Source organism: Ralstonia sp. VS2407 (assembly GCF_052950655.1).
Genome location: NZ_JBRFVG010000002.1, coordinates 230,687 through 288,357, shown reverse-complemented (window position 1 = coordinate 288,357; position 57,671 = coordinate 230,687). Strand labels below are relative to the sequence as shown.

Sequence of the window (57,671 nt, the reverse complement as noted above, 5' to 3'; positions counted from 1 at the left end):
TGCTGTCGGCCAACCAGCCCGACGGCTTCGACTGCCCCGGTTGCGCCTGGCCTGATCGCGACCACGCATCTACCTTCGAGTTCTGCGAAAACGGCGTCAAAGCCGTGGCTGCAGAAGCCACTTCCCGTCGCACTACGCCAGAGTTCTTCGCTCAGCACACCGTGCGCGAACTGGCCGAGTGGTCCGACTACGCGCTGGAAGATCAGGGGCGCCTCACGCACCCGATGGTCTACGACGCGGCCAGCGACAAGTACATCCCGATCGAATGGGACGCGGCCTTTGCGCTGATCGCGCAGCACCTGCGCGCGCTGCCCGATCCGAACCAGGCGATCTTCTACACCTCCGGCCGCACCAGCAATGAGGCGGCCTTCCTCTACCAGTTGTTCGTGCGCGCATACGGCACGAACAATTTCCCCGACTGCTCCAACATGTGCCACGAGCCCTCCGGCACGGGCATGCGGGGCAGCATCGGCGTCGGCAAGGGCACCGTCACGCTCGACGATTTCACCAAGGCCGATGCCATCTTCATCTTTGGCCAGAACCCGGGGACAAACCACCCGCGCATGCTCGGTGAGCTGCGCGAGGCGTCCAAACGCGGCGCCAAGATTGTTTCGTTCAACCCGCTGCGCGAGCGCGGGCTAGAGCGCTTTGCCGATCCGCAAAGCAAGATCGAGATGCTGACGCTGGGCTCCACGCGCATCAGCACCGAATACCACCAGGTGCGCATCGGCGGCGACCTGGCCACCGTCAAGGGCATCATCAAGCACGTGATTGAGCGTGACGACGTGGCACGCAGCCGCGGCGAACCTGTCGTCATCGACCACGCCTTCATCGCCCAGCACACCGGCGGCTACGACGCCTTCGCCGCCGACGTGCGCGCCGAATCGTGGGCCACCATCGAAGCCGAATCGGGCCTGCCGGAACACGAAATCCGCCAGGCCGGCGATACCTACATCCAGGCCGGCAGCGTCATTGCCTGCTGGGGCATGGGCATCACGCAACACAAACATTCGGTCGCGACGATCCAGATGATCGTCAACCTGCTGCTCCTGCGCGGCAACATCGGGCGCCCAGGAGCCGGTGCGTGCCCGGTGCGCGGCCACAGCAATGTGCAGGGCGATCGCACGATGGGCATCTACGAGAAGCCCGCCCCGGCGTTCCTGGATCGGCTGGAACAGGTCTTCGGCATTCAAGTGCCGCGTGAACATGGCTACGACACCGTCGGCGCCATTGAGGCGATGCAGCAAGGCGCCGCACGCGTGTTCTTCGCCATGGGCGGCAACTTTGCGGCAGCCACGCCGGACACGGCTGCCACGTGGGCGGGCCTGCGCCAGTGCGACCTGACCGTGCACGTGACCACCAAGCTCAACCGCAGCCACATCGTGCACGGCAAGGCGGCACTGATCCTGCCGTGCCTGGGCCGCACTGAGGTCGACCAACAGGCCGGCGGCACGCAAGGCGTGACCGTGGAAGATTCGATGAGCATGGTGCACATGTCGGCGGGCATCAATCCGCCGGCCTCGCCGCATCTGCTGTCGGAGCCGGCCATCGTGGCGCGGCTGGCCGAGGCGACGCTGCCCGAAAGCACGATCCCGTGGCGCTGGCTGGTGGAAGACTACGACCGCATCCGCGAACGCATCGAAGCCGTGTTCGACGACTTTGCCGGCTTCAACGAGAAGATTCGCGTGCCGGGCGGCTTCCGCCTGCGCAACACCGCATCGGAACGCGTCTGGAGCACGCCGTCGGGCAAGGCGGAATTCCACGCGCATGCCGTGCCGACCGACACGCCGGTCCACCGCGCCCGCGAGCGCCACACCGACGCCACCGTCTTTACGCTCGCCACGGTGCGCTCGCACGATCAATACAACACCACGATCTACGGCATGGACGACCGCTATCGCGGCGTGTTCGGCCAGCGCCGCGTGGTGTTCATCAACAAGGAAGACCTGCACACGATCGGCATGAAAGACGGCGAGTGGGTCGACATGGTGACGCTGTCAGACGACGGCACCACGCGCCGCGCCGATGGCTTCCGCCTCGTGGCGTACGACATTCCACGCGGCTGCCTGGCGGCGTATTACCCCGAGACCAATCCGTTGGTGCCGCTGTCTTCCGTGGCCGACCAGGCCCGCACGCCGACGTCCAAGTCGATTCCGGTGATGCTGGTCCCGAGCCAAGTCCAACGCACCGCCGAGTCCCAAGCGGCCACCACGGCAGAAGCCTGATGTCGACCGAGCCGGCGTGGTCTGCGCTGCAACTGGCGCTGCTGGCCGCATTGCGCGACACCGACGCCGGCAAACCGGTGTCGCTGCCCTGGCTGACCAAGCGCGTGGGCGAGCGTGCCAGCACAGTCCTGCGCGCGCTGCATCCGCTGGCTGATGCCGGGCTGCTGCGCGTTGCCATGGACGACACCCGCTGGCTTATCGTGCTGCTCGACGCCGGCCGCGTTCTGCCCCATTTCACTGCATGACTTTTCTGCCCCGCCACCCCGCCGGCTTGCCCGTCGTTTCGACCATCGCGACGAAACGCACGCGCACCGGCAACCAAGAAGACGCCTCCACCGCTGTCGCCGATGAAGCCCCGGTGGCGCTGGTCTTCAACGGCATCACGCATGCGGTGATGATGGCGTCGCCAGCCGACCTGGAAGACTTTGCACTGGGTTTCGCGCTGTCCGAAGGCATCATCGACAGTCGCGCCGATTGGCGTGGCGCAGATGTGGAAACGCACCCGCATGGGCTTGAAGTGCATGCGGAAATCGCTTCGCATTGCTTCGTGCGGCTGAAGGAACGCCGCCGCGCTCTGGCCGGCCCGACCGGCTGCGGCCTGTGTGGCATTGAAAGCCTGCAGACCTTTGAAGACGCGCCGACCCCGCTAGTGCCGCCCACGTGGATGGCGGCATTGACCGACGCACAAGTGCTGGATGCCATGCACGCGATGACGGCGCAACAGCCGGCCAACGCGCTCACCGGTGGCTTGCATGCCGCGGGCTGGATACCTGCAGACGGCAGCACACCGCTGCACGTGCTGGAAGACGTGGGCCGTCACAACGCGCTGGACAAGCTGATCGGGCGGCTGGCCCGGCTCGGCATCCGCCCTGCAGACGGGTTCATCGTCATGACAAGCCGCGCGAGCTTCGAACTGGCGCGCAAGTGCGTGCAGGTCCGGGTGCCGCTGCTGGCGACAATCTCCGCGCCGTCCTCGCTGGCGATTCGCCACGCCAAGGCCGGACAGCTGACGCTGCTGGCGTTCTGCCGGGGTGATGGCGTGACGCGGTTTGCGTAGCGCACAGCGCGCGCGGGGCTAAATCTCCACCTTGCTCCCCAACTCAACCAAGCGGTTGGCGGGAATCCGGAAGAAGTCCGACGGCTTGGCGCTGTTGTGCTGCATCCAGGCAAACAAAGACTCTCGCCACATTGCCATGCCAGGCAGCGGTGATGGCACCACCGTGGCACGTGTAATGAAGAACGAGGTTTCCATGTCTTCAAAAACGATGCCCAGCCGTTCACCCACGTTGCGGACGATCTCGTCCACGGCCGGTGTTTCCTTGAAGCCGAAATCGACCACGGCCGTGTGGATGTCGTCGCCAATGGTCTTGATGACCAGACGCTTGGCTGGGTCCACATACGGCACGGCCAGTGTGCGGAAGTGGATGAACAGCACGCGCTTGTGCAGCACGTGGTTGTGCTTGAGGTTGTGCAGCAACGCCAGAGGCACGAAGTCGATGCTCGGCGTCAGATACACGGCGGTTCCATCCACACGATACGGTGGATGGCGCAGCAGCCCTTCCATGAACGGCTCGAGCGGAATGCCGCCTTCCACGTTGCGCGCCTTCAGCAGTTGCGTGCCCGAGTGCCACGTCACCATCAGGAAGAAGATCAGGCCGCCCAGCAGCAAGGGGAACCAGCCACCCGCGGCAATCTTGAGCAGGTTGGCCGAAAAGAACGACAAATCGACCGCCAGGAACACCGCGCCAATGCAGGCCACCAGCGACAGGCGCCACTTCCAGGCGTTGCGCATGACCACCGTGACGAGCCCTGTCGTCAGCACCATGGTGGTCGTCACCGCAATACCGTAGGCCGCCGCCAGGTTGTCGGACTTGCCGAACGCCAGCACCACCGCCACCACCAGCACCAGGAGCATGTAGTTGACCACCGGCACGTAGATCTGGCCGATTTCCACATCCGACGTGTAGAGAATTTTCATGCGCGGCGCATAGCCCAGATGCACCGCCTGCGCCGTCATCGAAAACGCGCCCGAGATGACTGCCTGCGACGCAATGACGGTGGCCGCCGTCGCCAGTAACACCATCGGGCCCACCGCCCAGTTCGGCATCAACAGGAAGAACGGGTTCTGCACGGCGCTCGGCTCGCGCAGCAGCAAGGCGCCCTGGCCAAAGTAGTTCAGCAACAGACACGGCATGGCAATGTAGAACCACGCGTAGCGGATCGGGCGCGCGCCAAAGTGGCCCATGTCGGCATACAGGGCCTCGGCGCCGGTCAGCGCCAGAAACACCGAGCCGAACACGATGAACGCCAGCACCGTATGCCGGAATCCAAATTCGATGGCATATACGGGGTTCAGCGCCACCAATATCTGCGGCGACTTCGCCACCGAAACCAGCCCCATCAGCCCCAGCAGCAGGAACCAGAGCACCATGATCGGCCCGAACAGCCGCCCCACCACGTGCGTGCCCTGCTTCTGGATCAAAAACAGGGCGATCAGCACGATCAGCGCAAGGGGCAGCACCCACTTCTGCAGCGCGGGCGCCATGATCTCCATGCCCTCGATGGCGGAGAGCACCGAAATGGCGGGTGTGATGACGGCATCGCCGTAGAACATGGCGGCCCCCAGCAGGCCGAGCAGCATCAACGTGCGTGTGAACCGGGCGCTGCCGCTGCTTGCGCGCATGGCCAGCGCCGTCAGCGCGAGGATGCCGCCTTCGCCGTTGTTGTCGGCACGCATGACGAACAGCACGTATTTGATGGACACCACCAGCGTCATGGCCCAAAAGAGCATCGACAGGATGCCGAAGACAGTCTGATCGGAAAACGGAACCCCATGCTCGGGGTTGAAGCATTCCTTTAGTGCGTACAGGGGGCTGGTGCCGATGTCCCCGAAAACCACGCCGATTGCGCCAATCACGGTGGCCATCAACGCGGGATTTTTCTTGGTTTTACTGGCTGCGGCGGTCGTCATGGGTAGGCTGCGACTGGAACGACGGGGGCGCACGCAATTTTCGTGCACCGTCTGCTGCACTGGCTTTACGGGGCGAGCCGAGTGCGGCAGAAGCCACTAAAGCTTAGGTGAAAACGCCCGGTTTTGCGCCGGTGTTTGCACCGATGGCAAGCCTGCGCCAACCCTGCTGAGCGGCAGAAAACAACGTACTCACCGGGTCTAAGCAAAAAGCTTAAAAAAACAGACTTTGACGGGGAGACGCGCCAAGCATATATTCACAAAACGATCGTTTGGCCGGTTCGGCCGGGTCTGCCTGCTGTGTTTGTATTGGCCGGCGGCCGATCGATTTCTCAACTTCACGACTCAAAATCATGGCTACTGGTACCGTCAAGTGGTTCAACGACGCAAAGGGTTTCGGCTTCATTACCCCGGATGATGGCGGCGAAGACCTTTTCGCACATTTCTCCGCTATCAATGCCGCAGGCTTCAAAAGCCTGAAGGAAGGCCAGAAGGTGTCGTTCGAAGTCACGCAAGGCCCCAAGGGCAAGCAAGCTTCGAACATCGTGCCCCAGTAACAAGGAGCACGCGGGCGCGGTAGCCCGGTTTTGGCTTGCCGCGCGGGGTTTCCTCGCGCGTGTATTGGCCGGGATATTCCGCCAGGCAGGTTGTTCAGTACGTGTTTGCCATCAAGCAGTCGGAAGGTCACCGGAAGCGGTGACCTGGTTTGACGAACCCCTATTGGGAGCATGCAATGGCCAGCCGAATTGAAGAGAACGCCGTTCAGTATGATCCGCCCGCCGGGGCAGCTGCAGAAATGCATGCTGCCCCGAGTTTCATTCGGGATTCGGAAATCCAGTTTTCGCGCTCGCAGACATTCCATGAAGGGCAGCGCGTCAGTTTTGACGTAGAGATCGGGCCCGACGGCGAACTGATCGCCGTCAACATCAAACCAATATGACACGCCGGTTTCAACTCGGCATGTTCAAAAGAAAAAGGGAGGCATTGCCTCCCTTTCTCATAGGTGATGCGCCAGATTACTTGGCTGTCGGCATCACAAATTCGGCGCCCTTGGCAATCGAATCCGGCCAGCGTTGCATCACGCTCTTGTAACGCGTGTAGAAACGAACACCTTCTTCCCCATAGGCGTGGTGGTCGCCAAACAGCGAGCGCTTCCAGCCGCCAAAGCTATGCCACGCCATCGGCACCGGAATCGGCACATTGATACCGACCATGCCCACCTGGATTTGCCGCGCAAATGCACGCGCCACGCCGCCATCGCTCGTGTAGCACGACACGCCGTTGCCGAACTCGTGCGCGTTGATCAGTTTCACCGCCTCGGCAAGATCGTGCACGCGCACCACCGAAAGCACGGGGCCGAAGATCTCTTCCTTGTAGATCGTCATCTCGGGCTTGACGTGGTCGAACAGCGTGCCGCCCGTGAAGAAGCCCTCGGCGTGGCCCTCGACCGAGTGGCCGCGGCCGTCCACCACCAGCTTGGCGCCCTCTTCCACGCCCTTGGCGATATAGCCTTCCACCTTCGCCTTGTGCGCGGCGGTGACGAGCGGACCCATTTCGCTGTCGGCCTGCATGCCGTTGCCGATCTTCAGCGCGCGGGCGCGTTCGGCAAGGCGCGGGACGAGCTTGTCAGCCACGTCGCCCACTGCCACGGCCACGGAAATCGCCATGCAGCGCTCGCCGGCCGAGCCGTAGCCGGCACCGATTAGCGCATCCACCGCTTGGTCGAGGTCCGCATCGGGCATGACGACGAGGTGGTTCTTGGCGCCGCCCAAGGCTTGCACGCGCTTGCCGCGCTTGGTGCCTTCGGCGTAGATGTATTCGGCGATAGGCGTGCTGCCGACGAACGAGACGGCCTGCACATCCGGATGCTCGAGCAGCGCGTCGACGGCATCCTTGCCGCCCTGTACGACGTTGAACACGCCATCGGGTAGGCCCGCCTGCTTGAGCAGATCGGCAATCATCAGGCTGGGGGTCGGGTCACGTTCACTGGGCTTGAGGATGAACGTGTTGCCGCATGCCAGCGCCACGGGCGCCATCCACATCGGCACCATGAACGGGAAGTTGAACGGCGTGATGCCGGCCACCACGCCCAGCGGCTGGCGCAGGTTCCAGTTGTCGATGCCGCCGCCAATGTTGTCGGTGAAGTCGGTCTTGAGCAGGTTCGGAATGCCGCAGGCAAACTCGACCACTTCAATGCCGCGCGTGACTTCGCCCTTGGCATCGGAGAACACCTTGCCGTGCTCCCGCGTGATGGCGGCAGCCAGGGCGTCCTGGTTCTGGTCGAGCAGCTCCTTGAACTTGAACAGAACGCGCGAGCGCTTGAGCGGTGAGGTCTCAGCCCAGTCCGCAGCGGCGGCGTGGGCAGCGGCCACGGCGGCGCCCACTTCGGATTTGCCGCCCAGCAGCACCTGCGCGCTCACGGCGCCCGTGGCGGGGTTGAATACATCGGCGGCGCGCGTGCCGCTGCCGGCATGGCGTTGCCCGCCGATGTAATGGCTGATGACGGACTCCGTCACGGCGGGATCAATCGGTCGGTTCATTTCAGGCTACCTCTTGCAGAACGGTACGAACGGTGTCGAAGATGCGCGCAATCTGCGCCTCTTCGATGATGAGCGGCGGGGAGAACGCCAGGATGTCGCCGGTGTAGCGCACGAGCACGCCGCGCTCCAGGCACTTCAGGAAGACTTCGTAAGCGCGCGCGCCTACGGCGCCCGGCCGCGATTCCAGCTCGATGCCGGCGACCAAGCCCAGGTTACGGATGTCCTTCACATGCGGCGCGCCCTTGACCGAATGCGCCGCGGCTTCAAACGCCGGCGACATCGCACGAGCGCGCTCGAACAGCCCTTCGCTGCGATACAAATCGAGCGCGGCCACCGCCGCTGCCGCCGCCAAGGGGTGCGCCGAATACGTATAGCCGTGGAATAGCTCAATCGCGCCCGGCGCGCCCGCGTCGACCACGGTGTCGTGTACCGACTGGCGAACGGCTACGGCGCCCATCGGCACGGCAGCGTTGTTGATGCCCTTGGCCATCGTCAGCAAATCGGGCGTCACGCCAAAGAACTCCGCCGCCGTTGCCGCGCCCAGGCGGCCAAAACCCGTGATGACCTCATCGAAGATCAGCAGGATGCCGTGCTTGTCGCACAGCGCGCGCAGGCGTTCCAGATAGCCTTTGGGCGGCACCAGCACGCCCGTGGAACCTGCCAGCGGCTCGACGATGACGGCGGCAATGGTCGACGCGTCATGCAACGTGACAAGGCGCTCCAGCTCGTCGGCAAGGTGCTCGCCCCAGGCCGGCTGGCCCTTGGAGAAGGCGTTGTGCTCGGGCGCATGCGTGTGCGGCAGGTGGTCTACACCCGGCAGCAGGTTCGCCGAAAACGCCTTGCGGTTTGGCGAGATGCCGCCGACCGAGATGCCGCCGAAGCCCACCCCGTGATAACCGCGCTCGCGGCCGATCAGGCGTGTGCGCTGCCCTTCGCCCCGCGCGCGATGGTACGCCAGCGCAATCTTGAGCGCCGTATCCACCGCTTCCGACCCCGAGTTGACGAAGAAGATGCGGTTCAACCCTTCCGGCATGATCTCGGCGACTTTCTCTGCCGCGCGGAATGCCAGCGGGTGCCCCATCTGGAAGGTGGGTGCGAAATCCAGCGTGGCGGCCTGCGCGGTGATGGCGTCGACGATTTCCTTGCGGCAGTGGCCGGCGTTGACGCACCAGAGGCCGGCGGTGCCGTCCAGCACCTCGCGGCCATCGCCGTCACGGTAATACATGCCCTGGGCCGAGGTCAGCAGGCGCGGTGCGGCCTTGTACTGGCGGTTGGCCGTGAACGGCATCCAGAAGTAAGACAGATCAGTGGTCTCCAGCGGGTGCGGTGCGGGTTTCATCGGTCACTCCGGAAAAACAGCGGAAAGGGAATGGACTGGCAAGCCAGCCGTTGGAGCAAACTGTACAGAGTCACATGCGACACGGACATGCACAGATGGCGGTTCTATAAGAAACTGTATAGGCGCCCACCACCGCTCTCGTGCCGCACCGCAACATGCAACTCGAACTCGATCCTTCTCATCCCCAGCGTACGTTGGTCGACCAGATCGTCCAAGGCATTCGTGCGGCGGTCGACAACCATACCCTGCTGCCAGGCACGCGGCTGCCTTCCGTGCGCAAGTTGGCACAGGCCCACGATGTAAGCACCTTTACGGTGGCGGAGGCCTACACGCGGCTGGCGGCGCTGGGCGCCATCGTCGCGCGGCCGCGCTCGGGCTACTTGGTGGCAGCGCGCACCCCCACCCAACCGGCGCCCGTGGCCCCGCGCTGGGAGCCGCCCACACTCAACGCAGCGTGGTTGCTGTCGGATGTGTTTGCCGATCGCTCCATCGCCATCAAACCGGGCTGCGGCTGGCTGCCGAATGACTGGCTGGACGAGCGCGGCGTGCAGGAAGCCATGCGCGCGGTGAGCCGTGTTTCCGCGCTTCGGGTGGCGGGCTACGGACATCCATGGGGCTATGCGCCCTTGGGTGAATACGTTGCGCAGTCGCTTGCGCTGCGGGGTCTGCCGGTGGAGCGCTCGCAAGTGCTGCTGACCAGCGGCGCCACGCAGGCGCTCGACCTGATCGTCCGCACCCTGTTCAAAGCCGGCGACGTCGTAGCCGTGGATGATCCGGGCTACTGCAACGTGCTCCAGGTGCTCAAGCTGGCCGGCCTGCGCGTGATCGGGGTGCCACGCACGCCAGAGGGGCTCGACACAGCCGCATTGGAAACCATCCTGCGCGCCGACGATGCCGACCGGCCGCGCGCCCTCTTCACCAGCTCCGTGCTGCAGAACCCCACCGGCTCCTCGATGACGGCGCAGAACGCCTATCGCGTGCTGCAGCTCGCCGAGCAACACGGCCTTTGGATTGTCGAAGACGACTTGCACCGCGAACTGGCCGACCCCGCCGCACCGATGCTGGCCTCGCTCGACGGCCTGCGCCGCACGCTGTACGTGAGCGGCTTCTCCAAGACGATCTCGCCCTCATTGCGCGCGGGCTATGTGGTGGCCGACGCCGCCATCACGCGCGAGCTTGCGCGTACCAAGATGGCCGTGGCGCTCACCTCGTCGGAAATCACGGAGCGCATCGTGCACGCTTTCGTCACGCGCCCCGTCTATGCCGAGCATGTGGCGCGGCTGATTGCACGACTGGGAGAAGCGCACACGCAAGTCGAAGCCCTCATGCGCCAACATGGTGCTGAATTGTTCGATACACCAGGGCGCGGCCTCTTCCTGTGGGCCCGGCTGCCGGGCCACGCAGATGCCTCTGCGCTGGCCAATCGGGCCATCGATCACAACATCTGGCTTGCACCGGGACAGTATTTCCGGCCGCATGACGAGCCCAGCCCGTGGCTGCGCTTCAACGTGGCTTACTCCGCTGAGCCGGCGCTCTGGGAATTTCTCTCCCACGCGTAATGGCGCATGCCCTGCATGGGTCGCAATGACGTATTGCATGCAATCAATCACGTGACTGGCACTCAAACGTGAAATCGGCGTGACCGGATGGTGGCAGCGTCACACAAGCGCGACACGATGCGCTGTCGCCTACCGTTCTCTTGCGTCGTACCGATTCCCAACGCCACCTGCAGCCCAACCTGCACAAGGAGTGCCATGGACATCAAAACCGTCCGCGAAACCGCGTTCGCAATGCCGCTCACGAGCCCCGCATACCCGCCAGGCCCGTACCGCTTCATCCACCGCGAATTCTTCATCATCACGTATCGCACCGACCCGGCCAAGCTGCGTGCCATGGTGCCGGAGCCGCTGGAAGTGCCCGAACCGCTGGTCGCCTACGAGTTCATCCGCATGGCCGACTCCACCGGCTTTGGTGATTACACCGAGAGCGGCCAGGTGATTCCCGTCACCTACGAAGGCAAGCCCGGCACGTACACGCTGGCGATGTATCTGGACGACCATCCGCCCCTGGCCGGCGGCCGCGAGATGTGGGGCTTCCCGAAGAAACTCGCCTCGCCCAAGCTGGTGACCGACAAGGACACGCTGATCGGCACGCTCGACTACGGCCCCGTGCGCGTGGCAACCGGCACCATGGGCTACAAGCACCGTGAGCTGGATCTGGCAGAGCAGAAACGCCGCCTGGAGCGCCCAAACTTCCTGCTCAAGATCATTCCGCACGTGGACGGCAAGACCGCGCGCATCTGCGAGCTGTCGCGCAATTACATGATCGACATCGACATGAAAGGTGCATGGACCGGCCCCGCGTCGCTGGAACTGGCGCACCATGCGCTGGCACCCGTGGCCGAACTGCCCGTCCTGGAGATTGTCGAAGCCCGGCACATCATTGCAGACCTGACCCTTGGCATGGGCGAGGTCGTGTTCGATTACCTCGCGCAGTAACGCCTGCCCGACGCCATTTTTTCCGTCAACCCTCGGAGTACACACATGTCTGATTTGAAAGGCAAAGTCGCCGTCGTCACGGGTGCCGCCAGCGGCATCGGCAAGCAAATCGCCCTCACGCTCGCCAATTCGGGCGCGGCCATCGCCATCGTTGACCTGAACGAAGACGGCGCCAAGGCCGTCGCCAAGGAAATCACCGATGCAGGCGGCAAGGCCATCGGCCTGCGCATGGACGTGACCGACGAACAAGCCGTGGACAGCGGCATCGATCGCGTGGCTGAAGAACTCGGCTCGGTCGACATCCTCGTCTCCAATGCCGGCATCCAGATCGTCAACCCGTTCGTGAGCTACTCGTTTGCCGACTGGAAGAAGATGCAGGCGATCCACGTCGATGGCGCGTTCCTGACCACGCGTGCAGCGCTGCGCCATATGTACAAGGACGACCGCGGCGGCGTGGTGATCTACATGGGCTCGGTGCACTCGCACGAGGGCTCGCCGCTCAAGTCGGCCTACGTGGCGGCCAAGCATGCGTTGCTCGGCTTGAACAAGGTGCTGGCCAAGGAAGGCGCAGCCCATAACGTGCGTTCGCATGTGGTGTGCCCCGGTTTTGTGCGCACGCCGCTGGTCGAAAAGCAGATTCCCGAGCAAGCGAAGGAACTCGGCATCAGCGAAGACGACGTCGTGAAAAAAGTCATGCTGGGTGATACCGTGGACGGCGTATTCACCACGGTGGAAGACGTGGCCGAGACGGTGCGCTTCCTGGCCACGTTCCCGAGCGCCGCGCTGACCGGCCAATCGTTCGTGGTGAGCCACGGCTGGTTCATGCAGTAAGTCTGAGCACACGCAAGGAGGTTGGAGGAGATATGCCCGCACCCAAACTACGCGTGGCCGCAAGCAAGCGGCCCACGCCGGCAGAATCGTCGCGCCCGGCAGATGCGCCGCTCACCACGGCTCAGCGGATCGTGCTGCCCGCGTACGAGAACATTGCGCTGGTGCTGCAAGGCGGCGGCGCGCTTGGCTCGTACCAGGCCGGCGTGTTCGAAGGGCTGGACGAAGCCGGCATCGTGCCGAACTGGATTGCGGGCATCTCCATCGGGGCATTGAATACGGCCATCATTGCCGGCAATGCGCCCGAGCATCGGCAAGCGAAGCTGCGTGAGTTCTGGCAGATCATCACGCAGCCGACGTTCTCGCCGCCGCTGCCTGACATCCTGGAAAACGCCTGGTTTGACGGCAACGCGCATCTGCGTAAATGGCTGACCGCCATGCAGGCGGCAGACACGCTGCTTGAAGGCCAGCGTGGCTTTTTTACGCCGCGCTTTCCTGCCCCGCTTCCCGCCAACGAAATCGACCCGCTCGAAGCCAGCTATTACGACACCACGCCGCTCAAGGCGACGCTGGAACGCCTGTGCGATTTCGACCGCATCAACGACGGCGGCATTCGCGTGTCAGTGGGCGCCGTGAACGTCCGCACGGGCAACCTGGAAGCCTTCGACAACACCGAGCGCCGCCTGCGCGCGGAGCACTTCATGGCATCAGGCGCGCTGCCGCCGGGCTTTCCGCCCGTGCTGATCGACGGTGAGTATTACTGGGACGGCGGTGTGGTCTCCAACACGCCGCTGTCGTATGTGCTGGGCTCCAAGCCGCGCCGCGACACGCTGGTGTTTCAGGTGGACCTCTGGAGCGCGCTGGGCCCTGTGCCCAATACGATGATCGGCGTGGCCAGCCGCCAGAAGGACTTGCAGTACTCCAGCCGCACGCGGCTTACCACCGACTGGATGGAGCGTTCGCAATCCACCCGCCGGTTGATACGGAAGCTGCTCGATCATCTTCCTCCCAAGGAGTTCGAGCGCACGCAGTGGTACAAGCACGCGCAGGAAATGGCCTGCACCAAGCGCTACAACGTCTTCCACCTCATCTACGCGGCCAAGGAACACGAAGGCCCCGGCAAGGACATCCAGTTCGGGCCGTCCACCATGCGAGACCACTGGGCCTCGGGCCTTGCCGATATTCGCGAATCGCTCTCGCATCCGGAGTGGCTGGAGATGCCCGATAACGACACGGGCTTCGTCACGCACGACATCCACCGCCATCCGGGCGTGGAGCGGGAAGACAAGCGGCTCTGAGCTGTTCGCCGCTGAATCACCCGAGTTGCGCTATTTCTGTGCGGGCGGCATGTGCAATGCAGTCGACAGCGGCGGCCGCGGCAGCGCGGCCGTCCATGCACGGCGGATCACCGCGCTGATCTGCTTGTAGACCTCTTTCGAGATCACGGTTTCGGCCAGCATCGTGTCGATCTTGCTCTGGCCGATGTAGAGCGCGAACAGCACGAGCAGGCGCTTTTCCAGAGCGGCGCTGTAGTCGCCAAACTTTCCGCGCAGCTCCGCCAAGCCCTCTTCCGCCGCCTCGATCCGGGCAATCAAGACGCCGTCGAGCAGGTCTGCCATGCGCTCACCCAGCACGGGCTGCAGCGATGCACGGTTGTACGCGCGCAAGCGCTCCAGCACCGTCTGGCGGCAAATAAGCAATTCAAAGCGATCAGCCAGGGCGTTGGCCAGCGGGCGGTCGATATGCACCACGCGGTGCAGCCAGACCGCGAACCGGTAGCCGGCGTGCTTGGCCAGGATGCGCCGCGATGCGCGCTTGTAGCCCAGGCGCCCCTCTGTGCGGGCCGCGTCGATCATGTCCGCGGTGTTGCGCATCATCGCGTCAAGGTTCCGGATGGAGACAAGGCCGTTGCCGTACTCGGGAATCAACTCGCGCTCACGCGTGGCGAGTGAAACGAGGCCGATGGTCAGGCGCTCGCGTTCGGACAGCGCCTCCTCAAGGTTCAGCTCGACCGCGCCGGCCGCGACCTCTCGCCGATACACCTCCGCAGCCTGGTCCGTCGCGCCCGAGGTGAAATGAAAGTGCCCGCCGATGCGGCGCATGGTCGATTCCACTTCCTCTGTCGACATGTTCAGCGCCTGGCCCTGCAGGGCCTGCTCTTGCGGCGACAACTGATCCAACCCCAGTTGGCGCATCACCCAGCGCAGCGTGGCGCCGTTGAAGAGCACGCTCACTAGAACAAAGCCGGTGGCCAGGATGGTGACGAAATGGCGATCCGCCTCGCGCACAGCCTGGTTCTCCGCCACACCCAGCGCCAGCACCAACGTGACGGCGCCACGCAGGCCGCCCCATGCAATCGCAAGCTTGTAGGCATGGCTGACCGGCGCAGAGAGCTTGAGCCACGCGAGCGCGGGCAACAGGCCAAACAGCACCGCAAGACGCGCCGCAAGCGCGGCCAACACAATCACCGCCAGCCACAGCGCGTCTTTCCCCACCACGCCGTGCAACAGCTCCGGCACGCGCACCGCAGCCAGCAGAAAGACCACCGCGCCGGCCAGCGCTGCAATCTGCTCCCAGATGAGCTGCAGGTGTGACCAGTTGCGCGGCGTGAGGCGCGTGCGCCCCAGCGCGCCGATCACCAGCCCCGCGCACACCACCGACACTACGCCCGACACGCCCAGCACGTTTTCGGCCACGAGATACAGCGGATACGGCAATGCCAGTGTCCACGCGGCTTCGGCTTGAGCAATGCCGCGCAGCGCGGGCAGCAGAAATGCGGCGATGCGCCCGGCAACCAACCCGAACACCACGCCGCCACCGAACGCCTTGGCCAGTTCGCGCAGACCGGTGCCAACGGAGGCATCACCGCCGTTTCCCGTCAGCATGGCAAGCAGCACGCCCATGATGGCAATGGCTGCGGCGTCGTTGAGCAGCGCCTCACCCTCCACCAGGCGGATCAGCCGCGCCGGCGCGCCCACGTCGCGGAACACCGCAATCACGGCGGAGGGATCCGTCGTGGCAATCATCGCGCCAAGCAGCAGGCACGTGACGATGCCGAACGGCGTGACGGCGGCCGCAGCGAGTCCGATCACGCCTGTGGCAACCACCACGGCCACGATGGCCAGCATCAGGATCGGCGCGGCATCCGGCGCCATGCTCCGCACATCGACCGACAGCGCCGCCTGAAACAGCAGCGGCGGCAGGAACAGCCACAGGTACGCCTCTGCCGGCCAACTCGGATCGACGAGCGGCGCGAAGAACGTGGCCGCAAAAGCAGGCGCGCTGCTGCGCAAGATGACATAGGCGCCGCCGATACCGATGCCCGCGAGCGCCAGCAATGTCGACTCCGGCAGCGTCAGTCGCGAGGCCAGCATCTGCACCAGCGCCACCACGGCGAGCAAACCGCCCGCCACCAGCAACAGGATGACGACGCCGTTCACGAGGCGGTCTCCCGCACAGCCAGCCAATCCGCGCGTTCGGCATCGGTCAGATCCGGCACGACCGCAGTGCCGGTTTCGGCGGCGGCCACGGCAGCTTCAAGCACGGCCATGACAGCCACGGCCTGCACGGGCGGGACAGGGTTTGCTCGCCGGCCGAGGATGGCGTCGCGCACTGCGGCGTAGTAGGCGCGCTGGTCGCCCGCCGGCGTTGCGATGCTGGTTTCGGTCGATGTTGCGCCGTCGATCAGCAGGCCTGCGTCATCGTCCACGCCCCAGCCTTGCGCGCCAGGTTTCATGCCGGCAAGCAGCTGCGCTTCCTGCTGATCCATCCGGCGCTTGATGAACGAACCGCGCGTGCCATGAACGACCCAGCGCGGCGAGCCGCCCGCCACCAACATGCTCGCGTGAAGCACGGCGCGCCGCTCGCCCATTTCCAGGACGACATGCGCCCAGTCCGGCGTTTCAGCGCTCGGCCGCTGGCGTGCAAACGAAGCGCTCACCGCATCCGGCAGGCCAAGCAGTAGCAGCGCCTGGTCGATCAGGTGCGGGCCAAGATCGAACCAGATGCCCGTGCCCTGCCCCGCCTGCTCGCGCCAGCGGGCGCGCACCTGGGGGCGATAGCGGTCGAAATGCGCCTCGACGTGCATGGCTTCGCCAATGGCGCCACCCGCAATCGCGGCTTGCACAGCGAGGAAATCGCTGTCCCAGCGGCGGTTCTGGAAGACCGACAGCACGCGCCCCGCCTCACGCGCCACCCGAGCCAGATGCCGCGCCTCTGCCAGCGTGACGGTAAACGGCTTGTCCACGACGACATGCTTGCCGGCGCGCAACGCGGCTTCGGCCAACAGTGCATGACGGTCGTTGGGCGCGGCAATGACGACGAGGTCGGCTTGCGCATGCGTGGCCGCCGCGTCGGGCGTGCAGACCACGACATTGGGCCGATCCGCACGCACGGCTTCTGGCCGGTTGGAACCGATGACCTGCAAATGCAGCCCGGGCGTGGCGTCGATCAACGCGGCGTGAAAGAGCTTGCCGGCGTAGCCGTAGCCCACCAAAGCGGCTCTCAATGGCATCTGATGTGATGAAGGCGACATGTATAAAAAATGGCAGAAAGCAGGCGAATGAGACGTTCGAGGCGCAACTTGGTGCCCAGAATCTTGCGGTGAGCCATGAAAAATTGCCGGTCACAAGATCGGCAAACGTTGCCCATCGTCAAAAAGCGGTTTTAACTCTCTTGTAAATAGGAATTGTTCTCATTATTATCTGCGCCTTCACATTCTGAAGGCGCCAACCTCGGGGGAGGAGTCGCGCTGTCCTTTTTCACTTTACGGGAACTGCAATGCCGCCGAAACGTTTGTGCCTGTCTCTGGCCGTCCTTGGAACGCTGCCGTTTGCCCAGGTGGCAACTGCCGGCGACACCGTTGCCGCAGCCGACGCCGGCACGTTGCCGACTTCCACGGTCAAGGGTACGCGCAGCAGCACCAGCTACGACACGCCCATCGCCAACACGGCCACGAAGATTCCCGTGCCGCTGCGCGAGATTCCGCAGTCGGTGAACGTCGTGCCGCGTGCAGTGATCCAGGACCAGGGTGCGCTGTCGATCAACGACACGCTGCGCAACGTGCCGGGCGTGTCGGCATCGCTGGGCGATGCGCAGCGTGATCAGGTGACCATTCGCGGATTCTCGTCGATCAATGATCAGTACGTCGACGGTCTGCGCGACGACTCGCTCTACTTCCGAGATCTGTCCAACATCGACCGCATTGAAGTGCTGAAAGGCCCGGCGGCCGTGCTGTATGGCCGTGGCTCATCCGGCGGCATCATCAATCGCGTCACCAAGAAACCGCTGGCGACGCCGCTGGCAGAGGTGGGCGTGGTGGTAGGCACCGAGCGCCAGAAGCGCGCGGAGTTCGACCTGAACACGTCCATCAACGACGACGCCATCCGCGCGCGCATTACCGGCGCGGTCGAGGATTCGGGCGGTTTCCGCAACGACTACTTCCTGCGCCGCCAGGCCATCTCGCCGTCGTTTTTGTTCAACCTCGCGCCGGATACCAAGCTCACGGTGCAGTTCGACTACCTGCACGACAAGCGTATTGCAGACCAGGGCGTGCCGTCGTACCACGGTCGCCCTGTCGACGTACCGATCGAGACACGCTATGGCTCCGCCAATGCCGCAGCCGGCAATGTGGAGTCCACCGTCAAGAGCGTGACCGGCACGCTGGACCACCGCTTCAACGACAAATGGTCGTTCCACAGCGTGGTGCGCAACTACGAATACTCGCTCGGCCGCAACAACTACACGACGATCAGCCGCGTTACCGATGGGCCGATCCCGACCGTCACGCTCGCCGTCAACCAGCGCAACCGCAGCGACCGCGGCACGCTGTGGCAGAACGAGCTGACGCAGAAGGCCGAGACCTGGGGCATCCAGCACACGCTGCTGTACGGCATCGAGCTGGGTTACCAGGACAAAAGCGACCGCGTGGCCGCTGCGCCGGGCAGCACGACGTACAACCTGTTCAACCCGACGCTGCAGGTGTTGCCGACCGTACCGGGCAACGCAGTTCCAACCAACTACGGCCTCTCGCACAACGAGACGTATGCGGCGTACGTGCAGGACTTGATCAAGTTCTCGCCGCAATGGACGGTGCTCGCCGGCCTGCGCTATGAAATCCTCAAGCAGAGCCGCGACGACCTGACCGCGCGCAATGTCGATCTGTCACGCACCGACAAGCCGGTCAGCCCGCGCCTGGGCGTGGTGTATCACCCGATCGAGCCGCTTTCGCTGTACGCGTCGTACAGCCGCTCGTTCCAGCCGCTGGCCGATAGCTTCACCTTCTTCCCGAACAGCGGCGCGCTGGCCCCGCAATCGACAACGAACTATGAGATCGGCGCCAAGTACGATCTTTCGGCAGGCGCGAGCGTGACGGCCGCGCTCTTCGACATGAAGCAGACCAACCTGACTGCGGCAGATCCGGTCACGCTGCTGGGCGTGCCCATCGGCACGCAGCGCACGCGCGGGCTGGAGCTGTCGTTCACGGGCGAGATCGTGAAAAACTGGTCGCTGATGGCGAGCTATGCCTACCTGAACGGCCGCCTGGAAAACCCGAACGACCGCAGTGGTGGCGTGGCGGTCAACGGCAACCAGCCGTCGCTCACGCCGCGGCATAGCGGCTCGGTGTGGCTCAAGCACGATCTGCCGAACGGCTTCTACGTGGCCGGTGGCGTGCGTGCGGAAGCAGCACGTTACGCATCGCAGTACAACGTAACGACGCTGCCCGGTTACATGACCGTCGACCTGGGCGCCGGCTATCGCAGCAAGCATCTTGATGTCACGCTGAACCTGCAGAACCTGTTCAACCGTGCGTACTACGTGTCGGCGCACGGCGGCGCCGAGAACTACAACATGCCGGGCGCCCCGCGCATGGCGCTGCTCGGCGTGCGCTACAAGATGTAAGCGTCGAACAGGCGAACGGGCGATGCTGCGACGGGTGCTCTTCCGCTTGCACTGGCTGATCGGGTTGTCAGCCAGTGTGGTGCTGGCCATCGTTGGCGCCACCGGCGCGCTGATGGCCTACGAAGACGAACTGTTGCGCGCGCTCAATCCCGGCGTGCTCAGCCTGCCCCCGCGCAGCGGCCCTGCACCGACGCTGCCGCATGTTGCTGCGCAGGCGCGCGCTGCCATGCCGGATCGCCCCGTCACCTTCATCACCGCCGCATCCGACCCAACCCAGCCGTGGCGTGTCTGGTATGCCTGGCCGCCGGGCAAACACGGCGGCAGCAGCCGCGGAGAGCTGCGCTACATCGATGCCGCCACCGGCACGTTGCTGCCCGAAGCTCGCGGCCAGCGCTTCTTCGCCACCGTCAAGCTGCTGCACCGGACATTGCTTGCGGATGAGATCGGCAAGCAGATCGTAGGGGCGAGCACGATTGGGCTCGTCGTGATGACGCTGTCGGGCCTGTACCTGCGTTGGCCGCGTCGCGTCACGAACTGGCGAAGCTGGTTCGTTATCCGATGGAGCCGCGCGGGCCGCATCCGCTGGTGGGACGTGCACACCGTCATCGGCACGCTCGTGCTGCCGCTGTATTTGCTGGCTGCCTTCAGCGGGCTGTATTGGGCGTATGACTGGTACCGCGATGGCCTGCAGCGCTTGGCCGGCATGCCGGTCATGGCCAAGGCAAAACCCGTGGAAGGCCAGCGACAACCGCTCGGAAGTGCGGCATTGGAGCGCACCTGGAACGTTTTCCTGGCCAACGCGTCGAACTATGGAACGGCCACCCTCCGCATCGACGATGCCCTCACGGGCAAGGTCGATATCAATTGGCTCCCGGCCAATGCCCCGCACGACCGCGCCTTCAACCGCTTGACGCTGGACACCAGCACCGGCGCAGTCCTCCGCAACGAATCCTTTGCCGACAAGCCGCCGATGCAACGCCTGCTGGCCGGTATGTTGCCACTCCACAATGGACGCTACTTCGGACCGATCGGCGTCGTGCTAGTGTTGATCGGAGCGTTGATGCTGCCGGTATTTGCGGCAACCGGGTGGTGGCTCTACCTGGATCGGCGCCGACGCGCGCAACCGCAGCGCAAACACGCATCCGCAGCGACACGTCCTTGCTGACAACGTAAGGGGGTCGACGCGATGTCGGGCGCCTCAACACAACAAGGACAACACCATGGTGATCGAAAAATCCCGAGACCTCTGCCTGCGCCCGCTCGAGCGCAATGACCTGCGTTTCGTACACGAACTGAACAACGACGCCAAGATCATGCGTTACTGGTTCGAAGAACCGTACGAAACCTTCACCGAACTCTCGCAACTCTACGACCGCCACGTGCACGACCAGCGCGAGCGCCGCTTCATCTGCGAGAACGATGCCGGCGAAGCCGTGGGTCTGGTCGAGTTGATGGAGCTGAACTACATCCACCGCCGCGGCGAATTCCAGATCATCATCGCGCCCGGCTGGCAAGGTCACGGCTATGCATCAACCGCAACGCGACTGGCGATCGACTATGCATTCATGGTGCTGAATCTGCACAAGCTGTATCTCGTAGTCGATGTGGTGAACGAACGCGCGATCCACGTGTACGAGAAATGCGGCTTCCAGCGCGAAGGCGAACTGATCGAGGAGTTCTTCAGCAACGGCGCGTATCACAACGCGCTTCGCATGTGCGTGTTCCAGCGCGACTACGTCAAGTCGATCCGCAGCGCCAGTTGACGCACAACAGCGAGGCCTACGCCGTGCGCAGCCACGCATGCAATTCGCGCTGCCCGACCTCGGTCATGTTCAAGGCCCGCGAATGCTTTTGCCGCGCCAGCCACCCCAGCGCGATGCAGCGCTCCGCCACGGCGGCCCCGAGCGCGCCCGCAAGATGCGGGCGGCGTTCACTCCAATCCATGCAGCCGTAAGCGAAGCGGCGTCGGCCGTTGCGCAGTGCATTCACGTCAACGCCGATGGCTGCCAGAGCCTGTTCACCTTCGGGCGTGACGTCGTAGGCGCCGTGCGTTGCATCGAGCTGCGTCAGCCAGCCGCGCGACAGCAGCTTCTCCGACACCTCGGTGCCGAGCTGCCCGGCCAGGTGGTCATAGCACAGGCGCGCCGCACGCAGGTTCTCAGGCACCGTCGAGCGTCGTGGGTCGGCCGGTTTTTCAGGCGCGACCACCAGCAGCGATTCGATCATCTCCGCCACCGCCGGAGAGCGCAGCCCGAAGTATTTGTAGCGCCCGCTCGACAACGAGGTGATGAGCGCATCGGCCTCAAGCCGGCGCAAGTGCGCGCTGGCCGTGGCCGGCTCCACGCCCGCGCCGTAAGCCAGCTCCTTGGCGGTAAGCGAGCGGCCTTCCATCAACAGCAGCAGCATGCGGATGCGGGTCGGGTCGCCAATGGTGGCGGCCACGCGGCCGATGTCCGGCTGGGTTGTCGATTCAGTGGCTGGGGAAGATGCGGTCATGGTTCGATGGAGACCAAACTGTTGGCGCGTGACACGCGGGCGGGCAGTCCAGAGAATGAGAGCCATCTTACTCCCGCGCCCCACGCTGATGACCGCCCTCGACACCGCCCCGCCCGCCGACGCGCTGCAAGCCATCGTGCATGCCGACCCTGCCCCCTACTACGCCGAACTGGCCGCCAGGCGTCCGTTCTTCTTCGATGCCGCACTCGGCTGGTGGGTTGCCGCCAGTGCTGAGGCCGTCGATGCCGTACTGGGGAGCACCGCGTGTCGTGTACGGCCTCCAGGAGAGCCCGTGCCTAAGGCCGTGGCCGCAACGCCCACCGGCGCATTCTTTGGCCGCCTCGTGCGCCAGATCGACGGACCTGACCACAGCACGCGCAAGGCCAAGGTAATGGCCGCGCTGGGCCGACTGGATGTGTCTGCGCTGGCCGGCCACGCGCAGCGGCATGCGCGCACTGCGCTGCCCGACGCAGCGAGCCTGGATGCTGCGCTGGATACCGATGCTCACTTCCGCGTACCGCTCGCCACGATCGCGCAAACACTGCTGGGCGACCACGCCGATACACCTGCCTGCCAGGCTGACATTGCCGCGTATCTGGCGGCGTTGGGCCCGGGCGCCAGCGCAGCCGCCGTTGCGCAGGCCGATGCAGCCGTCGACCGCCTTCAGCACCGCTTTGCCACCTCCCCGCTCACCGGCGGTAGCGATGACAGCGACGCCGAGATCGCCAATCTCGCCGCCCTGCTCGCGCAAACCTACGACGCCTGCGCCGGGCTGCTCGGCAACTGCATCGTCGCGCTGTCGCGGCACGCTGGCTTGGCGACCCGGCTGCGCGCACAGCCGCACGCCATTGAGCCCTTCGTGCGTGAAGTTCTGCGCCGCGACGCCCCTGTGCAGAACACACGCCGCTTCGTCGCACACGATGTCGTGCTGCTCGGCCAGCCGCTGCGCGCGGGCGACAAGATCCTGGTGCTGCTAGCCGCTGCCAACCTGGATGGCACAGCCAACCCGGACCCACTACGCTTGGACATCGACCGCGCAGAGCCGCGCCTGTGGACGTTCGGCGGCGGCGTGCACCGCTGCCCCGCCGATGCATTGGCGACCACCATCGCGCGCGAAACGGTGCTGCATCTGCTGAGCCTGCCGGATGTCGACCGATGGCTTGCGGGCCTTGGCGAGGTGGCGTATCGCCCGTCGCCCAATGCGCGCATTCCCAGCTTTCAAGCTTGAAGTTGCACCCACGAAGACATCACGAAAACACCCCACAGGAGACTTGCCATGATCGCCGTCATCTTCGAAGTCGAACCCGCACCAGGCCAGCGCGATACCTACCTCAACCTGGCCGCACGTTTGAAGCCGTTGCTCGAGCAGGTCGACGGCTTCATCTCGGTGGAGCGTTTCCAGAGCATCACGAACCCGAACAAGATGCTCTCGTTGTCGTTCTTTCGCGATGAAGAGGCCGTGAAGGCGTGGCGCAACATGGAGCAGCACCGCGGCGCCCAGCACGCCGGCCGCGACCATGCGTTTGCGGACTACCGGCTGCGCATCGCCCACGTGGTGCGCGACTACGGCATGACCGAGCGCGACCAAGCCCCCACCGACAGCCGCGCCGAACACGTTTGAGCGCACCGCACTGCGCTCGAACATGGCCCGGTGTGACGCCTTTTACGCTCACCGGGCACCACCTTTGCTTAGTCAGTTAGAACCCGCACGGCCAAGCGCGCCGCACCACGGCATCGGCAGGCCCTCCGTGCGCAACGATTGCAAAGGAATTGTCATGTCTACCGCTTTTCATGAAGCTGAACGTGAGCCGCAAGTCGCTCCAGCCCGCACCGTTCAGAGCCCCGTGCGTTATGCCGTGGTCGGCGCCGGGTGGATTTCGCAGGCGGCGTTTCTGCCGGGCGTAGCGCAGAGCGGCAACTCCGTCGTCACCGCGCTGGTCACCGGCGATGAAGCCAAGGCCACGGCGCTGGCCGACCGCTACGGCATCGAGCACGTCCACGGTTATGCCGACTACGACCAGTTGCTCTCCTCCGGAGATATCGACGCGATCTACCTGGCGCTGCCCAACGACATGCACCGCCAATACGCCCTGCCCGCCCTGCAGCGCGGCATCCATGTCTTGCTTGAAAAGCCCATGGCAACCAGCGAGGCGGATTGCGAAGCGATGATCGAAGCGGCCCGCAACGGCAACGCAAAGCTGATGATCGCCTACCGGCTGCACTTTGAGCCCGCCACGCTGGCCGCCATTGAACTCGTACGCGCAGGCAAGCTGGGGCGCATCCGCGCGTTCTCGGCCATGTTCAGCCAATCGGTCGCGCCGTCCAACCACCGCGCCAGCCACGGCTATTGGGCCGGGCCTGTGTCGGACATGGGCGTGTACCCCATCAACGCGGTGCGCAATCTGTTTGGCGAAGAGCCGGTGGAGGTTTCCGCCTGTGGGGTGCGCGACCCCGAGCTGCCCTTCAATTTTGATGACACCGTCAGCGTCACGCTGCGCTTTGCCGACCACCGCATCGCCCAGTTCGTGGTCAGCTATAGCGGCGCCAGCATGGACCAGTACCGCATCCTCGGCACAAAGGGGGACCTGGAAGTCTCGCCCGGCTTCATGTTTGGCGTGGGGTTGAAGTACCGCGCCACCATCGACGGCAAGACGCACGAACAAGCCTTCGACGCCACCGACCAGTTTGGCGGCGAGCTGCAGTATTTCTCCGATTGCATCCTCAACAACCGTGAGCCTGAGCCCAATGGCGAGGAAGGCTTGGCCGACGTGCGCGTGCTGGCCGCCATCGAGCGCGCGCTGGAATCCGGCCAACCGCAAAACCTTGGGCCGTTCCAGCGTCAGGGCCGCATGGAAACCGCGCAGGTGCGCAAGCTCCCGCCCGTGCCCCCGCCGGAACTGGTGGACGCGGCTGAACCCAGCAAGGGATAACAGTCAGGGAAAGAAAAACGCCCGCAACGAACGGCGGGCGTGGGATTCAGGATTTACAGCTTGATGCGCTGGACGGCGTCTCGCATGCGCTTGCGGATCGAGACATCCGAATTGGTGTTGCTGCTGGAGCCGTCGGTTTCCATGGCGTTATCGCAACGCCATTCCGTGGCTTCGCCGTTGTCGGTCAGCGCACAGACGCGGTGGGTCCAGCGGTCCCACACGAACACATCGCTGCCGGCTTCGCCAGAGAGCAGCGGCTCAAAACGGTACATCCACAAGTACCCGACACCCAGCAGGGTGACCAGAAAGATCGCCATCCAGGACGCTTTGATTCGGCGCCACATTCTCATTTCTCCTCGTGGAGCCACTGCGCCGGACGCGCCTGACAGGGCGTCGCTGGGCCAAAAGTGCATTGCTCCGAGGGGCAAATCGTAACATGGGGCACCCCCGCCCCTGCTCAAGCGGGGCCATCAATGCGGCAGTGCCGCAACACCCACACCCGCTATCGGCGCCCTATCAGCGCCCTATCAGCGCCCTCAATTGAAGACGTCCTGGCGGTAGCGGCCGGATTGCATCTGCGTCGTCAACCAGCCTGACGCGGTCTCAAGGTCGCTACCGTAGCGCGCCTGGTGCATGCGGATCAGCGTGTCGCGCACCGCCGGTGCCATCGCACGGCCGTCGCCACACACGTACAACGTGGCGCCGGCATTGAACGCCGCCCAAACGGCTTCGCGCGCGTCCCACAGCGCATGCTGCACGAAGCGATGCGGATGATCGGCCACGCACGAATACGCCGGGAAGACACGCACCACGCCTGCGTTTTCCCACGCGCGCAAGGTGTCGCGGTAGAGGAAGTCGTGCTCGGGGTGGCGGCAGCCGAAGCACAGGAGCGACGTTGCCACCGCCTCCCCTGCCGCCTGCTGCGCGGCGCGCTCCTCCAAGAAGCCACGGAACGGCGCGATGCCCGTTCCGGCGCCGATCAGCACCATCGGCTTACCGGCATCGGCATCGGGGGCAAACGGCGGGTTGGGCGTGCGCACGGCGGCGGCGATCTCCGCGCCTGCACGCAGCGTCATCAGGTAGTTCGATGCCGTCCCGCGATACGTGCCGACTCCAGACCATGCCGGCCCCGACACCGTGCCCACCGTGAGCGCTGCCACACCCGGCGACACATGCGCCGACGACGCAATGGAATAGAAGCGCGGCCGCATTGCGCCGAGCCGCGCGAGAAGCGCCTCCAGCGTCAGCTCGATCGCGGGGAAGCGGATCAGCAGGTCGAGCACGCTGACATGCGCGATTTGAATGTCACGGTCGAAGCGCTCGGCCGCGTCATCGCCTTCCAGCCAGACGGCAAGCTGACCACGCGTGAACGGACAGCGCGTGGCTGCATGCAGCGCGGTGATATCGCGCACGGTAGCGGTGTCCTGCAGCTCGACGAAATCACGCAGCAGCTGGCGCACGGACACCGCCTGGTTGAGCGGCAAGTGCCGCACGTGAGCATGGCGCGCGGTCAGCGTGACGAGCGCGTCGCCCTCCAACCCGAGTCGCACGATGGCCGCGTCGACACGGTCGTCGGCATTGCGCGGGTAGACGGCGAGGTGGTCTCCGGTGGCGTAGGTCACGCCGTCGGGCAACCGCACGGTGAGGTGACGCGTGGGGCCGCGCGGGGCTTCCTGCGTGAAGTCCCAGAGGCCCGTGGGGTCGCTGACGAGTTCTTCGTTGGCGAGCACCGTCATCGCACGTGCGGCGGGCGGCAGCGTAGCGGCGCGTACGGCATCGGGAGCGAGATACTCGACGTGGACCGAGGAGCCATCGGCTTGTGCCTGGCGGGCACCCAGGGCGCTCCACAGGCCGCGAGTCCAGCCATCGACAGCGGCGTCGAAGCCGGCGTTTCCATCAGCCTCGCCGCGCGGCACGATGGCGTGTGCGCCGGCTGCAGAAAGCATCGCTTCCACCCGCTTCGGAAACGCCTGGAACGCGGGCCATTGCGAGTTGCCGCAACCAAGGACGGCATAACGCAATCCTGTTGCCTGCCGCGTGAGCGCATCAGCGGCATCCAGGCGCGCCTCCAGCGTGCGGGCGCTATCCGGCGCGCGGCCGTTGTAGGTGGCGGCCACCACGATCAGCACGCCCTGCTGCGGCAGCGCGTCGGCAATCGTGTCCAGCGGCGCGACCTTGGCGTCGAAGCCGGCGCGCGATGCGGTGGCAGCAAGCTGCTCAGCGATGTCCTGGCAAGTGCCCAGGCTGCCGCCGTACAGCACATGCATCGGTTCGCCACCGCCGGCAAGTGCGGCCTCGGCGTCGTCTTGCGTGACAACCTCTGTGCCCGAAGGCATGGCGATCGACAGCCGCTCCCGCGCATTGCGCAGCCGAGCGCGCAGGCGGAAACCGTCCGGTTTGAGCGTCAGCGTTTCCTTGATGTGGAAGCCGTAATCGTAAGGGTCGGACAGCGCAAAGCGCTGCAGGATCACCGCCAGCGCGAGCTTGGCTTCGGTCAACGCAAACTGGCGGCCGATGCAGGCACGCTCGCCATTGCCGAAGGGCTTGTAGGCGTGCGGGTGGAGCTTGGCTTCGTTCTCCGGCAGGAAACGGTCGATATCGAAGACTTCTGGGCGGTCCCACACCGCCGGGTCGCGGTGCAGGGCCAGCAGCACGGTCACCACGCGCTGGTCCTTGCGGATGGCGTAGCGACCGCCGATGCGCGTGTCTTCGTAAGGCGCCACGCCAAAGCTCGGCGCAGTCGGCCACAGGCGCAGCGTTTCCTTCAACACGCGCTCGATCACGTCGAGCTGCGCGAGGTGCACATACTGCGGCACGGTATCGCCCGGCAGCACGCGGTCAACCTCGGCATACGCCTGCGCCAGCACGGCTGGATGACGCAGCAGCATGTACAGCGCAAAGGTCAGCAGGCCGCTCGTAGTTTCATGCCCAGCAATCAGGAAGGTGATGACCTGGAAGCGGATGTTCGTGTCATCCAGCGGCTCGTCCGACACGGGATCGCGGGCGTTGAGCATCAGCCCGAGCAGGTCGCTCGCGCCGATGCCGCCATCTTTTGCCTGACGGCGTGCTCGAATCACCTCGTCCACCAGTTGGTGCATGGCGGCCACGTCGTGCGCAAACCGGCGATGGTGCTCGCGCATGAAGCGGTCTTTGAGCGGCAGGCGCGTGAGCTTGCCCATGGCTTCGGACAGCACACCCACCATGGCCGCCAAGAACGGATGCAGCTCCGGCGTGTTGAACGAATCGAAGCGGTATCCGAAGCCCGCCAGCGAGATGGTGTCGAGCGTGAGCCGCGTCATGTCGTCGGCCGCGGGGATATCGGCGTCGGGCCCCTGACGCGCCCATTTGTCGGCCAGCCTATTGGCCACTTCGAGCATGACGTCGAAGTAGCCCTTCATCGCGCGCTGGCTGAAGGCCGGCAGCAGAATGCGATGCGCCTTGCCCCAGTTGGGCTCGTCCTGATGCGCGGTGAAGAGGCCATCGCCCGCCCCCGCCCGCAGGAACGACAGCGGTGGCCCGATCAGCTTGCGAAAGCGCGTTTCGTCGCACAGTTCGGCCACCAGATCGGCGGAATAGACGAACGGCACGCGCCGCCCGGCAAAGTCGAGTTGGTACAGGCCTTGGGGAAACTGCCGGCTGGTTTCCAGAAGTGTCTGGGCCAGGCGGTCTTTGGGAAGTTGAAGCAGGTTGCCCAGCCACGGCAAGCCCTTGGGCTGCGGGATGGGCGCCGCCGTTGCGGGCGAAACATTGGCGGGTAACTCGGAGGCGGAACGCATGCGCGGTCGACTGCGAAAATGGATTGTCCGCCAATGTACGCGCCGCCCCGCTCGGTATCAAACAAAGTCGCCATGTTTGAATGCAGGCCCCTAAAAGTGAATCGGGCGACCCGTAGGCCGCCCGATCTGGGGATGAAGTGAAGCGTTGAATCAGCGACGGCGCGGCTGTGGACTGAACGGCGCGTTGACTTGCGCTTCGAGTTCGCGGATCTGACGCTGCAATTCGTCGACGCGGGCGCGAGCGGCGCGGCGTTCGATATCCAGCGCTTCGGCTTCCGTACGGGCAGTCTTCTGCCGTTCCTGCGCCTGAGCCTGCTGCTGACGCTGGATGTCCAGGTCGGTCTTCAGACCACGGAGCTTTTCCTGCTGGGCGGCAATCTGGCGCTCGGAACGCTCTTTCTGGGCTTCCAGGCGAATGCGCTGCAGTTCCAGATCGGCCATCGTGCGGGTCTGCTTGGCGAAGTCGTTGTACAGGCGCTCAGCAGAGGCTTCGTTGGTGGTCTTGATGACACGCCAGAGATCCTTCTGTTGGAACAGCGTGACGTAGTAGGTCAGGTCACTCTGGGCAAACAGCAGGCTGGCACCGTAGGCCCCGTTATAAGTCGTACGCAACTCTGACAGTTCGTGCGCCTGCATGCGCTGTTGCAGCTCGAATACGGCGCTGCTCGGGGCCGGAGCGCCGGTGCGGGCCGCGCTGCCGGGCGTGGCTGGGGCACTGGCGGCGGGTGCCGTTGCCGCCGGCTGGCCAACCGTGGCCGTCAACGCCGGCACGGGCGCGGCGGCGGCAATCGGTGCAATGGCGGTGGGCGGTGCAGCCGGGCTCTGCGCCACAGCCGAAGTACAGGCGGCCATACCGGCCATGACTGAAACCGCGGCCGCGATGGCCAATCCCCTCTGAAACGCCTGGTGCGACGCTTTCCCTGATTGTTTTTGTGTTCTCATCTCGACCCTGTGGATTCTGCGCAGGTGTTGCAGCCGAAAACTATACGCGATCCGCCTCCCCAAGTGGCGCGCCGGACGCCCGCCGCGCAGGAGGGTATTGTATGGCGTCACTCCAGCTCGCGCAGCTCGGCTTCGCCGTCGGCAATCTGGTATTTGCGCATCTTTTCCCACAGCACCTTGCGGCTGATGCCCAGCGTGGCGGCGGTGTCCTGGCGGCGCCAATTGTTGGCATCCAGCGCGGCCAGGATACGGCGGCGCTCTTCTTCGCCGCCATTGCCGCCATTCCCACCGCCACTGCGCTCGCCATAGCCGCCATTGCCGCCTTCGCGCTCGAAGGCATCGCGCTGCAGGCCGGCAAACAGCGGCAGGATGCGGGCTTCGTCCCAGCGGCCGAACTGGCGCAGCGTGATGCCGATGCGCTCTGCCAGGTTGCGCAGCTCGCGCACGTTGCCGGCAAAGTAGGCGCGAGTGACCGACGCCCGCACCCATTCCGGCACCGGCGGCATGGCGTCGAAGGTTTTGTCGCCCAGCAGATGCCGCAGGAACGAAAGCAGCAGTGCGATCTTGTCGTCCGCGCCGCGCTGCTCCAGGCTCGGGATGCGCAGCTCGATCACGGCCAAGCGGAAGTACAGATCTGCCCGGAACTTGCCCGTGGCGACCATTTCGCGCAGGTTCTTGTTGGTAGCTGCCACCAGCCGGAAATCCAGCTTGACCGGCACCGTCGAGCCCAGCCGCGTGCATTCGCTGTCTTCCAGCACGCGCAACAGCTTCACCTGCTGATACAGCGGCAGATCGCCCAGCTCATCGAGAAACAGCGTGCCGCCGTTGGCTTGTTCGAAGTAGCCACGGTGCGCGTACATGGCGCCCGTAAACGCGCCCTTGGCATGGCCGAAGAACTGCGATTCGAACAGCCCGTCGGGAATCGCGCCGCAGTTGACCGCCACGAATGGCCCCTTGCCGTAGACGCTGTTCTTGTCGTGCAGCAGGCGTGCAATACGTTCCTTGCCGGCGCCGGTTTCGCCATAAAGCATGACGTTGCTGTCGCAATCGGCAAAGGTATCGACCTGCTCCAGCAACCCGTGCATGGCCGGTGATGCAGCCACGAGATCGCTCTGATCCTGCGCCTGAGCCTGCGCAGACGACATCGATGGCAGCACCTTGCTGATCTGCGCACGGAGTTCGGTCGCACCAAAATCCGGCCCAAGCACGTGCGTGTATTCGGGCGGAAAGCGGCTCGAATCATGCTGCGTATCCGCCGCCACCCAGATCACCGGCATGCCTTGCGCGGCCTGCCAGTCGAGCACCGTAAAGCCACCGCTTTCCACCACCGATGCGCTGATCACCGCCACTGCAGGCTTGAGCCGAGGCTCGGCCGGCTGAAAATCGATACCGCCTGCGCGGATGACCTCCGCCCCGAACGGCGCCATGAACCGCGCTACACGATCGGCAATGTCGTGGCGGCCTTCCCAGACAAAAATCTCAAGCGTTTCGTACGCCCAGCGATCGGTTTTCATGTCGTCGCTTCCATGTCAGTAAACCAACTCGACGGCGTCGCAGTCGAGCGAGAGGAGTTTGATGTCGGCGTAGCCGAGTTGGATGCCGAGGACTTCGAGTAGGGGGGTGAGGATGGCGTCGAGAATCTGCCCCACTGGGACGAGCGTTAGCGCCAGGATGGGAGCCAGGATAGGACTCAGATCAAGCCCTAGGACCGTAATCTGAAGCTGGCTGAGATTGCTGTTCAGGATCGAGCCAAATACGCTACCCGTCGTCACACGCGGCGGTGAATTGCCGCTTGTATCCTGCTGCGGATTTAAGCCGATTTGGTTGGCAGCAATGGTTACATCGGTCCAACCTGTATTGGCCGTCGGCGAAATATTTGCTTTGACGTTAACGACCTGGTTTCCAAGGAAGCCCAGCACTGGCATGGAGATCACTGGAGCGGGGGCCATTGGGCCACAGTTCAAGGCCGAATTCACGGCCGTCGCTGCTCCGCTGGCAATGCACGCGGACACTGGTTGCGGTTGTACCGAGATGGTGGCAGTGCAGTTCGACCGTGGAACAGTGCAACTTGTGGACTTTGCACGGCCTGTTGCGCCGGCGACTTGAAGCGCGATAGGCAAGTCCACAGCGAGCAGGCCAGCTGCGTTGACATTGATATCGAGCCCCAACCGCACTTGAGCCGTCCGCGCCTGTGTGCGCCACTGCCCCGCGTTCGGCCCTGACAAGAATTGTCCCGGAGGCCCAACCGCAATCGCCGGTGGCTCAATGATCTTCAAGGAGAGGGTGACCGTCCCCAACCCCACCAGGTTCAACGCAACAGGCGCCACATTCACAGCCGACTGGCTATTCGCAATCTGCGCAGCCGTTGTCAGGAGGTCGAGCACATTGACGGTGGCATTGAGGGCAGCCTGTTCATTGCCCGCCAGCGCCAGCACCTGCAGCAAGCCCGGCGACGAGGCTCCGCCATCGCCAATATTGATCGGCACATTCAGATCGCTGCCAAACGACAGCGCATTGCTGGCGCCTGCCCCGCCCACCGACACCCCAGCCAGGCCGGACTGCGACGCCACCGAGATCACAGCATTGAAAAAAGTCCCCAGGCTAGGCGAGAGCGACAGCAGTTCCTGCATCGACCCCGCACCCAGCGCGACCGCGAGATCGGCCAGGCGGATGTTGGTCGTGGCCAGCCCCTGATACGAAACGGCATCGATATTCAAGTTCGTGTGGAGCAGGTATCCGAGCAGCTGGTTCAGAAGTCCGTTATCGACTGAGGCAAGCCCAGACCCGAGGGAGAACGCCACGATGGATGTGTTCTTCGCAATCGCCGTCGCCGTCAGTTGCCGCCGGCCCACCATGAAGAAATACGGCACGTTCTGGGTGATCGTCACCTGCGCTGCGTTGGTGTTGCCGTCAACAGCCGCCTGCGCGGTGAAGTACGTGGGCGCCGTGCCCGCGCTGGCATCCCAGACGCCTGGCACGACTGCCAGCGTGACATTGGTGCCATCCACTGTCAGTCCGTTCTGCACCACCGCCTGTTGTGCGGCGGTCGGCAGGTCAAGCCGCTGCACGGCGGCCATCGCTGCCAGATCGGCCGAGCGTTGCAGCGCGCGCTGCTGATAGAACAGGTTGCCGATGTCGATCGACACCAACACCGCCAGTCCGACCGTGGCAATGAAGGTGGCCGTCATCACGCTGACCGCGCCACGCAGGCGGCGGAGCAAGACGGCTCGGCGAAGACGGGGGGCGGCGGCTCGTGTCACAGCGTGAGGTACGTTTCGCAGGGATCAGCGCCCAGACTGCTGAACAAGGTTGACAGTGGAGGCCCGCGTTCCGGAGCTCTGCTGTGCCAAGCCGGGCATGGCCTGGTTGAACGAATTGAGGTAGCGCTGATAGGCCAGCGCTGCCTGCTCGCCTCGCAACGGTACGAACTCGCCCGCGTAGGTGCCCTCGGCCTGCGCCTTGAGCAGTGCTCGCGTCGCATCGCCCACTTGGGTGCCGACCTTCGGCGCCGTCGCAGCGCTCTGCGGGTCGCCGCCCGAGAATCCCTGGGCGCCGGCAACGCCGCACGTCAGCCATGCCGCCACGCCAGCGGCCATCAAGATGCGGAAAGTCATTGCGAAGCCTCCAAGGTGTCAAGCAGGCGACCGCGCTGCAATGCCAGCGGGCGGGCCGATGTGTGGGTGGCGGTCGCCGCAGCGGCGATCGAAACGCCCGCAGACGCTGCGGCAGAAGGCCCGGTTGCCACAACGCGCGGCGCCATCGTCGTGGTTTCCCGAGCGATACGGCGATCTCGCCAGGCAGCGCGCACGCGGGCAACGTCGTCATCGACTGCCTTGCGCGCAGATGCCGTCAGTTGTGCATGCGACGCGAGGGATGCAGCATCGTCCTTGCGATCGTTCACGGTCAGCCAGATCACCAGATTGCCGGCGATCTTTGGGCTGGCGGCGGCCATCTGCTGCGCTTGCATCAATGGCACGCGGGCTTGCTCGACCTCGCCGGCACGCATGAGCGCGTAGCCAAGATCGCTGGCCGTGCTGGCATCGGTCGGATTCGCCTGAGCCGCGACCTGCAGCCGGCGGGCCGCCTCGGCAAAGTTGCCCTGGCGCCCCGCAACGATGCCCAGCCCGCGCCAGGCGGCGGCATTGAGCAATCCGCCTTGCGTGCCTGCACCCATGGCAGACGTGGCGCCCACTACCGCGCGGTACTCGGCATCGGCAGCGGCAAGTTGATCGGTTTCGCGCAGCGCATCCGCGCGCAGCAGCATGATTTCGGGCGCGCGGCCATAGCGTTGCTGGTAGGCATCGATATGCGCGAGCGATGCGTAATACAGGCCCTGCTCCTGCATCTTGCGAATCAGCGAAAGATACGTCGCCGGACTGGTGATCTCGGACTTCTCCTGGCTCTGACGCTGACGAGCCATTTCAATGTCGGCATCGGCGCGCAGGCTCATGTCGGACGTGGCCATCGAGCCGCAGCCAGCCAGGAGGATGGTCAACATGGCCACGCCGGCCCAGCTGGCGCGCACGGTGTTTGGGAAGCGTGTCATCTCAATGTCCCCCGGTGTGTTGCAGGCTGCGCATGACGCCCATGAAGCCGGGCCCCGCCGTGACGATCAGCAACGCGGGCAATAGCGTCAGGACCATGATCATCGTCATCTGCACGGTCAGCTTGCCCACGCGCTCCTTCAGCCGCGCGCGGCGGTTCTCCTGCAGACGGCCGCCGAACTGCCGCAGCGGCTCCTGCACCGCGCCGCCGAAGCGATCCACCTGCGTAAGCAGCGTGATGAGGCCCTTCAAGTCTTCGTTGTCGAACAGTCGCGCAATGCGCAGCAGCGTTTGCTCGCGGGGGCGGCCCGAGGCGAACTGCTGGTTGGCGCGGCCAAATTCACCCGCCAGCACGGGCAGCATGCTGTGGAACTCGTTGGCGATCACCTGCAGGCTCTGGTCAATTGACAAGCCGACGCCCTGCAGCAGCCGCAGCATGTCGACCATGACGGGCAGCTCATCGTCCATACGGCGCCGGCGGCTTTCCTTGCGGCGCCCAAGCAGCCACTTCGGCGCAAGGTAGCCCAACGCGATGCCGACAAAACTGAACACGAACACGAACAGGAGCGATGACGCATGCAACGCACCGAACACAGCAAGCAGCGGCGGCAGCAGGATACGGGTCCCACCAAAGACGGTGCGGGCGTGTTCGCCGTAGTAGCCGCACTCCTCAAGCAACTTGCGGTCTTCCTCCGTCACGATGCGGCGGCCCAGGCCGGTGTCGATCCAGCGCTGTCCCACCTTGGCAATCTGTTGCTGGATCTGCTGCGCTTCACGCGGGCCGTGCGGGCGTGGCTTGGCGGCGGGCTGCACAACCGGCGACGCAGCGGGTGCCACCGGGTTGGCCGCCGACGCGCGCATGTCGGACAGCGCCGTATCGAGCTTGCGTGCGCTGCGGTGTCGCGTGAGCGTTGCACGCAGCGCGAGCCCACCGAATACCAGCACGCCTGCGGCCGCCGCGGTCAGGCTGAGGGTGATCAGGGCATCGTCCATGCGTTCTCCTCAGACCGATTTCGCCAGCCTGGCCAGCATGACCGCACCCAGCACTTCCATGCCGAATGCCGTAAGAATCAACGTCTTGCCGAACGGGTCACGCCACATCGACATGATGTATGCCGCGTTGAACATGACGATGACACCGCCCACCACGATCGGCAGCAGGCCGATGATCCATGCGGACAAACGCGTTTCCGCCGACAGTGCAAACAGTTCGCGCTGGGCTTGCTGCCGGTCACGCATGAATGCAGCCGTGCGCTCCATCACAATGTCAGCCCGCCCGCCGTAGCGCAACGCGAGGCGCAGCACCGACGACAGCAGGACCAGTTCGTTCACGCGGTACTGCTGGCCGACGGTCAGCACCGCTGCATCGAGGTCCTTGCCCGCGCGCTGCATCTGCGTGATGGCGATCAGGCAGTTGCGCAACGGCTGCTCGGTATTGGCACTCGCCGCCTGAAACGCCGCGGGCACCGCGCTGCCGATGCTCATCAGCCGCACCACGCCATCGAGAAAGCCCGGCAACTGCGCCAGCAGGCGCTCGTTCATCTTCCGGGTGCGGTTCCAAAGCAGGAACGCAACGATCAAGACATACAGTGCTAACGCCGTCAGGGCAGAAAGCGTGCTCGACATCGCCCAGACCGCGAGCGAAATCATCAGCGCCGGGCCAATCAGCAGCGCATAAAAACGCCGGCTCGGCTCGATGTCGGCGCGGCGCAGTGCATCGTGCCAGGCGCGATTGAGCGAGTCGGGCACGCTTGCCGGCACAGGCTCCACATTCGGTTGATAACGCGCATTGATCTGCTCGGTCTGTGCGCGCACGAAGCTGCGCGACGCCTCACGCTCGCGACGGCGCACGGCCTCCGCCCACAGCATGAGCGATGCGCCCATCAGCAGCAGCGCCAGGCAACCAAACCAGAGCGTCATGCTAGACATGAAAACGGCCTCCGCCGCCGAATCCGGTCATCCCACCATCCATCCCGCCGCCCTCGCTGTTGCGCATGCGGGCCAGCTTGGGCGAATGCGGCTGCAGGCCAAGCGCCGTCCAGCGGTCGACCTCTTCGCCATCCGGGCCCACGTAGGGCTCGTAGCGGTACAGCTCCTGCGTGGAGATGATGTTGTCCCCGAGCCCCGTCACTTCCGTGATCGACAGGATGCGGCGTTTGCCGTTGGACAACCGCCCGATCTGCACGATGAAATCAATGGCGTTGGTGATCTGCCGGCGCAAGCTCACCTCACTGCCTTGGAATCCGGCAAAGCCCGCCAGCATTTCCAGCCGGTAGAGGCATTCGCGCGGGCTGCTGGCGTGAATGGTGCCCATCGACCCATCGTGACCGGTGCTCATGGCTTGGAGCATTTCCAGCACTTCGCCGCCACGCACTTCGCCCACGATGATGCGGTCGGGCCGCATGCGCAAGCTGTTGCGCAGCAGCTCCCGAATCGTGACGACGCCCGTGCCCTCGAAGCCGCCCGGCCGGCTTTCCAGGCGCACCACGTGCGGATGGTTGAGCGACAGCTCTGCCGTGTCTTCAATGGTGATCACGCGCTCGGTCGTCGGAATGTGATACGCCATGGCGTTGAGCAGCGACGTCTTGCCCGAGCTCGTACCCCCGCTCACCAGGATGTTGCATCGGGCACGCACAGCAGATTCGATCAACGCACCGATCTCTGCACTCATGGTGCCCAGGCCAAGCAGGTCTTCTGGCTTGAGCGGGTCCTTCCGGAACTTGCGGATCGACACCACCGGCCCTTCGAGGGCCAGCGGCGGAATGACCACGTTGATGCGGCCGCCGTCGGGCAAGCGCGCATCGACCATCGGGTTCGATTCATCCAACCGCCGCCCGATCGGCGCGAGGATGCGGCGCACGATGCGCAGCAGGTGGTTGTTGTCGGCAAAGCGCACCGGAATGCGCTCGAGAATGCCGTGACGCGACACGTACACGTCCAGATGACCGTTGACGAGAATGTCTTCCACCGCCGGATCGGCCAGCAGGTCTTCGATGGGGCCGAAGCCGGCCAACTCCTTGGTGAGCGCCTCGGCAATCTGCCGCACCTCCGTCTCGTTGACGGGGATGCGGCGCATGCGCGTGAAGCCTTCCACTTCCAGATCGACAAAACGCTGGATGGCCGTGCGCGACCAACGGCCGAACTCGGCGCCGAGTTCTTCGATGCGCGTCAGCAGGTGTTCGTGCGCGGCTTCCTTGATGTCCTGGAAGGCCTGCGAAACGGCGAACACGCCGTGGCCGGCGTCCGCCTGGTTGGAGAACTCGATGGGTTGGGTCATGTCGCGTTCCGTTCGGTGGTACCGATATCCAGTTCAGCGGCGTCTGCCGACTTGCGTTTGGAGCGCCCGCCAAAGCGCCCGCCCAGCCGCGCACTCACACCCGACACCCAGCTCGACACACCTGAGGCGCGCTCACTCTGCTGCGCATAGCCGAGCGTCTGGGCAATCTGGGCAAGCGCGCGCACATAGGCATCAGTAGGGTGGGTCTCGGCCAGCATCGCGCCCTGGTTGGAGGCGATCACCAGCGCTTCGCGGCGGTTCGGCACGGTCAGCACCGAGGGGATCTCCAGCCGCTCGGCAATCTGCGCTGCATCCAACGACAGGCGCGAGTCGAACTTCGAAATGGTCAGGTGCAGGTGGTCGCGGTCAATCTCGCGCTTCTTGAGTTCCTGCATCAGCTCGGCGGCCGACACGATGGCGCCTACGCTCTGCTCGGTTACCAGCATCACGTCGTCGGCGGCCTTGATGATCTGTGCGATGAAGTCGATGTTGCCGAACCCGCCCAGGTCAACGACCTGCAGGTCGAAGAACGTACGCAGCCGATTGAGCAGGCCGAGCGCTTCAGAGAACGAGATGTCGCGCATTTCCGCCAGCGAGATCGGCAGCGGCAGAACGGCAAGCCCGTTCGGATGACGCGACAGCGCGGTCTGTACAAACACCTGGTCGAAGCGACGCAGGTTGCGCACGGCCTCGACGAAATGGAAATTGGCCTGCACGTTCAGGTACAGCGCGCCATCACGCAGCGGCTGCCCCAGGTCGAGCAGCATCACATCACTGGCCGACGTGCGGCGCACGAGCGTGGCCAGATTGGTGGCCAACGTTGTGGCGCCCACGCCGGGGCGTGCGCCCAACACGGCCAGCACGCGGCCGCGGCGGGTCGGCTCAGCCGATGCGCGCTCCGCCAGCAGGCGGCGCACCACGCGCACAGCCTCGGCCGGTGCGCCGTCCACATCGACGAAATCCTTGACCCCTGCGCGCAAGGCAGCCAGCATCGCGCGGCCATCGGCAGCGGAGCCCACAGCCACCAGCGGCAAGCCCGGAAACAAGCGCGTGAGTTGCGCGACCAATTGCGTCGCCTCGTTGATGGCGTCGGCGCCCTCGCCAAGCTTCTGGTCGTGATCTGGCACATCAATGAGCGTGGGCGACGAGGCAAAGCGCACGAACACGACCTCGGGGTTCACTGCGCCAATCTGTTCGATGAACGCGTCGTGGCCGGTCGTCTCGGCCACCAGCACGCCCAGCTCGCGAATCGCCCCCGCCAGCCAGCGGTGCACCGCTGCCGCCTGGGCGTCGCCTTGCATACCGCCACGCGCGCCGCCGTGCAGAAGGAAGTAATCCATGCCGGCCCCTTACTTCGAGAACCCGGGCATGGTGGCCGGATCCGCCACCCCCAGGGCAAACGGCCGCCACACAGCGTCGCCTGCGGTATCGCGATCCTGCCCGCCGCTCTGTCCCGGCAGCATCTTGTCGATCGGCGCATTGCGTGCCATCGGCTTGACCAGATGGGGCGTGACGATGATCACCAACTCCCGTTCTTCCTGGTTGTAGTTCAGGCGCTTGAAGAACGTCCCGATGATCGGCACGTCGCCCAGGAACGGCACCTTGTCGACGTTGGACAGCGTCGATCGGCTGACGAGCCCGCCGATGACAAAGCTCTCGCCATCGCCGAGTTCAACGGTCGTATCGGCACGGCGCGTGACGATGGCCGGCACCGTTGCGCCATTGAGCGTGACGCCTCGGCTGAAATCCAGGTCGCTCGCTTCAGGCGCCACTTTCAGGGCGATGCGGTTTTCCGACAGGATCGTCGGTGAGACCGTCAGCCCGATGCCGAACGGCTTGTACTCGATGGTGGTGGTACCCAGCGCTTGCGGCACGGGAATTGGAATCTCGCCGCCGGCCAGAAAGTTGGCGCTCTGGCCTGACAAAGCAACCAGGCTCGGCTCGGCCAGCACGCGCGCCATGCCGTTCGATTCCATCAAACTCAGGTTGCCAAAGAGCCCCTTGCTGACTGATCCGATCAGCAGGTTGAATGCCGAACCGATCGGCATGGTCGACTCGGTCGACAACCCCGAAGAGCCGAATGTGTACTTGGTCAGCGATGAGGGGGAGAACGTGCTGAAGCTGAAACCGCCACGCGTGCGGCTAAAGGAGAAGCCCGCTTCCTTCAGCACCGTCTTGCTGAACTCCACCACACGCACGTCGACCTGCACCGTGCCCGGCACGTTCATCGAGGTGGTGTCGATGACGTTGCCGCCTTTAGGTTTTTCCCCGCCGCTGGCTACGGCGGCCGAGCGGCGCGCACGGGCAAGCGCGTAGACGTCTTTAGGCTGGCCTGACACGACGGCGCTATCGCCCTGCGCAACCACGGCCGGATCGCCAGGCAGAGGCGCCGCGGCGTCCACTTGGACGTTGTAAGTCGTCGCAACGCCGCCCTGCGTCCAGACCATCACGTTGGCCGCGCCCGGCTTCTTGGCGATGATCAAAACGCTCGTGGCCGTGCCGCGCCCCTTGAGCAGCAACGCATCGGCAATCTCAGGGTTGCCGATGGCAATGCGCTCGAGCGGTTTGCCCAGGCGAATTTCGCGCTGACTGCCTGTCAGGAGATGAAGCGTCTGGCCGGTCGGTGCCGTCTCGGCAAATGCGCTCGGCACGAAGGCGGCGCAGCCCAACGCGAGTACGCCCATCCAACCGCGAACCATGGCGGCATCAGTCATGTTGCTCCTCACGTTTTCCTGCGCGGATGATTTCTACGCCGCCGGTGGCGACCGTATTGGTTCGTGCGGTTGCGCGCGTTGACGCCACCACGGGCAGTGGTGGCACCTGGAGCACCGGCGAGCGCCGCGCCGCCCCTGTCAGGCTGGCAAGCGATACCCCGGCCTGTGCCACGTCCATCGGATTGCGGTTCGCGGCAGCCAACAGGGCTGCGTCCTGCGGCTTCACGGTCGGCTCGGCGTCGTCTCCGGGGTTGCGCAGCGCCAGCAGCAGGCGGCCGCTCTGATGTGCCATCGCCAACTGGCTGACCGCTTCCACCGGCACTGCCAGCACGGCCGTCTTGGCTTGATCGACCTTGCGCGTGACCCCGGTGTTCTCGGGCTGCTTCTGCGCCCCTTCATTGACGGCCAGCGGGCCAAACGCCAGCACGCGCAGGTGCGGCAACAGCAGGCGCGCCTGGCTGTCTACGACCTCCTGGCCATCCTTGCGCATCACCAGGAACACATCGACGTAATCGCCCGGCATCACGCGGTTGCCCACACCGATCACCTCGTCCACGTTGATGGCGACCGCCCGCTGCCCGGCCTCCACCTGCTGCGCAAGGCCCGACGACAGTTGCGAGGCAATCAACGGCACGCCGACGCCGACCGGCAGAATGGGTTCACGCCCAACCACCTTCGTCACGTCCGAAAACGCCTCGGCCGGATTGATGGGCAGTTGCTCGACGGCCAACTGGTCCGCGGTGATGGGCTTGCCCGCCTCAAGCGGTTTCGTGGTCACGACCACCGGATAGACGGTCTTGCCGTCTTTCTGCGCGGCGACGGGCGCCGGCGGGCGATGCGCCGTCTTCCATGCCACGGCGCCAAGAATGGCAGCCAGCAGCAACAGCGCGGCGGCGAAGATCTGGAGGTGTTTGCTGGTCATCTGGGCGGCGTGTCCGAGCGATCGATCAAGAGGGGCAGCGAACTGAAAAGTGTCAGGAGCCAGGCACCAGTTGCACGACGGCTGAACCCGTCAATGTGTCCGGTGCGGGCAACAGGGGTATCGACGGCAGCAAAGGGTTATTGCCGGAGGTCACGGGCAATGTCAGGACCACGCTCAGGCATTGCATGCCTGCCACGTTCTGGCAATCCACGAGCGGGGTGCTGTTCTGATTGGTCTGCACCCGTCCGGTAAGGAACGTGGGGAGTACCGACGTCACGGCCGCATAGGCGGCTGCCACGCGTTGCGTGTTGGAAGGCTGATAGCGGAGCGCGGCGCGTGCGCCCTCTTCCGCCGCCAGGGTCAGCGCCTGCTGCATGGCGAGGATCATGCCGTAGTAGACGATGCCGAGCATGAGCACCAGCAGCACCGGCACGACGACGGCAAATTCGACTGAAGCCGCGCCGAGACTGCCTTGCCGCCGGGGGCAGCGGCCAGCATGCGTGCGGACTTGCGGGTGCATGCCAGCACCCTCCCGTTCCCGTTGCAATGTCGGCATGGCCGACTCCTTTCTTATAGGCTGGCCGCTTGGCGGCTCTTGTTCAACGCTTCAACTGTCTGAACTACATGCCCGGCAGCCATGGCATGCGCATCGCCTGGGGCACCCATGGCAGGCTCAGCAACCCGATTGCCATATAGGCGGCGTACGGGATGCCGCGGCGCCCTGCCTGAGCGGTGTCCCAACGCACGATCGCTGGGCACACGCGCATCACGATCCACGCAGGTGGCGACGACGCATCGAACTGGCGTAACACCATGATGGCGAGCGCGTGCAGGCCGGAAATCATGCTCGAGACAAGCCATACGGCCACAAGGCCATGCCAGCCAGCAAGCAGGCCGACGACAGTGAAGAACTTCACGTCGCCGGCGCCCATCCAGCCAACCGCATACAGCGGCAGGAAGCAGGCAAATGCGATCGCCCCGCCGAGCCAGAAGTCCTGCCAGTCATAGGCAAGGTGCTGTACCCCACCGAACTCAATCAGAGCGACGGACAGCATTACCCCCGCGACGACGAGCCAGTTCGGCACCCGCCGAGCGCGGAAATCCAGCGTGATTGCAAGAACGGAAAGGACTACGACCCCTGCCCAGCCGGGCGTATCGACGTGGCCGTACCAGGTTGCTAGCAAGCCACGTTCTTGTTGACGGCTTGGCAGATAGACGCAAACACGCTCTCAAGCTTGGTGCCGAGCGTGGACACGATCGTCACGATCGCTGCTGCGATGAGGCCAGCGATCATGCCGTACTCGACGGCAGTGGCACCTTGTTCGTCACGGATGAACTTCAGAATGGCGTTCTTCATGATCTCTCTCCTGTTTGCACTCGCCCGCGGATGTGTTGATCCCGACCAGCTTTCGGCGCTCCAACCTTAGCCAGTTCATATTTGGTAATAGCGAATTAAACGCATGGGGATTTACAGCGATGACACGACCAGCAAAAAAATCTCGCCGCCCGCGCCGTTCCACTAATGGAACGGAATTCAAACATCACCGAACGGAGTGTCCCGCACACGCCCGATGATCAACCGCACGCCCCCCATGGGCATTCATTTTTTGCGGCGTGTCACGTATGTCACGTAACACCCCGTAACGAATTTATAGGCGTGCGGCATCGCAAACAAAATAACTCAATTGAGGTACTTGCCTGAAATTAGAGTGAAACCTCTATTTAATGCCGTTAAAGATGCGCCAACCCTCTGAAAACTAATGGAAATCCCCTAATGATCCTAAGACTAGATCGATTATCCGGATGGGTTTCCCATTAATTCTCGGGGCCAGTCTGAACGCTCCCCATTTCTGTCCAGGCAAAAAAAGGATGCGCGAGCGACGGGAACACGCCCGCGCACCTTCAAGAGCACAGACAGGTACTGCTCAGTGCGCCAGGCTGCCAACGCCGCCCAGCAAATTGGTGACAGGGGCCAGCGGATTGCTGCTGCCCGATGCGCCGCCGGCCGCGCTGGTCGCGCCGCTCAGCAGGTTGGTGACAGGAGCCAGCGGGTTGCTGCCGCCGGCCGCGCCGCCCAGCAGGCCCGTGACGGGGGCCAGAGGGTTGGAGCCTCCAGCAGCGCCACCCAGCAAGCCGGTCAACGGAGCCAGCGGGTTCGTGCCGCCGGTGCCGCCGCCCACGCCGCCGAGCAGGCCTCCCAGCGGATTGCTGCCCGCCGAACCGCCGGTCGTTGCGACGCCGCCCACCGCCGCAACCGTGGTGCCGAGTGAAGTCACCACCGGGCCCAAATTCGAGACCACCGGCACGCCGGTTCCGGTGATGGTGTTGCCGGCACCCGCCACGCCGCCGCCAACGGTCCCCAACAGGTTGTTCAAGGCCCCGCCCAGGCCCGTCGAATCGCCAATCATCTGGGTGGCGCCGCTGACCTGCGTAGTCACCGGCACGATGGCCGTGCTCAGTTGCTGCGTCACCTGCTGAACCGCGCCGGAAGACAGTGCGCTACCCAGCAACGTGCCGCCGCCGATCAGCGCTTGGCCGATCTGCTGAACGCCGCCGCCCACCGGCTGGGTGATCGGTGCGAGCGGTGCGCCAGAGCCTTGGCCGAGGCCCTGCACGAGGGAGCCGGCGCTTACGGTTGCCTGGCCGAGGTCCGTCACGACATTGCCGGTGCTGGCCACCGTCGTGCCAATCGGGTTGGGGTTCTGACCCATCTTGCCGAGCCCGGTCTGGATGCCGAGACCGAGATCGCTGACCGCTTTGCCCGTGTTGTCCACGGTGCCGCCGAGGCCTGCCTTGGCTTGGTCCGACAAGCCTGGAATGTTTGCGTTTTGGAGCGTTGAGCCCAGGCTGCTGACTGCCTGGCCGGTCGCCACAACGGTGTTGCCGGTGCCGTTTGCGACCTTGCCGACGGGGGTCACGCCCGTCGTGTCGCTCGGGCTCGGATTCGGCGAACTGCCGGAGCCGGAGCCTCCCGAAGAGCAAGCCGCCAGCATGAGAGCGGCAACAGCGCAGGCCAAGGGCGCAACGCGCATGGAGTGTCGAATGTGAGTCATGGTCCGTCCCCTTCTTGGAATGATGTGTCTTGATGTCTGAGCTCGGTATTGCGGACTGCGGGCCACATTCTGCAAATGGCATGCCAGGCGCAGTAGAAGGCGGATTCAGTTTTCAAAGGACGGCGTGGTTATTGGTTTTGTAGGCAGCGCGCCAGGTATTACCCGGCCCTGAACACAGACCGTTTCCCTCCCAAATCCGTGTTCCGAGCGTTACGACGTAACGTGACACGGGAACACATTCACCTCGGACATAACCCCATGAGCAAACGTTTAACCCCCACTTTGGTGGGGTATGTAAATCCCATATTCGGATTAGTTTTCACAATCTCTCCATTTTTATTGAGCCAAGCACAGCAAATTCCGAGAGCCCATTACGCAATGCGTAATAATGGCGACATGGCACACCGTTTGCAGAGTCCGGCCACCTCACATCGACAGTGAGACATTTTCCAGCTGACTAAAGCGGACTTTTAAAACGGGAGATCCATCATGAATAAGAACATCAAGTGCCTGGCCGCCACCATGGCAAGCCTGTTGGTTTTGGGTGGTTGCGCCAGCTCCGGCTCCGGGGACATGGGCAGCTCGCTGGGAGGCTCGAACGGCGGCGGCTCCAATAACAACGGCAGCGGTTCAACGCCGACGCCTTCGCCTTCGCCGTCGCCGTCGCCCTCTCCTTCGCCCTCTCCTTCGCCGTCCCCCAGCCCGACGCCGGCGCCCGCTCCGCTGACGCCGACTGGCGCCGTCCTCAACAATACGGGCGGCATCGTGACGGCGGCCGGCTCGACTGTGAGCGGCCTCGGCAAGACCATCGCCACCGCACCGCTGCCCTCGCAACTGAGCGGCGTGCAGACCGGCCTGGGCGGTGTGGTTGAAAACGCCGGCGCGACGGTTTCGGCGCTGGGCACGGGCGTACAGGACGGGTTGGGCAGCATCGGCCGCAACGCCAATCCGGTGGGCACCACGGTTTCCAGCCTCGGGAATGTGGTGACCGGCGCAGGCAACACGGTCACGAGCGCCGGCACGTTGGTCAACAACCTTGGCACTGGCCCGTTGGCGCCGCTGGCTCCGGTGACAACACCCCTGGCAGGCGTGGTCACGCAAGTCGGTCAAGCAGTTGCAAACGGGGGCGGCACGCTGGGCACAGCGCTGTCGAGTGGCCCCGTCGAGCAACTCACGCAGCAGCTGAGCACGGCCATCGTGCCGCTGACCTCGCAGATCACCAGCGGTACGCAGACACTGGGCGCGGCCACGGGCCTCGGGTCGCCGGCAAACACGCTGCTGGGCACGATCGGCGGCGCGGTGGCCAATGGCGGCACGACCCTCACCGCAGCGAACGTTCCGGTGGTGAGCGGCCTGGGTGGCGTGGTGACGGCCACGGGCAACACGGTTGCCGCACTGGGCGGCGTGGTGTATTCGCCGACAGCATCGGGCGGCAACCCGCTGGCTCCGATTACCGGCGCACTCGGCGGTCTTGGCGGCGCGGGCGGCTCCAATCCGCTGGCTCCCATCACAGGCTTGCTGGGCGGCCTGGGTGGCGCGACGGGCGGCAGCAACCCGCTCGCTCCGATCACCGGCGCACTCGGCGGTCTTGGCGGCGCTGGCGGTGCCAATCCGTTGGCTCCGATCACGGGTTTGGTAGGCGGCCTGGGTGGCGCGACGGGCGGCAGCAGCCCGCTCGCTCCGATCACCGGCGCACTTGGTGGTCTCGGCGGCGCGGGTGGCGCCAACCCGCTGGCGCCCATCACTAGCGCACTGGGCGGCCTGGGTGGCGCAGCCGGCGGTGCCAGCAACCCGCTCGGCCCCGTCAGCACGCTCACGGCTCCGGTTGGCAACGTGGTCACCACGGTAGGCACGGGCTTGGCGTCGGCCGGCGGGGCCACACCGCTGGCGCCGGTCACTGGCGCGGTGGGCGGTCTGCTGGGCACGGTGGGCACCGCACTGGGCGGCACGCCCCGCTGATCCAGGCTCTGCGCTTCGGCGGACCGGCTATCACGCCAGTCCGCCGCTGTCACGTTTCAAACGCACCGATGCCGCGCAATGCGGCATCGTCATTGGGCTGGCTGCCACGCACCGACGCATCCCAGTATTTACCTGGGCCGTTGCGTCGCGTGAACGCTCCCTCTATGTGTCTTGTTGTAAAGCACCATGTCTCGCGGTTATCGTTTGATGCAACGCGCGGCTGCACGGCTTCGCGATACCACAAACGAAAACCACGGAGGAGACAGGCGTGCGGACCACCACCATGCGGTTGGCCCTGGCCACAGGCGTAGCACTGACCGGCCCGGCACTGAGCTGGGCACAAAGCAGCCCCAACCAAGGCAACCCGATCGACACGCTTCCCAAAGTCGATACGTCCCGCCCGCCCCAGCAGAAGATCCAGGTAGAAGTGCAGCGGCCGAACCCGGCGCTGGAAAATCTGCTTGCCACGCATCTCACACCGACCAAGTTCCAGATCGAAGGCGTCAAGACGCTACCCTTCCCCGAGGTGGCCGCGCATTTCGCACCCTTGGCCGGGCACGACATCACCGTCGCGCAACTGCTGCAGGCCGCGAACGATGTCACCAAGCTGTATGCCGACCGCGGTTTCCCACTCTCGTTTGCGTTTGTGCCGGCACAGACGTTTGAAGGCGGCGTCGTGCGCGTCACGGTGGTTGAAGGCTATGTGGCCCGCATGCGCATCGAGGGCACACCCGGGCCGCTGGAAGGCCGCCTGCGCGAAATCTCGCAGCGCCTGATGAATGAGAAACCCCTGCGCCGCGAAACCTTCGAGCGCGTGACGGGTGTGCTCGCGCTGCAACCCGGCGTGCAGATCACCGCGACCGTGCAGCCGCCCACCACCACCGATGGCGCGAGCGAGCTCGTGTTGAACGTGAAGCGCCAGCCGTACACCATCGGCACGGGCGTCGAATACCGCTCGCCGGGTGTGCGGGCAATCATCACGGGCACGCTCAATAGCGTGACGCCGCTGGGTGAGCAGATCACCGTCTCGACGCTGCAACCGCGCGGGTCCGATCACGAGACGTTCTACTCCGCAACCTGGGCGCAGCCGATCGGCACCGATGGGCTGCTTGCGAAGCTCACGTGGTCGCACTATCGCGGCATGCCCGAAAATCTGCCGCTGGAGCAACTGGGCTATCAATCGCGCTACCTGACCGACACGCAGCGGCTCGGGTTGTCATTGAGCTATCCGGTGTTGCTGTCGAACTCGCGCAGTCTGACGGTGACGGGCACTTTCTACGGCAACGACGACAAACAGCGCTATACGCCACAAAACCCCGGTTTTGCTCAAACTGAACTGGATGCCAAGGTGCGCGTGGCCGGCGCCGAAGCGCTGTATACGGAAGTGAAACCCGGTGAAACGCGCCGCGCGTCGCTCGGCCTGTACCAAGGTATCAACAGCCTGGGCGCAGGCAAATCGGTTAACAACAACGTCGACCTGAGCTTCCTGCGCACGCGCATCACCGCCAGCGAAGCCCACGACCTGCCCCTGGGTTTTGGCGTGGTGGTGTCGGGTGCGGCGCAGTACAGCGGCGCGGTGCTGCCGTCATCGGAACAGATCAGCTTTGGCGGCCGCTTCTTTGGCCTCGCCTATCCGGCCGGTGAAGTGGCGGGCGATCGCGGCTGGGGTGCGTCGGTCGAACTCAACCGTGCCTTCCAGGTATCGATGGATTACCTGAAAACCGTGCAGCCCTACGTGCTGTACGACACCGCAAAGGTCTATTCAAACGCAAGCACGCTCGTGCATGATCAGCTCGGATCGATCGCGCTGGGTGTGCGCTTCTCCGATCGGAAGTACTACACGCTGGACCTCGCGATCGCGCGACCGGTCGGCGACAAACCGATCAATTCCAGCTCCCGCAGCCTGCGGTTCAACGCGGCCTACACCTACCAGTTCAACTGACACGCGCTGCTATCGTGAACACGTGAACGAAATTTTTATATTTTTTATATTTTCAGCGCTGAAAGTCGACCATACTCCCCTCTCAAGGGGGGGATACATCGCCGCCGGAATTTGGGAGCATCGAAAGCGGAATGTTAAGTTTTTCCAAAGAGTTGCCGATTACCACAGAAGTCGCGCAGAACAACAATAATCATTACAGCGACGGCGGCATCACGCCGCAACACGCCGACAGCAAGGGAATGCACTCTGAGCTGTCGCAATACGCACCGGGGGCCATCATGCTGCAACGTCTATCGGATGACGCAGAATTCCATCGACTCGTCGATACCATCTACGAGGCGGTACTCGAGCCTGCGCAGATGCCGATCGCCCTGGCCCTGCTCTCCGTCTACGCCGGCGCCGAAAGCGCACACTATTTCGTTTGGGATAAGCACACCGATACGCCGCGTCACGGCGTTTCGTCGGGCTGGTGCCAACACTGTCCGCAGCCGGGTCACTGCAACGCCTTCTGCCAGGACGCGCAACTGATCAACGCCGGGCAACCTGAAGAGACGCCGTCGGCTTCGATGACCCTGATCGATACGCCCGACATGTGCGTCACGATGCGTCTGCGCACGCGCGACGACGATCTGTCGGAAGTCAGCGCCCTCGAGCGCGAGACACGCCTTCAACGCGTGCTGCCGCACCTGCAGCGGGCTGCACGCATGCAGCAGCGCAATCTGGAGCTGAACGAACTCGCCGCACTCGGGATGGCCGGCCTGGATACGCTGGACTTCGGCGTGATGGTCATCGAGCGCACCATGCGCGTGAAATACGCCAATGCCTGGGCGCGCACGATGACGACGGGCGACGACCGTCTGTCGCTCGATGGCGGCTTGCTGCACTCGGCAGATCACACGCACGACGCTGCACTGCGCAACCTCATCGAACAGGCCGCCGGCTCGCTCGGCGTACAAGGCGCAGCCGGCTCGTGGATGTACCTGGCGCGCGATGGCCGCCCGGTGCCTTTCATTGCTACGCCCCTTGCGCCCTCCGATGCGATGCGCTCGACTTGGGCTTCGCCGCTGGCGCTGGTGCTGGTCGGCAACTCCGAGGCGCGCTCGGTCATGGACGCCGGCGTGCTCGCCTCGCTCTTCGGTCTGACCAACAAGGAATGCATCGTCGCGGCGCGGCTGGCCGCGGGCGAAACCCTGCAGGAAATTGCCGAGCGCGAATTCCTCTCGCTGCACACGGTGCGCGTGCATATCCGCGACATCCTGCGCAAGACCGGCACGCATCGCCAGTCAGAACTCGTGCGCCTGCTGCATCTGCTGCCCAGCGTCGATCTGGAACGTGCAGGTGCCGCTACCCCGACCGCGCGCAGGCGCGGCCGCCTGAACGCGTAAGCTCGCGCTCGATTCCCCTTCCTGCTTCGCCTGATTGCCGACGCCCAATCACGGGCGTCGAGCCATCCGCGTATACCCGGCTCACGTTTCGGTGGTTTCTGCCGATCTTTCAAGACAGGCGCGGCGCCGCACGCCTGCTTGATGCGAAGCGGTAGCCGCGAATGATCCCGACGCATTCTGTGAATAGCGCGCAACAAACGCACCTTTTCGCGGCCTGAAACGACAGGTTTTTGCGCTATCCTCGCCGCAAAACACAGACTAGGCGCTGGTCGTAGATCGGGGGGCCGCGCCGGATGCGCTCGCATGCATAACGATTTCCATATTGCGCTGCTGCTGTTTGCGTGGGTCAGCACGGGGCTGACCACGTTTGCCGCACTGGACGCTGCGACACGTCTGCCGGGGGGCTCGACGGTCGCAAAACGCCGCAACTGGCGCATTGCCTGCGCCACCATTCTTGGCATTGGGTTGTGGTCGGGGCTTTGGCTCGGCCAGCTTGGCCTGCATCGGCAGGTCGGCACACCCATATTCGCGCCGATTGCGGCAACGCTCATGACTGCGCTGGCTGCATCGCTGGCGGCTTTCTCCATCGTGTTGCCGGACACGTCGTCCTCCAATGGCGCACAGGCTCCGCAACGACGCAGCGTTGCCATGGGCGCCGTGGCGCTTGGCATCGGGTTGTTGACGATGGAGCTGTATCTCACTCGCCCCTGGGCGCATGCCGAGGCCTTACCGCTGCGCCGCGCCCTGCTGGGCTGGGGCGGCGGCACACTGGTGCTTGGCGCAGGCGTGTGTCTGGCAATGTGTATGGCGTTTCATATACCACCCGCCCAGCGCCGCGCCGCCGTGGGTTTGCGTGCACGCGCTGCGGCCGTGCTGGCCACAACGGCCGTGCTGTCACTTGTGTTGTGGCCGGGTGCCACCGCATGGCCGGCAGATGAGTCGACGATGCATATCGTGCCCGTCATCATGCTCAGCGCCGGCGGTGTGTTGATCGCGTTGGGCGTGCATGCCGTGCTGATGATGCTTGAAACGCGTGTCGACTCGGCGCAGGCGCACCTGGAAGCATCATTGGCACGCGTGGCAAACCAAACGCCCCGGCCTCAACTCCACGACACGCTGACCGGCCTGCCGAACCGATTGCATCTACGCGAAGCACTGGAGGCGGCAATTCTGTCGTCCACACGGCGCGGGCGTCCGTTTGCCCTCTTCTATCTGGATCTCGACAACTTCGGACAGATCAACGATCAATACGGCCGCAACGCGGGCGACCGCGTGCTGCAGATCATTGCAGAGCGCCTGCGCCAGACCATTCGCGGCGAAGACACCGTGGCACGCCTTGGCGGCGACGAATTCGGCATCCTCGTTGAAGGCCTGGCGCTACCCGAATCTGCAGCCACCATCGGCGACAAACTGCTGTTTCGCCTGCGTGAATCGGTGGAGGTGGACGGCCGGCGTCTTCGCGCGACCGCCAGCATTGGCGTAGTCGTGCATCCGCACAACGGCGCGACGGCAGACACGCTGCTTGAACATGCCGACACGGCCATGTTCGATTGCAAGCAGTCCACCGGCAACGCCTACCGCTTCTTCGAGCCGCGCCTGAACACCACCGCGCACCGCGTGCTACAGATTCAACGTGCGCTCTCGCATGCAGCGCTCAACGGGCAGCTCTCGGTGCACTACCAGCCGAAGTACGATGCACGCACCCAGGCAATGACCGGCGCCGAGGCACTGCTGCGCTGGAATCATCCGGAGCTCGGCCCCGTGTCTCCGGCGGAGTTCATCCCGCTGGCCGAGCGCACCGGCACCATCGTCGAACTTGGCGATTGGGTGGTCGAAGAAGTCTGCCGCCAGATCATGCATTGGGATGCCCTCGGCATGCCGCCGCAGCGCATTGCCGTCAACCTCTCGCCACGGCAATTCCAGCAACCCGATCTCGTGCAGCGTCTGTCGCAGATCCTGCATCGCTATCAGGTTGCCGCGCATCGGTTGATGTTCGAGATTACCGAGACGGCGGCCATGCGCGATGCCGGCCAGAGCATTGCCGCCATTCGTCAGATCCAGTCGCTCGGTTTCGAGGTGGCCATCGATGATTTCGGCACCGGTTATTCCAGCCTCAGTTATCTGCAGCGCTTTCGCGCCCAGCAGATCAAAATCGATCGCGCGTTTGTCTCTGCACTCGACGACAACCCGCCCGAGGCGGCCGCCATCATTCGCGCCATCTGCGCGATGGCGCACTCGCTGGACATGACGGTGGTGGCGGAAGGCGTGGAAACCCAAGCGCAAATGCAGGCGCTGGTGAGTCTGCAATGCGATCAGGTGCAGGGCTATTTGCTGGCCCGCCCCATGCCGGCCAAGGATTTTCAGGGCTTGCTTGGAATCGAGTACGCCTGAACAGTCGAACTCGAAAAGGCGGCACAGAAAATGCGCCGGTTTGATGCATTCGACACAACCTTTCAGCAACCTTTCACCTTCATATTCGGAAATATTAGGTGAATGGCAGATGCGATTGCCGAAGCAATGAAGCAGTCACATAAGAAAGGAATTGTGTCGGGATTGCGTAGAGAGTGCGCTGCATCGATTGCAATACAGCCCAATGGTTTTGCAATGGTTCATATGTTTACGATTTCGACACACCCCGCAAACGCCCGCCACATAGGGGTTTGCGCAAAAGCGGCGCAGCAAAAGATCCACGCCGTTGACATGAGGTCTTAACGAAATTCAATTCTCACCTGCAAAGTCGTTATAATGCCCTGGGCTACGGGGAGCGTGCCCATGTTTCAATTGCAATGTTGAGGAATCCATAATGCCGACTTACAAGGAAATCGTTCAGAAGATCTCTGAACTGCAGCGCCAAGCCGATGAACTCCGGGCAAATGAACAAGCAACGGTGATTGCTGAAATCAAGCACAAGATCGTGGAATACGGCCTGACCGCCGAAGACCTCGGTTTTGGCGCCAAGGGCGCAGTGGCCTCAAAGAAGGCTGGCCGCAAGGTGCCGGTGCGCTACCGCGACAACAACGGCAATACCTGGACGGGTCGTGGCAAGCGACCGGGCTGGCTGGTAAAGGAGTTGTCGTCGGGCCGGAAGATGGAGGATTTTCTGGTTGCCTGAGCAGCGCTTTCAGCGCAGCATTCCGAGCCCGCACAAAGAGGCGCGCCGGAAACCACAAAAGAGAAAGGCCGGCGAATTTGCCGGCCTTTTGCATTTCTGCGTGACAGAGGTCAAGCGGGGTTATACCTGGAAACGCCCCACTGCCGTGCGCAGCAATTGCGCCTGCTCTTCCAGGGACAGCGCTGCGGCCGCCGCCTGCTCCACGAGCGCGGCATTCTGCTGCGTCACTTCGTCCATCTGATTCACAGCCTGGTTGACCTGTTCGATGCCGGAACTCTGCTCGTCAGACGCCGCGGAAATTTCGCCCATGATGTCTGTGACGCGCTTGACGGCAGTCACCACGTCCTGAATCACCACACCGGCCTCTTCCACCAGCGCCGAGCCGTTCTGCACACGGCCCACCGAATCGCCGATCAGCTCCTTGATCTCCTTGGCCGCACTTGCTGAGCGTTGCGCCAGGCTGCGCACCTCGCCTGCCACCACAGCAAAGCCGCGGCCTTGCTCGCCCGCGCGCGCGGCCTCTACGGCAGCGTTCAGCGCCAGGATGTTGGTCTGGAAGGCGATGCCCTCGATCACACCAATGATGTCGGCAATCTTCTTGCTGCTTTCGTTGATGCCGGACATGGTCTCGACCACGCGCCCCACCACCTCGCCGCCCTTGACTGCAATATCCGACGCGTTGACGGCCAGCGTACTTGCCTGACGCGCATTATCAGCGTTCTGCTTCACGATGCTCGTCAGCTCTTCCATGCTCGACGCCGTCTCCTCCAGCGACGAGGCCTGCTGCTCGGTCCGCTGCGACAGGTCGGCATTGCCGGCGGCGATCTGCTTGGTGGCGCTCGCAATGGAATCCGCAGAATTCTTGATGTCGCCAATCGTGCCGGTCAGCTGCTGCTGCATCTGCGACATGGCGAACAGCATGCTGTCACGATCGCCCGGGCGAGTCTGCACGCGCAACGCCAGATCACCACCGGCGATGCGCGCGGCAATGTCCGCGGCGTAAGCCGGTTCACCGCCAAGTTGGCGCTGCAGGCCACGCGTCACGGCAACCACCACCACGGTCATCAGAAGGCCGATACCAAACAGCAAGCCCAGCGATTGGATCAGAGACGTACGGAACGCCGCATCGACATCATCGATATAGAGCCCCGTCGTCATCGACCAGTCCCATGGCTGGTAGTACGAGACGTAGGTCAGCTTGGGTTCCGCCTTGTCGCTGCCGGGCTTGGGCCACAGATAGCGCACGAACCCGCCGCCGGCCTTGGCCGTTTGTGCGATGTCCACGAACAAGTGCTTACCTGCCGGATCCGTGGCGCCGGACATGTTCTTGCCGACCATCTCGGGCTTGATCGGATGCATGACCGACACGGTGTCGGTTCTCGATAGCGAGAAGTAGCCGTCGGTGCCATAGCGCATGTCTTTCAGCCGCGCGATGACCTGGGCCTTCGCTTCGTCCACCGTCATCTTGCCGTCCTGCGCCAACTGGGCGTATTCCTTGATGACGCTGAACGCCGTTGCGCTGACGTTCTGAAGATCGCGTTGCCGCTCTTCCATGCGCACCGTGCGCGCGCCCCATGCACTCCACAATGTAATTACAAGCAGACACAGCCAACTCAGGACGAGCGGCAGCCACAGCTTCTGACGAAGCGTGAGTCGATTCATCTTCCTTCCCTCCAAGCGTTTCTTGTATCCGCGCATGGCACGCATGCCGTTTGCGGCGCTCCCCTGGCGCGATTACACGCGCTCTGCTTGAGCTATCGAACACAAACGCGAAAAACTTGAGTAGGACATGTACTCAAGCACCCGTTCGCCAGCGAGAAAGGGAAAGAAAACGCCTCAGCGCAAGGCGTCAGGATTGATGCTCGGAAGCGTGCCACCTGTGGAGGTTGTGGCGGGCACGGGCGTTGATGTCGATTCCTTTTGCGATGCGACGGCTTCTGCGGCGGGATGGTCGACGGGTGTCCAGGACTCCCACAAACCATGACGACGAAGCGTTTCAGGTGCTTCGCCAGCGATCAAAGCTGCTGACACGGCAACTTCTGCCGAGGCTGCTTTTGCAGTCACCTCAATATGCGACCCTGCCATGCGCACGGCATGGCCACCGGCGTCTCTCACCGCAACGCCGTGCGCAGCAATCTGGCGATAGCTCCCATCCTTGTGCCGCATGCGGAATTCAGCCACGTATGCGGGCGTGTTGCCGTCAACATGTGCTTGGATGCGATTGAGCACCATGGGCAGATCATCCGGATACACGAGGCGGAGATACTCGCTCGTGCTTGGGCCGATCTCCTTCAGCGAATAGCCGAGCATCCCGGCAAAGCGGGTGGAAAACTGCGCGGCACGCGTGACCAGATCGAACTCCCAAAGGCCGACATCTGCGCCGTCGAGCAGCAGTTGATGACGTGCAACGAGTTCTGCTTCGCGGCGGCGGTAGCTCTGCTCCAGGTCGTTCAGCGCTTGTACGGTTTCCTTGCGCAGACGAATTTCGCGCGCCGCGATGGCGGTGGCAGTGTCGCCCGTAGCGCGGTCCCGATAGCCCAGCAGCAACGCAGCCAGCACGGTTGCAACCGCGCCAATCACCAGCAATAACCGCAACCCTGCGGGCGCATTGCCCGGCATGGTGGAAAGCGGCGAAAACGAGCCCGCAAGCGACGCCGTGTACACGGCATCCACCGTCAATGCGGTGCCAAACAGCACGCTCAAAAACAGACTCACGCCGGGGCGACGCACCGCCACCCCAGTCGCCCCCGATCGTGCCGAAAGCGCAAACTGCAGCGCCGCCGCACACCCCATGGCCGACAGCACCATGACGATAGCGAGCAGCCCAGCGTCTTCCCAAGCCGTGGCGCTGAAGCTTGTCACGCCGGCCAGCAGCAACACCGCGATCGGCCCGCTTACGCTCAGCAACACGCCAAGCAACATGGCGCGCATCAGACCTGCACGGCCGCCCAGCACACACCACAATGCCGCAACGGCCAGGCTCCAGCAGAACGAAGCCAGCGTCATCACAAGCACCGCGTTGTTTTCGTGCAAGTGCCAGTGCGCAAGCAGCGGCAGCAGCGGCACCGCCCACAGCCCAACCGCCGAGAGCAACGCCGTCATGACCAGCGGCACGCGCGTGCGCGGGGCCATCGCGCTGCGCAAGTCATCGAGCAACCGCAGCAGCAAGCTGCCCGCCGCGCAGGCCACAACAAATGGCAGCAACGCCGGCAACAGTGCATGCGCCAGCGTACGGATCAGGTGAGCGATGAACGCCTCATCCACGGAGGGGCGTCTCCAGTTGGTTCGAGCACTTCAATGAATCAGCCACGGGTTTGAAAACCGTCCGGATTCATGCTCTGCCAACGCCAGGAGTCTTCACACATGCGCTCGATGCCGTATTGCGCGCGCCATCCCAAGAGCGAGGCCGCCAGTGCCGGATCGGCATAGCACGCTGCAATATCGCCGGGGCGCCGATCCACGATCTGATACGGCACCGGCTTGCCGCTGGCGCGCTTGTAGGCTTCCACGACTTCCAGAACCGAATATCCACGGCCCGTGCCGAGGTTGACGGTAAAGCCGCGGTTGTCACGGCGCAGCGTGTCGAGCGCCGACAGGTGCCCGCGCGCCAGATCCACCACGTGGATGTAGTCGCGCACGCCGGTACCGTCGGGCGTGGGCCAGTCACCCCCGTAGATCGAGAGCTTCTCTCGCTTGCCGACCGCCACCTGTGCCACGTATGGCATCAGGTTGTTGGGGATGCCGCGCGGGTCTTCGCCGATCAAGCCGCTGTGGTGTGCCCCCACCGGGTTGAAATAACGCAGATAAGCGATTTGCCAGGCGGCGTTGGAAATCTCCAGATCGCGCAGCACCTGCTCTCCCATCACCTTGGTCTGGCCGTACGGGTTGGTGGCCGAGAGCGGAAACGATTCGGTGATCGGCACGGTATGCGGATTGCCATACACCGTTGCCGACGAGCTGAATACAAGCTGGCGCACATTGGCATGCGCCATGGCCGCGCACAGCGTGACCAGCCCGCCCATATTGTTGTCGTAATAGGCCAGCGGCTTCTGCACCGATTCGCCCACCGACTTGAGCGCCGCAAAGTGGATGACAGCCGAGATACGCGAACTGGCAAACAGGTCGTCGAGCAGGCGGCGGTCACGCACGTCGCCCTGAACGAACTTGGGTGTCTTGGCGGTGATTTGCTCGATGCGAGACAGCACAGTCGAGCTGCTGTTGCAGAAGTTGTCAAGGCCGATCACCTGGTAGCCCGCGTCCAGCAACTCAACCCAGGTGTGCGAGGCGATGTAGCCGGTAGCGCCGGTCAGCAGAATGGTTTCTGTCATGGGGTGCGAGGTATCGAGGAAGGAGAGAGCTAGCGTGCCGGTTTGAACCCGGCATCGTCGTTCTACGCTGCGCCGACCTGCTCCGCAGCGCGCAAAACAGCGCGATCATAGCAAAGCCCGCCAACGGTTCGCGGGCTGTTGAAGCCTGACTGCCCGCAAAGCGGCACTACCGCTGGCCATCGGGATGGGCGGCGGCCTGCCACTCAGCATAGGCCGCGCGCAGACGCCACGCCGAAGTCGCATCGCGCAGGCCCAGTGCGTACCCCACCTCAGCAGGGTCCGCGCCTGCGTCGAACAACGCGGCGGTGTAGCCATTGCGCAGCGTCTGCGGCGACAGCCGTTCGCTGCGGTGCAGCAAAGCCGGGAGCGCAGCCAGCCATGCCTCCACCCGCCGGTACACCGACGCCGCGTGCATGACGCGCCCGCCCGCATCGGCGACGAACACGCGCTCGCCCGGCACCTCTGCGTGTGCGCGCACCGCCAGCCAGGCGGCCAGCGCGGGGCGCGCAGCTTCAAGCACGGGCGCCTTGTACGACGGGCCGCGCGGGCGCTCGACGGTGATTGACTCCAGCGCCTCATCAACCTGGCGGAGCAGCAACGATTGCACCTGCGCGACCTTCAGCCCCGCGCCATGGCACACGGCTACGAGTGCGCGGTCGCGCGCCAGCTTGAACGCGCTGGCGTTGGCGGCGGCCTCGCTGGCGTGCGCGCCCACCTCCAGTGACGCCTCGATTGCCGCACGTTCAGCCAATGAAAGGAACGTGGTCGGATCGTTCTCACCTTCGGCCAACTTCTGCTGCACCGCAGAGCTTGCAGGGTTGTGCGTGCCAATACGTTGTTGTTCGATCTGATGGAAGACGCGCTCGATCAGGCGCGCGTAACGGTAGCGATGCAGCTTGGTCAGGCCCGATTCATCGAGAAAGGCAGCGATGTCGCCGGCACTCCAATCGGCCAATGCGCGCTGGTGCGACTCGGCCCAGCGCAGCCATTTGC

47 protein-coding genes (2 of these 47 running past the window's edge) are annotated in these 57,671 nt (G+C 64.4%); 20 read left to right on the top strand and 27 right to left on the bottom strand.

Translation table 11 applies throughout. The features are described 5' to 3' along the window. The 3 genes in view from ACU8YE_RS04445 to fdhD are tightly spaced (each overlapping or abutting the next) and all read left to right on the top strand, a layout consistent with a single transcriptional unit that may run on beyond the window. Positions 1-2,225 carry the 3' portion of an FdhF/YdeP family oxidoreductase gene (locus ACU8YE_RS04445; RefSeq protein ID WP_446928171.1) on the top strand. It extends 115 nt beyond the left edge of the window, so only the last 2,225 of its 2,340 coding nucleotides appear in the window; the start codon falls outside the window, past its left edge; its stop codon occupies positions 2,223-2,225. Further along, positions 2,225-2,470: a MarR family transcriptional regulator gene (locus tag ACU8YE_RS04440; protein ID WP_232039678.1), complete on the top strand. Its 246-nt coding sequence runs from the start codon at positions 2,225-2,227 to the stop codon at positions 2,468-2,470. Before ACU8YE_RS04445 ends, ACU8YE_RS04440 begins: the two co-directional genes overlap by 1 nt. After that, positions 2,467-3,282, top strand: coding sequence for a formate dehydrogenase accessory sulfurtransferase FdhD (fdhD, locus tag ACU8YE_RS04435; protein WP_446928170.1), 816 nt, complete (start codon positions 2,467-2,469; stop codon positions 3,280-3,282). The genes ACU8YE_RS04440 and fdhD overlap by 4 nt, the downstream gene beginning before the upstream one ends. 18 nt (positions 3,283-3,300) lie before the next feature. Here fdhD and ACU8YE_RS04430 read toward each other — a convergent pair whose 3' ends face one another. Next, positions 3,301-5,196, bottom strand: coding sequence for a potassium transporter Kup (locus ACU8YE_RS04430; protein WP_232039680.1), 1,896 nt, complete (start codon positions 5,194-5,196; stop codon positions 3,301-3,303). Between the two features lie 350 nt (positions 5,197-5,546). Between ACU8YE_RS04430 and ACU8YE_RS04425 the strand changes: the two genes are divergently transcribed. Then, positions 5,547-5,750, top strand: a complete 204-nt coding sequence (locus ACU8YE_RS04425) for a cold-shock protein (protein ID WP_027679026.1) — start codon at positions 5,547-5,549, stop codon at positions 5,748-5,750. Positions 5,751-5,926: 176 nt separating this feature from the next. After that, positions 5,927-6,133, top strand: a complete 207-nt coding sequence (locus tag ACU8YE_RS04420) for a cold-shock protein (protein ID WP_024978714.1) — start codon at positions 5,927-5,929, stop codon at positions 6,131-6,133. 76 nt (positions 6,134-6,209) lie between these two features. Here the strand turns inward: ACU8YE_RS04420 and ACU8YE_RS04415 are convergent, their stop codons facing one another. Together ACU8YE_RS04415 and ACU8YE_RS04410 are read right to left on the bottom strand one after the other, a co-directional pair. Further along, the gene (locus ACU8YE_RS04415; protein ID WP_446928169.1) at positions 6,210-7,733 is read right to left on the bottom strand and encodes a CoA-acylating methylmalonate-semialdehyde dehydrogenase; all 1,524 of its coding nucleotides are present in this window, start codon (positions 7,731-7,733) and stop codon (positions 6,210-6,212) included. A 1-nt stretch (position 7,734) separates the two neighbouring features. Next, positions 7,735-9,072 (bottom strand): aspartate aminotransferase family protein, encoded by a 1,338-nt coding sequence (locus tag ACU8YE_RS04410; RefSeq protein WP_232039682.1) that lies wholly within the window; start codon positions 9,070-9,072, stop codon positions 7,735-7,737. Between the two features lie 155 nt (positions 9,073-9,227). On the opposite strand from ACU8YE_RS04410, the gene ACU8YE_RS04405 reads away from it, so the two are divergent. From ACU8YE_RS04405 to ACU8YE_RS04390, 4 genes are all read left to right on the top strand, one after another. Continuing rightward, positions 9,228-10,631, top strand: a complete 1,404-nt coding sequence (locus ACU8YE_RS04405; protein WP_232039683.1) for an aminotransferase-like domain-containing protein — start codon at positions 9,228-9,230, stop codon at positions 10,629-10,631. A 195-nt stretch (positions 10,632-10,826) separates the two neighbouring features. Further along, complete coding sequence (locus ACU8YE_RS04400) at positions 10,827-11,570, top strand: acetoacetate decarboxylase (protein ID WP_232039684.1); 744 nt, start codon at positions 10,827-10,829, stop codon at positions 11,568-11,570. Positions 11,571-11,615: 45 nt separating this feature from the next. After that, a complete protein-coding gene (locus tag ACU8YE_RS04395) occupies positions 11,616-12,401 on the top strand; it encodes a 3-hydroxybutyrate dehydrogenase (protein ID WP_004627334.1) in 786 nt (261 codons plus the stop codon). A gap of 32 nt (positions 12,402-12,433) precedes the next feature. Continuing rightward, positions 12,434-13,696, top strand: coding sequence for a DUF3734 domain-containing protein (locus ACU8YE_RS04390; protein WP_232039685.1), 1,263 nt, complete (start codon positions 12,434-12,436; stop codon positions 13,694-13,696). Between the two features lie 30 nt (positions 13,697-13,726). Here the strand turns inward: ACU8YE_RS04390 and ACU8YE_RS04385 are convergent, their stop codons facing one another. Both ACU8YE_RS04385 and ACU8YE_RS04380 read right to left on the bottom strand, forming a co-directional pair. Further along, positions 13,727-15,838 (bottom strand): cation:proton antiporter, encoded by a 2,112-nt coding sequence (locus tag ACU8YE_RS04385; protein WP_316870879.1) that lies wholly within the window; start codon positions 15,836-15,838, stop codon positions 13,727-13,729. After that, on the bottom strand, positions 15,835-16,911 hold the full coding sequence (locus ACU8YE_RS04380; RefSeq protein WP_446928168.1) for an oxidoreductase: 1,077 nt from the start codon (positions 16,909-16,911) through the stop codon (positions 15,835-15,837). The genes ACU8YE_RS04385 and ACU8YE_RS04380 overlap by 4 nt, the downstream gene beginning before the upstream one ends. 266 nt (positions 16,912-17,177) lie before the next feature. Between ACU8YE_RS04380 and ACU8YE_RS04375 the strand changes: the two genes are divergently transcribed. The 3 genes from ACU8YE_RS04375 to speG are packed head-to-tail and all read left to right on the top strand — an operon-like array spanning position 17,178 to position 21,061. Next, the gene (locus ACU8YE_RS04375) at positions 17,178-19,298 is read left to right on the top strand and encodes a TonB-dependent receptor (protein WP_446928167.1); all 2,121 of its coding nucleotides are present in this window, start codon (positions 17,178-17,180) and stop codon (positions 19,296-19,298) included. A 22-nt stretch (positions 19,299-19,320) separates the two neighbouring features. Beyond that, a complete protein-coding gene (locus ACU8YE_RS04370) occupies positions 19,321-20,463 on the top strand; it encodes a PepSY-associated TM helix domain-containing protein (protein WP_446928166.1) in 1,143 nt (380 codons plus the stop codon). Between the two features lie 55 nt (positions 20,464-20,518). Continuing rightward, entirely contained in the window at positions 20,519-21,061 is a 543-nt protein-coding gene (speG, locus tag ACU8YE_RS04365; RefSeq protein ID WP_260801608.1) for a spermidine N1-acetyltransferase, read from the top strand. Between the two features lie 16 nt (positions 21,062-21,077). Here the strand turns inward: speG and ACU8YE_RS04360 are convergent, their stop codons facing one another. After that, positions 21,078-21,794, bottom strand: coding sequence for an ArsR/SmtB family transcription factor (locus tag ACU8YE_RS04360; protein WP_232039691.1), 717 nt, complete (start codon positions 21,792-21,794; stop codon positions 21,078-21,080). 88 nt (positions 21,795-21,882) lie between these two features. On the opposite strand from ACU8YE_RS04360, the gene ACU8YE_RS04355 reads away from it, so the two are divergent. The 3 genes from ACU8YE_RS04355 (at position 21,883) to ACU8YE_RS04345 (ending at position 24,724) form a co-directional block, all read left to right on the top strand. Next, entirely contained in the window at positions 21,883-23,022 is a 1,140-nt protein-coding gene (locus ACU8YE_RS04355; protein ID WP_446928165.1) for a cytochrome P450, read from the top strand. Between the two features lie 48 nt (positions 23,023-23,070). Continuing rightward, positions 23,071-23,415, top strand: coding sequence for an antibiotic biosynthesis monooxygenase family protein (locus ACU8YE_RS04350; RefSeq protein ID WP_316870871.1), 345 nt, complete (start codon positions 23,071-23,073; stop codon positions 23,413-23,415). 154 nt (positions 23,416-23,569) lie between these two features. Next, positions 23,570-24,724: a Gfo/Idh/MocA family protein gene (locus ACU8YE_RS04345; protein WP_232039694.1), complete on the top strand. Its 1,155-nt coding sequence runs from the start codon at positions 23,570-23,572 to the stop codon at positions 24,722-24,724. Between the two features lie 53 nt (positions 24,725-24,777). Here the strand turns inward: ACU8YE_RS04345 and ACU8YE_RS04340 are convergent, their stop codons facing one another. From ACU8YE_RS04340 to ACU8YE_RS04260, 17 genes are all read right to left on the bottom strand, one after another. Continuing rightward, a complete protein-coding gene (locus tag ACU8YE_RS04340; protein WP_004627354.1) occupies positions 24,778-25,068 on the bottom strand; it encodes a hypothetical protein in 291 nt (96 codons plus the stop codon). A gap of 192 nt (positions 25,069-25,260) precedes the next feature. Then, positions 25,261-28,500, bottom strand: coding sequence for a bifunctional cytochrome P450/NADPH--P450 reductase (locus ACU8YE_RS04335; RefSeq protein ID WP_446928164.1), 3,240 nt, complete (start codon positions 28,498-28,500; stop codon positions 25,261-25,263). Positions 28,501-28,650: 150 nt separating this feature from the next. After that, positions 28,651-29,442, bottom strand: coding sequence for a DUF2968 domain-containing protein (locus tag ACU8YE_RS04330; RefSeq protein WP_232039696.1), 792 nt, complete (start codon positions 29,440-29,442; stop codon positions 28,651-28,653). Between the two features lie 107 nt (positions 29,443-29,549). Then, complete coding sequence (locus tag ACU8YE_RS04325) at positions 29,550-30,956, bottom strand: sigma 54-interacting transcriptional regulator (RefSeq protein WP_232039697.1); 1,407 nt, start codon at positions 30,954-30,956, stop codon at positions 29,550-29,552. Positions 30,957-30,971: 15 nt separating this feature from the next. After that, on the bottom strand, positions 30,972-32,702 hold the full coding sequence (locus ACU8YE_RS04320) for a TadG family pilus assembly protein (RefSeq protein ID WP_446928163.1): 1,731 nt from the start codon (positions 32,700-32,702) through the stop codon (positions 30,972-30,974). 24 nt (positions 32,703-32,726) lie between these two features. Further along, positions 32,727-33,056 carry a DUF3613 domain-containing protein gene (locus ACU8YE_RS04315; RefSeq protein WP_232039699.1) on the bottom strand — a complete coding sequence of 110 codons (330 nt, stop codon included), beginning with the start codon at positions 33,054-33,056 and terminating at the stop codon, positions 32,727-32,729. Next, entirely contained in the window at positions 33,053-33,988 is a 936-nt protein-coding gene (locus ACU8YE_RS04310; RefSeq protein ID WP_446928162.1) for a hypothetical protein, read from the bottom strand. Before ACU8YE_RS04310 ends, ACU8YE_RS04315 begins: the two co-directional genes overlap by 4 nt. A gap of 1 nt (position 33,989) precedes the next feature. Then, positions 33,990-34,979, bottom strand: coding sequence for a type II secretion system F family protein (locus ACU8YE_RS04305; protein WP_260801600.1), 990 nt, complete (start codon positions 34,977-34,979; stop codon positions 33,990-33,992). Positions 34,980-34,988: 9 nt separating this feature from the next. Further along, positions 34,989-35,915: a type II secretion system F family protein gene (locus tag ACU8YE_RS04300; protein WP_316870860.1), complete on the bottom strand. Its 927-nt coding sequence runs from the start codon at positions 35,913-35,915 to the stop codon at positions 34,989-34,991. Beyond that, on the bottom strand, positions 35,908-37,263 hold the full coding sequence (locus ACU8YE_RS04295; RefSeq protein WP_232039703.1) for a CpaF family protein: 1,356 nt from the start codon (positions 37,261-37,263) through the stop codon (positions 35,908-35,910). The genes ACU8YE_RS04300 and ACU8YE_RS04295 overlap by 8 nt, the downstream gene beginning before the upstream one ends. Further along, entirely contained in the window at positions 37,260-38,603 is a 1,344-nt protein-coding gene (locus tag ACU8YE_RS04290) for an AAA family ATPase (RefSeq protein WP_260801598.1), read from the bottom strand. Before ACU8YE_RS04290 ends, ACU8YE_RS04295 begins: the two co-directional genes overlap by 4 nt. 9 nt (positions 38,604-38,612) lie before the next feature. Continuing rightward, complete coding sequence (locus ACU8YE_RS04285) at positions 38,613-39,977, bottom strand: type II and III secretion system protein family protein (RefSeq protein ID WP_446928161.1); 1,365 nt, start codon at positions 39,975-39,977, stop codon at positions 38,613-38,615. Beyond that, positions 39,970-40,899: a Flp pilus assembly protein CpaB gene (gene cpaB, locus ACU8YE_RS04280; protein WP_433867944.1), complete on the bottom strand. Its 930-nt coding sequence runs from the start codon at positions 40,897-40,899 to the stop codon at positions 39,970-39,972. Before cpaB ends, ACU8YE_RS04285 begins: the two co-directional genes overlap by 8 nt. A gap of 52 nt (positions 40,900-40,951) precedes the next feature. Continuing rightward, complete coding sequence (locus ACU8YE_RS04275) at positions 40,952-41,455, bottom strand: TadE/TadG family type IV pilus assembly protein (protein ID WP_425343170.1); 504 nt, start codon at positions 41,453-41,455, stop codon at positions 40,952-40,954. A 64-nt stretch (positions 41,456-41,519) separates the two neighbouring features. Then, a complete protein-coding gene (locus ACU8YE_RS04270; protein ID WP_316870855.1) occupies positions 41,520-41,984 on the bottom strand; it encodes an A24 family peptidase in 465 nt (154 codons plus the stop codon). A 92-nt stretch (positions 41,985-42,076) separates the two neighbouring features. After that, a complete protein-coding gene (locus ACU8YE_RS04265; protein ID WP_024978683.1) occupies positions 42,077-42,256 on the bottom strand; it encodes a Flp family type IVb pilin in 180 nt (59 codons plus the stop codon). 568 nt (positions 42,257-42,824) lie between these two features. Beyond that, a complete protein-coding gene (locus ACU8YE_RS04260) occupies positions 42,825-43,952 on the bottom strand; it encodes a collagen-like triple helix repeat-containing protein (protein ID WP_322018815.1) in 1,128 nt (375 codons plus the stop codon). Between the two features lie 489 nt (positions 43,953-44,441). Here ACU8YE_RS04260 and ACU8YE_RS04255 point away from each other — a divergent pair, with 489 nt between their 5' ends. From ACU8YE_RS04255 to ACU8YE_RS04235, 5 genes are all read left to right on the top strand, one after another. Continuing rightward, entirely contained in the window at positions 44,442-45,911 is a 1,470-nt protein-coding gene (locus ACU8YE_RS04255; protein ID WP_322018814.1) for a collagen-like triple helix repeat-containing protein, read from the top strand. Between the two features lie 268 nt (positions 45,912-46,179). After that, positions 46,180-47,853, top strand: a complete 1,674-nt coding sequence (locus tag ACU8YE_RS04250; protein WP_232039709.1) for a ShlB/FhaC/HecB family hemolysin secretion/activation protein — start codon at positions 46,180-46,182, stop codon at positions 47,851-47,853. Between the two features lie 131 nt (positions 47,854-47,984). Then, positions 47,985-49,238: a helix-turn-helix transcriptional regulator gene (locus ACU8YE_RS04245; protein WP_322018813.1), complete on the top strand. Its 1,254-nt coding sequence runs from the start codon at positions 47,985-47,987 to the stop codon at positions 49,236-49,238. 303 nt (positions 49,239-49,541) lie between these two features. After that, positions 49,542-51,629: a putative bifunctional diguanylate cyclase/phosphodiesterase gene (locus ACU8YE_RS04240; protein ID WP_322018811.1), complete on the top strand. Its 2,088-nt coding sequence runs from the start codon at positions 49,542-49,544 to the stop codon at positions 51,627-51,629. A gap of 412 nt (positions 51,630-52,041) precedes the next feature. Next, complete coding sequence (locus tag ACU8YE_RS04235) at positions 52,042-52,350, top strand: H-NS histone family protein (RefSeq protein WP_004627393.1); 309 nt, start codon at positions 52,042-52,044, stop codon at positions 52,348-52,350. A 120-nt stretch (positions 52,351-52,470) separates the two neighbouring features. Here ACU8YE_RS04235 and ACU8YE_RS04230 read toward each other — a convergent pair whose 3' ends face one another. The 4 genes from ACU8YE_RS04230 to ACU8YE_RS04215 form a co-directional block, all read right to left on the bottom strand. Then, entirely contained in the window at positions 52,471-54,012 is a 1,542-nt protein-coding gene (locus tag ACU8YE_RS04230) for a methyl-accepting chemotaxis protein (protein ID WP_260801590.1), read from the bottom strand. Between the two features lie 174 nt (positions 54,013-54,186). Continuing rightward, positions 54,187-55,614: a PAS domain-containing protein gene (locus tag ACU8YE_RS04225; protein ID WP_446928160.1), complete on the bottom strand. Its 1,428-nt coding sequence runs from the start codon at positions 55,612-55,614 to the stop codon at positions 54,187-54,189. A gap of 38 nt (positions 55,615-55,652) precedes the next feature. Next, positions 55,653-56,678 (bottom strand): UDP-glucose 4-epimerase GalE, encoded by a 1,026-nt coding sequence (gene galE / locus ACU8YE_RS04220; RefSeq protein WP_092971939.1) that lies wholly within the window; start codon positions 56,676-56,678, stop codon positions 55,653-55,655. A 166-nt stretch (positions 56,679-56,844) separates the two neighbouring features. Beyond that, on the bottom strand, positions 56,845-57,671 hold the 3' portion of the coding sequence (locus ACU8YE_RS04215; protein ID WP_440839040.1) for a tyrosine-type recombinase/integrase. The gene runs 154 nt beyond the window's last position; the window shows 827 of its 981 coding nt (coding positions 155-981); the start codon falls outside the window, past its right edge; it ends in the stop codon at positions 56,845-56,847.

Excerpts from the sequence above, each read along its gene's own strand:
- ACU8YE_RS04440 (WP_232039678.1), top strand. The coding sequence starts at position 2,225 with ATGTCGACCGAGCCGGCGTGGTCTGCGCTGCAACTGGCGCTGCTGGCC.
- fdhD (WP_446928170.1), top strand. The coding sequence starts at position 2,467 with ATGACTTTTCTGCCCCGCCACCCCGCCGGCTTGCCCGTCGTTTCGACC.
- ACU8YE_RS04430 (WP_232039680.1), bottom strand. The coding sequence starts at position 5,196 with ATGACGACCGCCGCAGCCAGTAAAACCAAGAAAAATCCCGCGTTGATG.
- ACU8YE_RS04425 (WP_027679026.1), top strand. The coding sequence starts at position 5,547 with ATGGCTACTGGTACCGTCAAGTGGTTCAACGACGCAAAGGGTTTCGGC.
- ACU8YE_RS04420 (WP_024978714.1), top strand. The coding sequence starts at position 5,927 with ATGGCCAGCCGAATTGAAGAGAACGCCGTTCAGTATGATCCGCCCGCC.
- ACU8YE_RS04415 (WP_446928169.1), bottom strand. The coding sequence starts at position 7,733 with ATGAACCGACCGATTGATCCCGCCGTGACGGAGTCCGTCATCAGCCAT.
- ACU8YE_RS04410 (WP_232039682.1), bottom strand. The coding sequence starts at position 9,072 with ATGAAACCCGCACCGCACCCGCTGGAGACCACTGATCTGTCTTACTTC.
- ACU8YE_RS04405 (WP_232039683.1), top strand. The coding sequence starts at position 9,228 with ATGCAACTCGAACTCGATCCTTCTCATCCCCAGCGTACGTTGGTCGAC.
- ACU8YE_RS04400 (WP_232039684.1), top strand. The coding sequence starts at position 10,827 with ATGGACATCAAAACCGTCCGCGAAACCGCGTTCGCAATGCCGCTCACG.
- ACU8YE_RS04395 (WP_004627334.1), top strand. The coding sequence starts at position 11,616 with ATGTCTGATTTGAAAGGCAAAGTCGCCGTCGTCACGGGTGCCGCCAGC.
- ACU8YE_RS04390 (WP_232039685.1), top strand. The coding sequence starts at position 12,434 with ATGCCCGCACCCAAACTACGCGTGGCCGCAAGCAAGCGGCCCACGCCG.
- ACU8YE_RS04380 (WP_446928168.1), bottom strand. The coding sequence starts at position 16,911 with ATGCCATTGAGAGCCGCTTTGGTGGGCTACGGCTACGCCGGCAAGCTC.
- ACU8YE_RS04375 (WP_446928167.1), top strand. The coding sequence starts at position 17,178 with ATGCCGCCGAAACGTTTGTGCCTGTCTCTGGCCGTCCTTGGAACGCTG.
- ACU8YE_RS04370 (WP_446928166.1), top strand. The coding sequence starts at position 19,321 with ATGCTGCGACGGGTGCTCTTCCGCTTGCACTGGCTGATCGGGTTGTCA.
- speG (WP_260801608.1), top strand. The coding sequence starts at position 20,519 with ATGGTGATCGAAAAATCCCGAGACCTCTGCCTGCGCCCGCTCGAGCGC.
- ACU8YE_RS04360 (WP_232039691.1), bottom strand. The coding sequence starts at position 21,794 with ATGACCGCATCTTCCCCAGCCACTGAATCGACAACCCAGCCGGACATC.
- ACU8YE_RS04355 (WP_446928165.1), top strand. The coding sequence starts at position 21,883 with ATGACCGCCCTCGACACCGCCCCGCCCGCCGACGCGCTGCAAGCCATC.
- ACU8YE_RS04350 (WP_316870871.1), top strand. The coding sequence starts at position 23,071 with ATGATCGCCGTCATCTTCGAAGTCGAACCCGCACCAGGCCAGCGCGAT.
- ACU8YE_RS04345 (WP_232039694.1), top strand. The coding sequence starts at position 23,570 with ATGTCTACCGCTTTTCATGAAGCTGAACGTGAGCCGCAAGTCGCTCCA.
- ACU8YE_RS04340 (WP_004627354.1), bottom strand. The coding sequence starts at position 25,068 with ATGTGGCGCCGAATCAAAGCGTCCTGGATGGCGATCTTTCTGGTCACC.
- ACU8YE_RS04335 (WP_446928164.1), bottom strand. The coding sequence starts at position 28,500 with ATGCGTTCCGCCTCCGAGTTACCCGCCAATGTTTCGCCCGCAACGGCG.
- ACU8YE_RS04330 (WP_232039696.1), bottom strand. The coding sequence starts at position 29,442 with ATGAGAACACAAAAACAATCAGGGAAAGCGTCGCACCAGGCGTTTCAG.
- ACU8YE_RS04325 (WP_232039697.1), bottom strand. The coding sequence starts at position 30,956 with ATGAAAACCGATCGCTGGGCGTACGAAACGCTTGAGATTTTTGTCTGG.
- ACU8YE_RS04315 (WP_232039699.1), bottom strand. The coding sequence starts at position 33,056 with ATGACTTTCCGCATCTTGATGGCCGCTGGCGTGGCGGCATGGCTGACG.
- ACU8YE_RS04310 (WP_446928162.1), bottom strand. The coding sequence starts at position 33,988 with ATGACACGCTTCCCAAACACCGTGCGCGCCAGCTGGGCCGGCGTGGCC.
- ACU8YE_RS04305 (WP_260801600.1), bottom strand. The coding sequence starts at position 34,979 with ATGGACGATGCCCTGATCACCCTCAGCCTGACCGCGGCGGCCGCAGGC.
- ACU8YE_RS04300 (WP_316870860.1), bottom strand. The coding sequence starts at position 35,915 with ATGTCTAGCATGACGCTCTGGTTTGGTTGCCTGGCGCTGCTGCTGATG.
- ACU8YE_RS04295 (WP_232039703.1), bottom strand. The coding sequence starts at position 37,263 with ATGACCCAACCCATCGAGTTCTCCAACCAGGCGGACGCCGGCCACGGC.
- ACU8YE_RS04290 (WP_260801598.1), bottom strand. The coding sequence starts at position 38,603 with ATGGATTACTTCCTTCTGCACGGCGGCGCGCGTGGCGGTATGCAAGGC.
- ACU8YE_RS04285 (WP_446928161.1), bottom strand. The coding sequence starts at position 39,977 with ATGACTGATGCCGCCATGGTTCGCGGTTGGATGGGCGTACTCGCGTTG.
- cpaB (WP_433867944.1), bottom strand. The coding sequence starts at position 40,899 with ATGACCAGCAAACACCTCCAGATCTTCGCCGCCGCGCTGTTGCTGCTG.
- ACU8YE_RS04275 (WP_425343170.1), bottom strand. The coding sequence starts at position 41,455 with ATGCCGACATTGCAACGGGAACGGGAGGGTGCTGGCATGCACCCGCAA.
- ACU8YE_RS04265 (WP_024978683.1), bottom strand. The coding sequence starts at position 42,256 with ATGAAGAACGCCATTCTGAAGTTCATCCGTGACGAACAAGGTGCCACT.
- ACU8YE_RS04260 (WP_322018815.1), bottom strand. The coding sequence starts at position 43,952 with ATGACTCACATTCGACACTCCATGCGCGTTGCGCCCTTGGCCTGCGCT.
- ACU8YE_RS04255 (WP_322018814.1), top strand. The coding sequence starts at position 44,442 with ATGAATAAGAACATCAAGTGCCTGGCCGCCACCATGGCAAGCCTGTTG.
- ACU8YE_RS04245 (WP_322018813.1), top strand. The coding sequence starts at position 47,985 with ATGTTAAGTTTTTCCAAAGAGTTGCCGATTACCACAGAAGTCGCGCAG.
- ACU8YE_RS04240 (WP_322018811.1), top strand. The coding sequence starts at position 49,542 with ATGCATAACGATTTCCATATTGCGCTGCTGCTGTTTGCGTGGGTCAGC.
- ACU8YE_RS04235 (WP_004627393.1), top strand. The coding sequence starts at position 52,042 with ATGCCGACTTACAAGGAAATCGTTCAGAAGATCTCTGAACTGCAGCGC.
- ACU8YE_RS04230 (WP_260801590.1), bottom strand. The coding sequence starts at position 54,012 with ATGAATCGACTCACGCTTCGTCAGAAGCTGTGGCTGCCGCTCGTCCTG.
- galE (WP_092971939.1), bottom strand. The coding sequence starts at position 56,678 with ATGACAGAAACCATTCTGCTGACCGGCGCTACCGGCTACATCGCCTCG.